Origin of the sequence: Stenotrophomonas sp. STK16_22 (genome assembly GCF_051984505.1) — a bacterium.
Taxonomy (GTDB): Bacteria; Pseudomonadota; Gammaproteobacteria; order Xanthomonadales; family Xanthomonadaceae; genus Stenotrophomonas; species Stenotrophomonas maltophilia_A.
In genome coordinates, this window is sequence record NZ_CP196972.1 from 4483218 (window position 1) to 4540631 (window position 57414).

Annotated in this window: 50 protein-coding genes and 1 tRNA gene (2 of these 51 running past the window's edge); 32 read left to right on the top strand and 19 right to left on the bottom strand. The window is 65.6% G+C overall.

The features are described 5' to 3' along the window. Both ACSYAO_RS20730 and ACSYAO_RS20735 read right to left on the bottom strand, forming a co-directional pair. Nucleotides 1-395, bottom strand: the start of a protein-coding gene (locus ACSYAO_RS20730; RefSeq protein ID WP_049461710.1) for an aminotransferase class V-fold PLP-dependent enzyme. It extends 907 nt beyond the left edge of the window; 395 of the gene's 1302 nt are visible here — the first part of the coding sequence; its start codon is at nucleotides 393-395; its stop codon lies off the left edge, out of view. Beyond that, nucleotides 395-2797 (bottom strand): TonB-dependent receptor plug domain-containing protein, encoded by a 2403-nt coding sequence (locus tag ACSYAO_RS20735; RefSeq protein ID WP_080356507.1) that lies wholly within the window; start codon nucleotides 2795-2797, stop codon nucleotides 395-397. Before ACSYAO_RS20735 ends, ACSYAO_RS20730 begins: the two co-directional genes overlap by 1 nt. Nucleotides 2798-2998: 201 nt before the next feature. Between ACSYAO_RS20735 and ACSYAO_RS20740 the strand changes: the two genes are divergently transcribed. Genes ACSYAO_RS20740 through ACSYAO_RS20750 form a run of 3 tightly spaced genes read left to right on the top strand, consistent with a single transcriptional unit; the run spans nucleotide 2999 to nucleotide 5645 of the window. Further along, on the top strand, nucleotides 2999-3826 hold the full coding sequence (locus ACSYAO_RS20740) for an AraC family transcriptional regulator (protein WP_049461709.1): 828 nt from the start codon (nucleotides 2999-3001) through the stop codon (nucleotides 3824-3826). A 13-nt stretch (nucleotides 3827-3839) separates the two neighbouring features. Further along, nucleotides 3840-4919: an alpha/beta hydrolase family protein gene (locus tag ACSYAO_RS20745; protein WP_149908932.1), complete on the top strand. Its 1080-nt coding sequence runs from the start codon at nucleotides 3840-3842 to the stop codon at nucleotides 4917-4919. A 54-nt stretch (nucleotides 4920-4973) separates the two neighbouring features. Continuing rightward, nucleotides 4974-5645 (top strand): VOC family protein, encoded by a 672-nt coding sequence (locus tag ACSYAO_RS20750; protein ID WP_049461707.1) that lies wholly within the window; start codon nucleotides 4974-4976, stop codon nucleotides 5643-5645. A 3-nt stretch (nucleotides 5646-5648) separates the two neighbouring features. On the opposite strand, the gene ACSYAO_RS20755 is transcribed toward ACSYAO_RS20750, so the two are convergent. From ACSYAO_RS20755 to ACSYAO_RS20765, 3 genes are all read right to left on the bottom strand, one after another. Continuing rightward, nucleotides 5649-6989, bottom strand: a complete 1341-nt coding sequence (locus ACSYAO_RS20755; RefSeq protein WP_223224683.1) for a TPM domain-containing protein — start codon at nucleotides 6987-6989, stop codon at nucleotides 5649-5651. Nucleotides 6990-7057: 68 nt separating this feature from the next. Next, the gene (locus ACSYAO_RS20760; RefSeq protein WP_049461706.1) at nucleotides 7058-8896 is read right to left on the bottom strand and encodes a M3 family metallopeptidase; all 1839 of its coding nucleotides are present in this window, start codon (nucleotides 8894-8896) and stop codon (nucleotides 7058-7060) included. A 73-nt stretch (nucleotides 8897-8969) separates the two neighbouring features. Next, nucleotides 8970-9482 (bottom strand): hypothetical protein, encoded by a 513-nt coding sequence (locus ACSYAO_RS20765; protein WP_049461705.1) that lies wholly within the window; start codon nucleotides 9480-9482, stop codon nucleotides 8970-8972. Between the two features lie 82 nt (nucleotides 9483-9564). Between ACSYAO_RS20765 and ACSYAO_RS20770 the strand changes: the two genes are divergently transcribed. Then, nucleotides 9565-10191 carry a YiiX/YebB-like N1pC/P60 family cysteine hydrolase gene (locus ACSYAO_RS20770; protein ID WP_049461704.1) on the top strand — a complete coding sequence of 209 codons (627 nt, stop codon included), beginning with the start codon at nucleotides 9565-9567 and terminating at the stop codon, nucleotides 10189-10191. 51 nt (nucleotides 10192-10242) lie between these two features. On the opposite strand, the gene ACSYAO_RS20775 is transcribed toward ACSYAO_RS20770, so the two are convergent. From ACSYAO_RS20775 to ubiA, 3 genes are all read right to left on the bottom strand, one after another. After that, a complete protein-coding gene (locus tag ACSYAO_RS20775; protein WP_005414774.1) occupies nucleotides 10243-10407 on the bottom strand; it encodes a hypothetical protein in 165 nt (54 codons plus the stop codon). A gap of 272 nt (nucleotides 10408-10679) precedes the next feature. Further along, entirely contained in the window at nucleotides 10680-12104 is a 1425-nt protein-coding gene (locus ACSYAO_RS20780) for a short-chain fatty acid transporter (RefSeq protein ID WP_180862767.1), read from the bottom strand. Nucleotides 12105-12373: 269 nt separating this feature from the next. After that, nucleotides 12374-13267 carry a 4-hydroxybenzoate octaprenyltransferase gene (gene ubiA / locus ACSYAO_RS20785; protein WP_049461703.1) on the bottom strand — a complete coding sequence of 298 codons (894 nt, stop codon included), beginning with the start codon at nucleotides 13265-13267 and terminating at the stop codon, nucleotides 12374-12376. Nucleotides 13268-13416: 149 nt separating this feature from the next. On the opposite strand from ubiA, the gene ACSYAO_RS20790 reads away from it, so the two are divergent. From ACSYAO_RS20790 to ACSYAO_RS20850, 13 genes are all read left to right on the top strand, one after another. Then, nucleotides 13417-13493: transfer RNA gene (locus ACSYAO_RS20790), tRNA-Arg, on the top strand. 166 nt (nucleotides 13494-13659) lie between these two features. After that, complete coding sequence (locus tag ACSYAO_RS20795) at nucleotides 13660-14850, top strand: tyrosine-type recombinase/integrase (protein ID WP_440566246.1); 1191 nt, start codon at nucleotides 13660-13662, stop codon at nucleotides 14848-14850. Nucleotides 14851-15451: 601 nt separating this feature from the next. After that, a complete protein-coding gene (locus ACSYAO_RS20800) occupies nucleotides 15452-15724 on the top strand; it encodes a helix-turn-helix transcriptional regulator (protein WP_440566248.1) in 273 nt (90 codons plus the stop codon). Next, nucleotides 15721-15924, top strand: a complete 204-nt coding sequence (locus ACSYAO_RS20805) for a hypothetical protein (protein WP_440566250.1) — start codon at nucleotides 15721-15723, stop codon at nucleotides 15922-15924. Before ACSYAO_RS20800 ends, ACSYAO_RS20805 begins: the two co-directional genes overlap by 4 nt. A gap of 9 nt (nucleotides 15925-15933) precedes the next feature. Next, a complete protein-coding gene (locus ACSYAO_RS20810) occupies nucleotides 15934-16218 on the top strand; it encodes an ogr/Delta-like zinc finger family protein (RefSeq protein ID WP_088476048.1) in 285 nt (94 codons plus the stop codon). A gap of 293 nt (nucleotides 16219-16511) precedes the next feature. Further along, on the top strand, nucleotides 16512-16721 hold the full coding sequence (locus tag ACSYAO_RS20815; protein WP_440567000.1) for a hypothetical protein: 210 nt from the start codon (nucleotides 16512-16514) through the stop codon (nucleotides 16719-16721). Further along, nucleotides 16718-16933: a hypothetical protein gene (locus ACSYAO_RS20820; protein WP_440566253.1), complete on the top strand. Its 216-nt coding sequence runs from the start codon at nucleotides 16718-16720 to the stop codon at nucleotides 16931-16933. The genes ACSYAO_RS20815 and ACSYAO_RS20820 overlap by 4 nt, the downstream gene beginning before the upstream one ends. Then, on the top strand, nucleotides 16930-17583 hold the full coding sequence (locus tag ACSYAO_RS20825) for a hypothetical protein (protein ID WP_440566255.1): 654 nt from the start codon (nucleotides 16930-16932) through the stop codon (nucleotides 17581-17583). Before ACSYAO_RS20820 ends, ACSYAO_RS20825 begins: the two co-directional genes overlap by 4 nt. 43 nt (nucleotides 17584-17626) lie before the next feature. After that, a complete protein-coding gene (locus tag ACSYAO_RS20830; protein ID WP_440566257.1) occupies nucleotides 17627-18421 on the top strand; it encodes a toprim domain-containing protein in 795 nt (264 codons plus the stop codon). A gap of 58 nt (nucleotides 18422-18479) precedes the next feature. After that, nucleotides 18480-20336 (top strand): DUF927 domain-containing protein, encoded by a 1857-nt coding sequence (locus tag ACSYAO_RS20835; protein ID WP_440566259.1) that lies wholly within the window; start codon nucleotides 18480-18482, stop codon nucleotides 20334-20336. 72 nt (nucleotides 20337-20408) lie between these two features. Further along, nucleotides 20409-21158 (top strand): hypothetical protein, encoded by a 750-nt coding sequence (locus ACSYAO_RS20840; protein ID WP_440566261.1) that lies wholly within the window; start codon nucleotides 20409-20411, stop codon nucleotides 21156-21158. 35 nt (nucleotides 21159-21193) lie between these two features. Then, entirely contained in the window at nucleotides 21194-22186 is a 993-nt protein-coding gene (locus tag ACSYAO_RS20845; RefSeq protein ID WP_440567002.1) for a phage portal protein, read from the top strand. A 226-nt stretch (nucleotides 22187-22412) separates the two neighbouring features. Continuing rightward, complete coding sequence (locus ACSYAO_RS20850) at nucleotides 22413-23180, top strand: hypothetical protein (RefSeq protein ID WP_440566263.1); 768 nt, start codon at nucleotides 22413-22415, stop codon at nucleotides 23178-23180. A gap of 1354 nt (nucleotides 23181-24534) precedes the next feature. On the opposite strand, the gene ACSYAO_RS20855 is transcribed toward ACSYAO_RS20850, so the two are convergent. Next, complete coding sequence (locus ACSYAO_RS20855) at nucleotides 24535-25176, bottom strand: hypothetical protein (protein WP_440566265.1); 642 nt, start codon at nucleotides 25174-25176, stop codon at nucleotides 24535-24537. A gap of 654 nt (nucleotides 25177-25830) precedes the next feature. Between ACSYAO_RS20855 and ACSYAO_RS20860 the strand changes: the two genes are divergently transcribed. Next, nucleotides 25831-27540, top strand: a complete 1710-nt coding sequence (locus ACSYAO_RS20860) for a DUF4434 domain-containing protein (RefSeq protein ID WP_049461702.1) — start codon at nucleotides 25831-25833, stop codon at nucleotides 27538-27540. Between the two features lie 111 nt (nucleotides 27541-27651). On the opposite strand, the gene ACSYAO_RS20865 is transcribed toward ACSYAO_RS20860, so the two are convergent. The 3 genes from ACSYAO_RS20865 to ACSYAO_RS20875 all read right to left on the bottom strand — a co-directional run bounded on the left by ACSYAO_RS20865 (nucleotide 27652) and on the right by ACSYAO_RS20875 (nucleotide 35541). Next, nucleotides 27652-29007, bottom strand: a complete 1356-nt coding sequence (locus ACSYAO_RS20865; protein WP_134951547.1) for a Gfo/Idh/MocA family protein — start codon at nucleotides 29005-29007, stop codon at nucleotides 27652-27654. 65 nt (nucleotides 29008-29072) lie between these two features. Then, nucleotides 29073-32048: a TonB-dependent receptor gene (locus ACSYAO_RS20870; protein WP_005414779.1), complete on the bottom strand. Its 2976-nt coding sequence runs from the start codon at nucleotides 32046-32048 to the stop codon at nucleotides 29073-29075. A 133-nt stretch (nucleotides 32049-32181) separates the two neighbouring features. After that, entirely contained in the window at nucleotides 32182-35541 is a 3360-nt protein-coding gene (locus tag ACSYAO_RS20875) for a TIM-barrel domain-containing protein (protein WP_049461701.1), read from the bottom strand. Between the two features lie 322 nt (nucleotides 35542-35863). Here ACSYAO_RS20875 and ACSYAO_RS20880 point away from each other — a divergent pair, with 322 nt between their 5' ends. From ACSYAO_RS20880 to ACSYAO_RS20905, 6 genes are all read left to right on the top strand, one after another. Further along, on the top strand, nucleotides 35864-37018 hold the full coding sequence (locus tag ACSYAO_RS20880; protein WP_032127084.1) for an SIS domain-containing protein: 1155 nt from the start codon (nucleotides 35864-35866) through the stop codon (nucleotides 37016-37018). Further along, nucleotides 37011-37949, top strand: a complete 939-nt coding sequence (locus ACSYAO_RS20885; RefSeq protein ID WP_440566268.1) for an ROK family protein — start codon at nucleotides 37011-37013, stop codon at nucleotides 37947-37949. The genes ACSYAO_RS20880 and ACSYAO_RS20885 overlap by 8 nt, the downstream gene beginning before the upstream one ends. A gap of 16 nt (nucleotides 37950-37965) precedes the next feature. Then, nucleotides 37966-39300 carry a D-tagatose-bisphosphate aldolase, class II, non-catalytic subunit gene (locus ACSYAO_RS20890; RefSeq protein ID WP_134951679.1) on the top strand — a complete coding sequence of 445 codons (1335 nt, stop codon included), beginning with the start codon at nucleotides 37966-37968 and terminating at the stop codon, nucleotides 39298-39300. A 33-nt stretch (nucleotides 39301-39333) separates the two neighbouring features. After that, entirely contained in the window at nucleotides 39334-40110 is a 777-nt protein-coding gene (locus tag ACSYAO_RS20895) for a DeoR family transcriptional regulator (RefSeq protein ID WP_049461721.1), read from the top strand. Next, nucleotides 40107-41234 carry an N-acetylglucosamine-6-phosphate deacetylase gene (gene nagA / locus ACSYAO_RS20900; protein ID WP_049461699.1) on the top strand — a complete coding sequence of 376 codons (1128 nt, stop codon included), beginning with the start codon at nucleotides 40107-40109 and terminating at the stop codon, nucleotides 41232-41234. Before ACSYAO_RS20895 ends, nagA begins: the two co-directional genes overlap by 4 nt. Before the next feature lie 152 nt (nucleotides 41235-41386). Beyond that, the gene (locus ACSYAO_RS20905) at nucleotides 41387-43165 is read left to right on the top strand and encodes an MFS transporter (protein ID WP_049461720.1); all 1779 of its coding nucleotides are present in this window, start codon (nucleotides 41387-41389) and stop codon (nucleotides 43163-43165) included. Nucleotides 43166-43216: 51 nt separating this feature from the next. Here ACSYAO_RS20905 and ACSYAO_RS20910 read toward each other — a convergent pair whose 3' ends face one another. From ACSYAO_RS20910 to ACSYAO_RS20930, 5 genes are all read right to left on the bottom strand, one after another. Continuing rightward, entirely contained in the window at nucleotides 43217-43687 is a 471-nt protein-coding gene (locus ACSYAO_RS20910; RefSeq protein ID WP_049461698.1) for a SecDF P1 head subdomain-containing protein, read from the bottom strand. After that, on the bottom strand, nucleotides 43684-44235 hold the full coding sequence (locus tag ACSYAO_RS20915; RefSeq protein WP_049461697.1) for an HdeD family acid-resistance protein: 552 nt from the start codon (nucleotides 44233-44235) through the stop codon (nucleotides 43684-43686). Before ACSYAO_RS20915 ends, ACSYAO_RS20910 begins: the two co-directional genes overlap by 4 nt. 58 nt (nucleotides 44236-44293) lie before the next feature. Then, complete coding sequence (locus tag ACSYAO_RS20920) at nucleotides 44294-44983, bottom strand: ComF family protein (protein ID WP_049461696.1); 690 nt, start codon at nucleotides 44981-44983, stop codon at nucleotides 44294-44296. Nucleotides 44984-45131: 148 nt separating this feature from the next. Next, nucleotides 45132-46004, bottom strand: a complete 873-nt coding sequence (locus ACSYAO_RS20925) for a hypothetical protein (RefSeq protein ID WP_049400856.1) — start codon at nucleotides 46002-46004, stop codon at nucleotides 45132-45134. 118 nt (nucleotides 46005-46122) lie between these two features. Then, nucleotides 46123-47463: a chloride channel protein gene (locus ACSYAO_RS20930; RefSeq protein WP_049461695.1), complete on the bottom strand. Its 1341-nt coding sequence runs from the start codon at nucleotides 47461-47463 to the stop codon at nucleotides 46123-46125. A 342-nt stretch (nucleotides 47464-47805) separates the two neighbouring features. Here ACSYAO_RS20930 and ACSYAO_RS20935 point away from each other — a divergent pair, with 342 nt between their 5' ends. From ACSYAO_RS20935 to bioC, 6 genes are all read left to right on the top strand, one after another. Next, nucleotides 47806-49212 (top strand): hypothetical protein, encoded by a 1407-nt coding sequence (locus ACSYAO_RS20935; protein ID WP_049461694.1) that lies wholly within the window; start codon nucleotides 47806-47808, stop codon nucleotides 49210-49212. A gap of 158 nt (nucleotides 49213-49370) precedes the next feature. Continuing rightward, a complete protein-coding gene (gene bioB / locus ACSYAO_RS20940; RefSeq protein ID WP_149908933.1) occupies nucleotides 49371-50414 on the top strand; it encodes a biotin synthase BioB in 1044 nt (347 codons plus the stop codon). Nucleotides 50415-50481: 67 nt separating this feature from the next. Continuing rightward, the gene (bioF, locus tag ACSYAO_RS20945) at nucleotides 50482-51705 is read left to right on the top strand and encodes an 8-amino-7-oxononanoate synthase (RefSeq protein WP_049461692.1); all 1224 of its coding nucleotides are present in this window, start codon (nucleotides 50482-50484) and stop codon (nucleotides 51703-51705) included. Between the two features lie 17 nt (nucleotides 51706-51722). Further along, nucleotides 51723-52502: a pimeloyl-ACP methyl ester esterase BioH gene (bioH, locus tag ACSYAO_RS20950; protein WP_149908934.1), complete on the top strand. Its 780-nt coding sequence runs from the start codon at nucleotides 51723-51725 to the stop codon at nucleotides 52500-52502. Between the two features lie 29 nt (nucleotides 52503-52531). Then, nucleotides 52532-53311, top strand: a complete 780-nt coding sequence (locus ACSYAO_RS20955) for an SDR family oxidoreductase (protein ID WP_049461690.1) — start codon at nucleotides 52532-52534, stop codon at nucleotides 53309-53311. A gap of 12 nt (nucleotides 53312-53323) precedes the next feature. After that, nucleotides 53324-54208, top strand: a complete 885-nt coding sequence (bioC, locus tag ACSYAO_RS20960) for a malonyl-ACP O-methyltransferase BioC (RefSeq protein WP_049461689.1) — start codon at nucleotides 53324-53326, stop codon at nucleotides 54206-54208. 256 nt (nucleotides 54209-54464) lie between these two features. Here the strand turns inward: bioC and ACSYAO_RS20965 are convergent, their stop codons facing one another. Beyond that, complete coding sequence (locus ACSYAO_RS20965; protein ID WP_071228615.1) at nucleotides 54465-55109, bottom strand: YdcF family protein; 645 nt, start codon at nucleotides 55107-55109, stop codon at nucleotides 54465-54467. Then, nucleotides 55094-56056 (bottom strand): pyridoxal-phosphate dependent enzyme, encoded by a 963-nt coding sequence (locus tag ACSYAO_RS20970; RefSeq protein ID WP_149908935.1) that lies wholly within the window; start codon nucleotides 56054-56056, stop codon nucleotides 55094-55096. Before ACSYAO_RS20970 ends, ACSYAO_RS20965 begins: the two co-directional genes overlap by 16 nt. A gap of 159 nt (nucleotides 56057-56215) precedes the next feature. On the opposite strand from ACSYAO_RS20970, the gene ACSYAO_RS20975 reads away from it, so the two are divergent. Both ACSYAO_RS20975 and mnmG read left to right on the top strand, forming a co-directional pair. Continuing rightward, on the top strand, nucleotides 56216-56701 hold the full coding sequence (locus ACSYAO_RS20975) for a hypothetical protein (protein ID WP_019337023.1): 486 nt from the start codon (nucleotides 56216-56218) through the stop codon (nucleotides 56699-56701). A gap of 550 nt (nucleotides 56702-57251) precedes the next feature. Next, a protein-coding gene (mnmG, locus tag ACSYAO_RS20980; RefSeq protein WP_049461687.1) for a tRNA uridine-5-carboxymethylaminomethyl(34) synthesis enzyme MnmG crosses the window boundary here: on the top strand, nucleotides 57252-57414 show its start. 1727 nt of this gene lie beyond the right edge of the window; only the first 163 of its 1890 coding nucleotides appear in the window; it begins with the start codon at nucleotides 57252-57254; its stop codon lies off the right edge, out of view.

The following is a 57414-nucleotide window of genomic DNA, read 5'->3' on the forward strand; positions in this document are numbered from 1 at the left end:
CGGGTCAGTGCGATTTCATCAACGCCCACGCCCAGCAGCTCGGCTACCTGCCGCTGCACCGCCAGGTACTGCGCCGGGAACTCACGACGGCCGTACCAGGCGTTGCCACGATTCACTTCAGCGGTGTGCCGCTGGTAGCTCGCCAGCGTCTCGCGGCCCATTGCACCCCAGTAGCCGTTCTCCAGGTGGTTCACTTCGTCGGTGATGTCGAAGTGGCTGGCCACGGAGGCCCAATAGCCTTCATCGCGGGCCAGCACGTCCGGCGCCACGGTCGTTGCGGGAATCTGCATGGGTGCAGCGTAACGCGTGGCAGCCATGGCGGGCAGTGAAGACAGTGCGGCTGCGGCCGGCAGCAGGGTGCCGGCACGCAGCAGGGAGCGGCGCGTGCGGTCCATCAGAAGCTCAACCGGTACTGCGCGTACAGGTTGGCACCATCGGTGTCGTACGGCGCGTTGCGCGAGTAGACCAGGCCGCGGCTGGCCTGGAACACCGCCTCATCCGGATAGCGGTCGAGCACGTTGTCTGCACCCACGCGCAGGCTGTGGTGCTCGTTGATGCGATACCCCACGGCGAGGTCGAGGAAGCTCATCGCGCCGAAGCGCTGGTAGATGTCGCCCACCGCATTGCCGCTGGCGTCGGTCCAGGCACCGTAGTAGCGCATGCGTGCCATCAGCGACCAGGCGCCGATGTCCCAGCTGCCGGTCAGGCTGCCCTTGTGCTCGGGCAGGCGGTCTTCGAACAGCACGCGCTGGGTTTCGTTGGTGGCCACCGAGGTGCTGCCGTTGTCCACGCGGGTGCGGTTGTAGTTGTAGGCCAGGGTCAGCGTCATGCGACCCGCGCCGAGGTCGCGCAGGTAGTTGCCGACCACGTCCACGCCGGTGGTGGTGGTATCGAAATCGTTGGTGAAGTAGTTCACCGAGGTATAGCCCAGCGGATTGGGAGTACCAGCCGGAATGGCAAAGCTGGCCGACTGGCTGAAGCGGTCGGTGAGCTTGATCTGGTAGACGTCGACCGAACCGGACAGGCCCAGGTCGGTGCGCCAGGTCAGGCCCAGCGACGCGGTACGCGATTCCTCCGGCTTCAGCGGCCTGGCACCGAGCAGCTGGGCCAGCGGATCGTTCGGCGACAAGCGGCCACTGGTGAAGATCTGCAGCGTGCGCGTATCCAGGCCCTGGGTGGTGCTGGTGGTGTTGAGCTGCGCGGGTGTCGGTGCGCGGAAGCCGGTGGACACCGTGCCGCGCAGAGCCACGTCCGGGGTGATCGCGAGGCGTGCCGACAGTTTGCCGTCCAGCGTGCTGCCGAAGCTGGAGAAGTCCTCGTAGCGGCTGGCCGCACCGATGCTCCAGCGCTCGCCCAACGGCACTTCCATATCCACGTAGGCCGCCTTGCTGCGCTGGCTCCACTGCCCGGCCTGGCTGGCCGAGAAACCCGGTGCGCCGTTGGAATTGGCTTCCAGCCCTGCCGCCGCGCCCGGGCCCACCGCGTACGAGGCCGGATCACCGGCGCGCACCTGGTAGGTCTCCTGGCGGAACTCGCCACCGAAGGCGACGTTGATCGGCTTGGACAGCGCAGCCACATCCCACTCGTAGTTGAAGTCGGCGTTGGCGTTCTTCTCGGTCTGGGTCAGGCGGCCGAGATCGAATGCGGTCGGGCTGGCCGGGCCGAGCGAGGCGTTGATCGAATTCTTCAGGCTGTAGTCGATGGCGTTGCGGCCATACGAGGCGCTGACATCCCAGCGCAGCTTCGGCGTGATCTCGCCACGCAGGCCACCGACCAGCTGCAGGTCGTTCTGGACGTTGCCGTACTGCGGACTGAAGCCCACCGGATAGATCGAACGCAGGTTCCAGCCGGGGAAGATCGCAGTGGTGCGGTAAGCACCGGTGGTGGTGTCCGGGTTGCGCCAGTTGAAATCGCTGACGCCATCGCTGTGGCTGTACAGGCCAAAGGCATAGAGCTCCAGCGTGTCGCTGGCGTTGGCCTTCACGTTGAAGCCGACGCGGCGGCTTTCCAGTTCCGGTTGGCCCCAGCGCTGCACCGGGTTGGGCACGTCCAGATCCGGATGCGCGGCCTGGAAGGCGATCGCATCCGGGCGCTGGCGGGTGCGCGAGGTGGCGTCGGAGTTGGACGATTCGGCGAACAGAACCAGGCTGCCATAGTCACCCAGCGACCAGCCGGTGCGTGCGCTGAAATCGCGCGAGGCGCCATCGCCCTGCGCATACTGCGAATAACCAGCGGTGATCTCGGTACCCGGGCCATCCTCGAGAATGATGTTGATGACGCCGGCGATGGCATCCGAGCCGTACTGCGCCGACGCACCATCGCGCAGCACTTCGATGCGCTTGATCGCACTGGTCGGAATCTGTGCCAGGTCGGCCGCCTGCGCGCCACGGTTGCCGAGCAGCGCGCTGCGGTGGAAGCGACGACCGTTGACCAGTACCAGGGTCTGGTCCGGCGACAGGCCACGCAGCGTGGCCGGGCGCACGAACACCTGGCCGTCCGCCATCGGCAGGCGCTGCACCACGAACGACGGCACCAGCTGCGCCAGCACGTCCTTCAGGTCGGTGGATTCAACGGACTTGATATCTTCCTTGGTGAACACGTCCACCGGCGCCAACGTTTCGAACTGGGTGCGGTTGGAGGCGCGGGTGCCGGTGACCAGCATCGCGTCGAGCTGGGTGGGCGCCGCACGGCTGCCCGCCGGGGCATCGACCGCATCGGCCTCCGCTGCGATCGCGCCTCCTGCGCTGGCCATGGAAAGGGCGAGGAGGATGGAACGCGAAAGCTTCGAACGATGCACGGCAGGGCTCCGGGAGGACGCGACAGGGCCAGCACCTGCAGGGATATCGCAGGCCTGGACAAGGCGCGCAGTCTCGGCGCGATCTGTGAAGGAGCCATGACGTCAGTGCGACAGCTTGATGCCGCTGGAGCGCAAGAACTGCTAAACGCGCTGCCTGCCGATCCGCTACTGTGCCCGGCATCGGAATCGGGGAACGGCTGGATGAGCGCGGCAGGCAAGGCGTTGTGGTACATCGAAACCCATGCGGACCAGCCGTTGGCACTGGCCGATATTGCCGCTGCGGCGGGGCTGTCGCCGTTCCATCTGTCGCGCCTGTTCCAGGCCCGCACCGGCACCTCGGTGGTGCGTTATCTGCGGGGACGGCGCCTGACCGCTGCCGCGCAGCGGCTGGCCAACGGGGCGGGCGACATCCTGCAGGTGGCACTGGGCGCGGGCTACACCACCCATGCCGCGTTCACCCGCGCCTTCAGCGAACAGTTCGGGCAGACCCCGGAGCGGGTACGCGAACAAGGTACTGATGGACTGGCGCTGGTGCAGGCGATCCGCGTGGACGAGGCGCCGGCTGCCTGCGGTGAAGCGCCGCGCCTGCTCGACACGCCCGCTTTCCAGGTGGCGGGCATCGGCATGCGGCATACCCGCGACAGCGGCGGTGCGATTCCTGGGCAGTGGGCGCAGCTCAACCGCGAATGGCCGGCGCCGGCGCCGATCAGCTTCGGCGTGTGCTGCAACAATGATGACGATGGCGGCTTCGACTACATCGCCGCACTGCCGGCCAGCGCGGTGCCGAGCGTCCCTGCGCACTGGCAACGCGTGGACATTCCGCCGCGTCGCTACCTGGTGGCCTGGCACGGCGGGCACATCTCGACCATCCGCTCGACCTGGTTCTGGCTGCTGGATCACTACCTGCCCGGCTCCGGTCTCAGCCTGGCCGATGCCCCCGATCTGGAACGCTACGACATGCGTTTCGATGAGCACAGCGGCAACGGCGGCGTGGAGATCTGGCTGCCGGTGGACGAACGCCCACGCTGACAAGGAGTCGACGATGCGCATGACAGCCACTGTGATGGGAATGATGCTGATGGCCTCCGCGGGGGCCGCCAGCGCTGGCGAGCCTTGGAAAGCAGGCGAACGCCACGGCATCACCACAGTGGCCAGCGCCGCGGTGCGCGATGCGCAGCATCGCGACGCCCTGCGCTACACGGTCTGGTATCCCGCGCCCGCTGGCAGCACGGAAACCGCCCTGACCATCGGTCCGCCCGATGCGCCGCTGTTCGACGTCGGCCGCTCAGCCATGGATGCCCCGATCGCGGGCAAGCGCCTGCCGACCCTGCTGCTCTCCCACGGCAACGGCGGCAGCGCGCGCATGATGGGCTGGCTGGGCACGGCATTGGCGCGCGCCGGGTATCTGGTGATCGCGGTCGATCATCCCGGCAACAACGGCGTGGACGAGATGACCCTGCCCGGCAGCGTACTGAGCTGGTTGCGTGCGGATGACCTGCGCTCGGCACTCGCTGCAGTACAGGCCGATCCGCTGCTGGGTCCGCATGTCGACCCTGAGCGACTGGGTGTGGCCGGGTTCTCGGCCGGAGGCTACACCGCGCTGCTGGCCGCCGGTGCACGCCCCGACCTGCAGCGGCTGTTGGCCTTCTGCCGCGCGCACCCGGATGACGGCGTCTGCCGGCCACAACAGGAAACCGCCACGCACACGATGGACGCGCGTGTTGCCGCTGCGGGCTCACCCGCGATGTCTCCCTGGATCTCCCACGCCAACGACTCGCGCGCGATCCCCGGCGTGCGTGCGGCATTCCTGCTGGCACCCGCGATCGTGCAGGCGTTCGCGCCCGAGCAGCTGTCCTCGCTGAGGCAGCCAGTGTCGATCGTGCTGGGCGAGGCTGACACGGTTGCGCAACCGCAGAGCAATGGCGAGGCTGCACAGACACTGATTCCGGGCGCTGTGCTGCAGCGTCTGCCGGATGTCGGTCACTACGACTTCCTGGCGGCCTGTACAGCGGTTGGTGTGCAGAGGCTGCCCGAGCTCTGCAGCAGTTCGGTTCCGAAGGCGGACACCCACGCGCAGGCAGTGGATGCCGCGGTGCGATTCTTCGCCGAAGCACTGCGGTAGTGGCCGCCGGGCATGGCCCGGCGCTACAGTGGGCGCATCCACGGAGGATCGGCCATGCGCCTGCTTCACCTCACCCTGCCAGTGTCCGACGTCACCACCGTCGCCGCGTATTTCCACGATGTGCTGCAGCAGCGCGTGGTCGGCAATCATGTGCACATCGGCTGGAGCACGATCGAACTGCAGCCGGCGGCTGATCATCCGGTCGGTGGCGTGCACCTGGCCTTCAACGTACCGGACAACCGCTTCGGCGAGGCGATGACCTGGTTGCGTGAACGCACGCCACTGCAGCGCAATCCGGCGGGACTGGACTACTTCGCGCTGGAGAGCAGCTGGCAGTCGCAGTCGGTGTACTTCACTGGCCCTGACGGCCTGATCCTGGAACTGATCGGCCGCCGCCGCTTGCCGGCCAGTGCGCATCAGGGCGCCTTCCACGGCAGCGAGCTGAGCTGCCTGAGCGAAGTCGGCCTGCCCAGCCACGATGTCGACGCTGTGCGCGAACAGTCCAGCCTGCGGTTCGGCCTGCAACCGATCAGCCCGCCTTCGTCGCAGTTCGCGCCGATGGGCGACGACGAGGGCCTGCTGATCGTGGTCGCTGCGGATCGACGCTGGTTCCCCGAGCAGAAGGACCTGCCGAACGCGCGCGGCTTGCAGCTGCAGGTCGGCGACGTGGCCGGCCCGGGTATTGTGGAGGACGCCTCGCTCGGCTGGCGGGTGCAGGCGGCCTGAGAACTACCAGCTGCCGGACGCGCCGCCTCCGCCGCTGCGGCCGCCGCCTCCAGACCAGCTGCTGGAACTGCTCGACGACGAACTCGACGAGGACGACGAACGGGACGACGTGCGTTCGCGGGATGATGAAACCCGGCCACGTGCGCGCTCGCCCGGCAGCATGGTGAACAACCATACGAAGTACAGCAGCACGCCACACACACCGGACACGATCATTGCCAGCAGCCGTGGATCGTCACCTTCGGCACGATGGATCGCCAGCAACGCGCCCGCGGCATAGCCGAGGGTCAACAGCACCAGCACCGTCATGCGCACGATGAAGCTGCTGCGGTTCTTCTTCCAGCGTGTGCGGCAGGCCTGCACCAGCAGGAACACCATCAGGGTGACAACGCCCGCGGCGGCCTGCAGCAGCAGGTGCCGGGCCAGGCTCGGTGGCAGCTGGCCACGCAGCAGCGCCTGCACAAGGAAGAGCACGCTGAGCATCAGCATCCCGCACAGCACGATGCGCACACTTCGGCTGCGGCGCCAGCACCAGCCCAGCAGGGCCGCCACCGGCACACCCAGCGCCAGCACGAAGCACAGGCCCGGCAGCACATGGCGTGGCAGCAGCAGCGCCACGGAGAGCACGCCCGCACCCACAACAGCGGTCAACAGCATCGGGCGGCCCCAGGCCGGCAAGGTCGGCCAGGTTGGTTTTGGTGCCGATGCATTGGCGGCCAGTGCCTTGCGCCGCCGCTCCCGACGGCTGCCGCTGAAATCATCCTCGGCCTTCGCCGGCGGGAGCGGCGGCGGCGAGCGCCACAGCCCGGCCAGGAAGCCGGCCAGCAGGGTCAACGCCACCACCGAGTCTGCGCGTCGCCAGTCCGCAGGCAGCACGTTGCTGGCCGACGGTTCTTCCCATGCCGGCAGGTCCTCGCCATCGATCAGCGCCACCATGATCGTCGTGCCATCGAGCACGCCCTGGTCGACATCGCCCTCACGGAAACGCGGCACGATCGCGTTGTCGATGATGCGAGCGGCGTACGCGTCCGGTAGCGCTCCTTCCAGGCCATAGCCGGTCTGGATGCGTACGCGGCGGTCCTGCACCGCCACCAGCAACAGCACACCGTCGTCGACACCGGCGCGACCCAGCTGCCACTGATCGAACACCCGCTGTGCATAGGCCTCGATGCCTTCGCTGCCCACGCTGGGTACCACCAGCACCTGCAGCTGTGCACCTTTCCGTGCCTGCAGCTGCAGCGCCTGCCTGCGCAGGGTGGCGCGGGTTTCAGCGGACAGCGCGTTGGCAGTGTCCACCACGGGATCGTCCAGCGCCGGGACCGGGATTGCCGCCAGCGCTGCCATCGGCAGCAGGCACAGCAGCAACAGCAGCCACACGGTGGCGGCCGCCTGCTGCAAGGGGCGCGCCGGGTTCACGTACCCTGCCCTGCCTCGATCTGCGCATGCAGCGCCTGCAGCTGCGCCGCCGTCTGGTTGAACACCTGCAGATCGGCATCCACCAGGGCCGCCCAGTCAGGCGCGTGCCCCAGCAGTTGCGCCACCTGCTCGTTCGGCGCGCGGTCGAAGCCCTCGCCAAGCACGGCAAGATAGCGCTCACGGAACCCTTCGGGGTCGCGCTGGTCCTGCACGTACAGCTGCACGGCCAACAGCCCCGCATACAGGTAGTTCACCAGATAATTCGGGTCTTCATACATCAGACGCTTGCCGATCCAGGTGTTGCGCAGCTGCGGGTAGCGCTCCGGTTGCTGGCCGAAGCGCGCCAGCACCTGCCCGGTCAGCGCGTCCAGGTCATCGGCGGTGCCCAGCGTGCCGGCGGCCACGCCCCGATAGATCGACTGCTCCAGCTGCGCTTCCTCGGAAGAGGTGAACAGCTGCAGCACCATGTCGTCCAGCAGCGATTTCAGGTAATAGGCTTTGGCGCGCGGATCCTCTGCCTGCTGGTACAGCTGGTCGCGGAAGCGCAGCTCGTTGTAGATCGCGAACGCCTCGGTCAGCCACTGGCTGCCATTACGCTGCAGCGGCGACGCATGACCGCGCTGCATCCACTCGCCGTGCACGGCATGAGCGGCTTCATGGGCGATCTCGACGTCGCTTTCCAGATCACCACGGCGCAGGCCAACGAACAGCATTGCCGGCACACCGGGAGCGCTCACCGGGAACGCGTCCTGGCTGCGGTCACCACGTTCGGTGGCCAGATCCATGCGCTGGTTGGCCGGATCGAGCAGCGCGCGCAGTTCGGCGACGTACGCCGGTCCCAGGTGCTGCATGGCATCGGCGGCGTTGTCACGCAGCTGCGCCAACGTCAGCACTGGTGGCGTATAGCCGGCATCGGGCACGGTGGTATCCCAGATCTGCGGCGCGTCGATGCCGGATCGCGCAGCGTGGCGCAGCAGCATGTCCTGGTAGGCACGGCGGTCCCCGGCGTGCTGTTCGATCGCCACCAGCGTTGCATCCACTGCGGCAGTATCCAGGCCCATGCGCTGGTAGCCATATGCCGGCGCCGAGCCGTCACCCTGCAGGCGTGCGGCGGCGTCATTCACCTGCACCAGCCCCAGCAGCACCGAGGCCATCGGCTCACGGCGCGAGTGCAACCCCTGCCAGTAGCCCTTCCAGCCGGCCTCGCGCAGGGCGCGGTCGGGCTGCTGGGCCAGCAGCTGCTTGTCGCGTCCGGTGTCCCAGTGACGACCGCCGTGCTCGATCTGCGGATACTCGGCGCTGCGCAGGATCTGCCCGCGCAGGCGCGCGAAGCTGTCCAGCGCCGGATCGGCCAGTGCCTCCACGGCCTCATCCAGCGCGACGTTGGCCGGGGTGGCAGCCTCCTTCAGCGCCCGAGTGCGCAGGAAGCCATACGGTGCTGCCCACGCCGCATCTGCGGGCGCCTCGCGCAGAGCGGCGCGGCCGCTGCGGGCAATGCGGCTGCACAGCCCCATCACCTGGTCCAGCGCCTGGGCCGGACGCTGATCACGCGCATTGCGGGCGGCCTGCAGGTGCAGGTAGCTGTGATGGCGCAGGCACTGCGCCTCCAGTACCTCGGCCTGCCGGAAGCGTTCCGCGGGTGCAACGGTGGACGCCTGCTGCAGAGCCTCGACGCGCTTGCCCAGTGCGTCACGCGCGGTCTGTTCGGCGGTGGCATTGGCGAAGTAGGCGCGGTCATCGGCATGCACCGACTGTGCCTGGGCGCCGCTGAGGGAGGCTATCGCCAGCACAGCTGCGATGGCGGCGGTGGTGGTGCGCTTCCTGAAAGCCTGCATCGGCGTCTCCCTGCCTGGACCAGGGATCGAGCCTAGCAGCCGCTGGCCCGCCGCGCCTGTGCCGGATCAGCCATCAGATCGACTCATCCTCACGCTTGACCAGCGTCCAGCACGGCGCCTGCGCAAAGGTATAGGTCTGCTGGTCGCTGCTGTCCTGCGTACGGATCTGCACCTGCCGCTGTCCATCGGCCAGGAGGCTGACCTGCATTTCGCGGCCCTGCCCGGCCAGTGCGGCGGGATCAGGCATCACCGGCCACTCGACATCGGCCCGCGCCAGCCGGCTTTCCACCTTGCGCGGTTCCGGCTCGGCCTCGGCATCGATGTAGCTGTCCAGCAGCGGATCGGCGGTGGTCTTTTCCTGCAGCGCGATCTCGTTGCCGAAATGCTTCAGGAACGTATCGAATTCCGGGTAGGGGCACTCACTGCGTGCAGCCACAGCTGTTGGCTCGGCGACGGTGGTCGCCGGCGCCGCTGCGGCAGGTGAGGCTTCGGTCGCGGTCTGCGGTGCCTGCGGCACTGGCGCGCAGGCTGCCAGCACCGCGCCACAGGCAAGCATCAGCACTGCGGCAAAACGGTATCGACACATGGGCACATCCTGAATCCGGTCCGGTCGCTCCATGCTACCGCGCACCCTACAATTCAGGCATTCCGCTTGTCCGAGAGTCCTCATGCATCGCCTCCTGCTCCTGATCGGCCTGCTGCTGCCCGCCCTGTGGCCGGCGGTGGCGAGGGCCGTCGATGTCCACGAAGGCGACCTTCTGTTCGTCACCGCCGGCCGCAGCGGTCTCAGTGCGGCCATCGACGATGCCACCGGCAAGCAGGGCGCGCCCAGCTTCGATCACGTCGCGCTGGTCGCCTCCGCGCCGAAGGGCTGGGAGGTATTGCATGCAGACGAGAAAGGATCGCGCCGGCAATCGCTGGTCGAATTCCGCCAGGAAGCGCGCGCCAAGCAGCGGCAGATCGTGGTCTATCGCCTGCGCGCGCCGCAGCAGGCAGCGATCAGGGATGCGGTCGCCACCGCGCGCACGATGCTGGGCAAGCCGTACAACACGTCGTATGTGTTGAACGAGGACAGCTACTACTGCTCGGACTTCATCGAACGCGCCTTCCGTGCGCACCACGTGTTCGCATTGCAGCCGATGAATTTCCGTAACCCGCAGACCGGGGAGATCGCCCAGCGCTGGGTGGATCTGTACCGCGGCATGGGCATGGACGTGCCGCAGGATCAGCCCGGCACCAATCCGAACGACATGTCGGCGGCGCCGGTGTTGCAGCGCATCGGCATGCTGGAATAAGCAAAGCCCCGCACGGGGCGGGGCTTCGCATCACCGGAGCTGGTGGCGAGGTCACTCTTCCTCGTCCTGCCCACCCTGCTGCTGGTTGCGCTGGTTGCGCTGCTGCTGTTCCTGCTGCTGTTGCTGCTGCTGGTCGCGGCCACGACCCTGCTGCTGATCCTGCTGGTTCTGCTGGCCCTGCTGCTTCTGGTTCGGGTTCTGGTTCTGCTGTGCCATGTCCGATCTCCAAAGCCACTCGCGGAATGCGGTGGACGTGGCCATCGTCTGCAGCGAATGGTTAATCACGCGTGGGTGGGCGGCTACATCTGTGTGTACGCGTGTGAATGAACGCGCAGAAGCCCTTGTGGCACAAGCGGCTGAAGGATTCATGCGGGTTCGGCATGTGCTCATGCCATCGTCAGCCTGCACGCATTCATGGCGTTCGCCGCCGGAAACACGCGCTGAACAAGGTTGGCTTCCCAACGCACGCAGGGAAGCCAACCCTGCATTCAGGGCATCACGGGCGGCACATAGGCCAGGGTCATGCCCAGCAGCCACAGCAGGCCCAGCACCAGCGGAATGTGCACCAGCAGCTGGATGAAGGTGAAGCCCACGATGTCGCGTGCCTTCAGGCCCAGCACGCCCAGCAGCGGCAGCATCCAGAACGGGTTGATCAGGTTCGGCAGCGCTTCGGCCGCGTTGTAGACCTGCACCGCCCAGCCCAGGTGTGCCTTCAGTTCATTGGCGGCCTGCATCACGTACGGCGCCTCGATGATCCACTTGCCACCGCCGGAGGGCACGAAGAAGCCCAGCACCGCCGAATAGACGCCCATCACCAGCGCGAAGGTATCGGTGCTGGCCACGTGCACGAACAGGCTCGACAGGCGGTGCGCCAGTGTCTGCCCGTCGCCGCCAGCAGCATGGGTGAGGATCATCGCGATGCCACCGTACAGCGGGAACTGGATCAACACGCCGGTGGTGCTGGGCACCGCCTTGGCCACCGCGTTGAGGAAGCTGCGCGGCCGCCAGTGCAGCAGCAGGCCCAGCGAAATGAACAGGAAGTTGTAGGTGTTGAGGTTGGCGATGGCAGTGACCACCGGCTTGCTGGCGAACTCGTTGAACAGCCAGCCGAACGCCAGCAGCGAGAGCAGCACGGTCAGCAGCGGGCTGTATTCCAGCCATTCGCCCGGGCGCGTGCGTCGCTGCAGCGGTTCCGGCTCGGCCTGCGCAGCGCCTGGGAACTCCTCGGCAGTACGCGCACTGCCGGCAGCCGGTGCGGTCAGCCAGGCGATCAGCAGCGAGACCAGGATCAGCACTGCAGTCAGCGCAATCGACTGCCACAGGAAAATGGTTTCGGTGAACGGCAACACGCCGGTGATCTCCACCAGCCCCGGCGGCATGCTGGCCGGGTTGGCCTGCAGCTGTGCGGCCGAGGAACTCAACCCCATGGCCCACACCGCGCCCAGGCCAAGATATGCCGACGCACCGGCGGCGCGGTAGTCCATGCGCAGTTCGGTGCGGCGGGCCAGCGCGCGCACCAGCAGGCCGCCGAACACCAGCGAGAAGCCCCAGCTGAGCAGCGAGGCGAGCATGCTGACCAGGCCCACGTACACCACCGCACCGCGTCCGGTGCGCGGCACCCGGGCCAGGAAGTCGATGAAGCGTGCAACCACCGGTGCGGTTGCCACGGCGTAGCCACCGATGACCACGAAGGCCATCTGCATGGTGAAGGGGATCAGGCTCCAGAAGCCGTCACCGAAGGCGCTGGCAGTGGCCTGCGGAGTCGAGCCGAAGCCCATCGCGGCCACCGCGACGATGACCACGCCCAGCACCGCGAACACGTACGCATCGGGGAACCATTTTTCCGCCCAGGCGGCCGAGCGCAGCGCAGCGCGCGCCATCCAGCCGTCCTGTACTGCTGCCGTCGAGGCCATCGCCTACCCTCCCAGGTTCGATGGATCGATTCTGGGCGGTGGGGTGCAGGCTGTCTGCCACCTATTGGTCGTAGGTGGCGGAATGGTAGTGCCGGCCGCTGGCCGGCAACCTCGGGATCGCGCACGAGTGCAGCCGGCCAGCGGCCGGCTCTACCAGATCCAAGCATCATCGCAGGTGGTGGAAGGCGGTAGTGCCGGCCGCTGGCCGGCAACCTCGGGATCGCATACGGGTGCAGCCGGCCAGCGGCCGGCTCTACCTCACCTTGGGCTCAACGCAGCGCCAGATCCACGGCGATGCCGGCGAACAGCGCGGCGCCCACCCAGTTGTTGTGCAGGAACGCCTTGAAGCACGGGCCGCGCTCGCGGTTTCGGCAGATCCAGAACTCGTACACCACCAGAACGGTGGCCACCGCCACGCCGGCCAGGTAGTACCCACCCAGCCCGCCGCGTACGCCTACCAGCGCCATGGTGGCCAGGAACAGTGCGTACAACACGCCCTGGATGACCAGGTCGAGGTCGCCGAACAGGATCGCGGTGGAGTGCGAGCCCATCTTCAGGTCGTCCTCGCGGTCGACCATGGCGTACCAGGTGTCGTAGGCGGTGGACCACAGGATGTTGCCGGCGTACAGCAGCCAGCCCAGCATCGGCACCTCGCCCTGCACGGCGGCGAAGGCCATCGGGATGCCCCAGCCAAACGACATGCCCAGGTAGACCTGCGGCAGGTGGGTGTAGCGCTTCAGGTACGGGTAGCTGGCCGCCAGGAACACGCCGATGAAGCTGAGGCCGATGGTCAGCCCGTTCAGGGTCAGCACCAGGCCGAACGCCACCAGCATCAGCACCGCGAACAGGGCGAGCGCGGCGCGGCCGCTGATTGCGCCGGTGGCCAGCGGACGCGCCTTGGTGCGTTCCACGTGCGGGTCGAGCCAGCGGTCGGCGTAGTCGTTGATGACGCAACCGGCCGAGCGGGTCAGCCACACGCCTGCTGTGAACACGAACAGCGTCCACAGCGGCGGCAGGCCGCCAGCAGCCAGCCACAACGCCCACCAGGTGGGCCACAGCAGCAGCAGCGTGCCGATCGGGCGATCAGCGCGCATCAGACTCCAGTAATGCCGCCAACGCGGCGTCGCCGGCGACTGCGGCGAAGTGAGGGGGGTATCAGCCATGGCGATAGGATACTCCTGCCCCTCCGGCAGGGCTTTGCCGGTGGGGGGAGATTTGTTCGGCGAAACTGGATAGAATGCCGGTCCCGCACCGCCTCATGGCGCTGCGATGCCCGCCCCGGCACTGGCCGACGGCGCGGCAGTTCTACAACGCGCCCGTAGCTCAGCCGGATAGAGTAGTGGCTTCCGAAGCCATTGGTCGGGGGTTCGAATCCCTCCGGGCGCGCCATTTGAACGTCCTACAGCGTCCTAAGAAGGCCGAATATCTCTTTCAAATCAAGAGCTTCGGCCTTTTTTGTGTCCACTTGCGTCCTATGTGATCCACATCAATCCTAAGTCTGCAGGCGGTATCTTTGACGGTAACCCACATACCGCTTGCACCTGTTACCGCCATCATGTCGCTTACCGATACCGCAATACGCAAGACAAAGCCCACGGCAACTGTGCAGAAGCTCCGCGACGGTGGTGGCCTTTACTTGTTGCTTCGCCCTGATGGCGGCAGATGGTGGCGATGGGATTACCGTCGTCCCGTAACAGGCAAGCGCAACACACTCTCTCTGGGGACGTATCCCGACGTCAGCTTGGCCAACGCACGCGAACGTCATGCAGCAGCTCGCAGACTGCTTGCTGATGGAGTTGATCCAGGCGAGCAGCGAAAAGCACAGAAGGCAGCGACGCTTGAACGTTCTGCCAACACCTTCGAAGCTGTCGCCGCAGAGTTGATCGCGGTGAGAGCGAAGAAGATGGCGGCCACTTCACTGGAACGGCAGAACCGCATTCTCGCGAAAGATCTCGGTCCATACATCGGGCGGATACCTGTCGATGCTGTGACTGCCCGCGAGCTGCTGGATGCAATCCGGAAGATTGAAGCGCGCGGTGCAAACGAGACTGCACATCGGGCACGAATGCTGGCTAGCCAGGTCTTTCGCTACGCCATCGCTACAGGTCGTGCGGTGCGCAATCCAGCTGAAGACCTGAGGGGCGCACTCGTCCCAGTGGAGGTCGAGCACTTTGCCAGCGTCACCGATCCTGCGCATGTTGCAGGCCTGCTTCGCGCCATCCACGGGTACCAGGGGACACCCGTTGTAGCTGCTGCCTTGCGCTTGGCACCGCTCGTCTTCGTGCGACCTGGTGAACTTCGCCACGCTCGCTGGTCAGATATTGACCTTGACACCGCAGAGTGGCGCTTCACGGCGACGAAAACTGGGCAACCGCACATTGTTCCGCTCTCGTCGCAAGCCGTGGCTGTGTTCCGCGACTTGCAGCCACTGACCGGGCGACTCGCCTACGTATTCCCGAGTATGCGTGGTAAAGGGCGTCCCATGAGCGAGAACACCGTCAACGGTGCGCTACGTCGCCTCGGCTACGACTCCGACACTATGACCGGGCATGGCTTCCGCGCGATGGCACGCACTGTGCTGGATGAGGTGCTGGGCTTCCGTCCGGACTACATCGAGCACCAGCTTGCACACGCCGTGCGTGATCCCAACGGACGGGCATACAACCGTACTGCTCACCTGGTCGAGCGGGCAAAAATGATGCAGGCCTGGGCGGACTATCTGGACGGCCTGAGGGCCTCCCGCTGACCTCCCTTTCTCCCATTTTTCATTTCTGACTTACTGTTTTTGCTGGTTACATTGGTACGCTGGTTACACCCTCCGCAGTCTCGTTTTATTTCAATGGCTTGCGGATGATCGAGGTGTGTACCGGCAATGGAGTGCTACTGGTTACGGTGGTACACCAGCAAAAGATCAGACGGCATCGGGCGACTTTGGACAGAAAGCTTCAGCCGATCCGCTCCTCGTGTCGTCCCGCCCTTACCCGGCACTGACAGAGGCTAGCAGGGGCTGAGCCAAGGTCGAACATCGAGGGCGGTGGCGCATGCCTCCCGGCTCGGACTATTCCCTGGCGACCGCGAGCAATGCCCTACGAATCCACTGGAGAGTGCACGCGCGATCGCGTGCACAGACTACCCGTGCCCGTCGTTCGGCCTCGACTAGCGCTCTGCGGTGCCTGAATCGCGAAGGCCGTGGGTCCGCCTGCATCCAGCTGCGTCCAATGTGGAATTTGTAAGGCGACTTCTTACACAGCGCGCTGCGTGAGTTTGGCCACGGCGCTCGCCAGACTCTAGCCAAGCCCACAACATGAGGCGGCGATTGACTCGGTGTCATCGCCGCGACCTGCCACATGCTTGGTTCCTCTACGTCTTCGACGACCGCACCTGGTCAGCCTGCCGATCATCTCCGGCCTGAATCCGCGCGTGGTGAGCGCTTCCTGCGCAAGCCCGAGGTGCTCAGCCGCACCGGCATTTCCCGCTCGCACCTGTACTGGCTGATGAAGCGCGGCCGGTTCCCCGCATCGATCCCCCTTTCCCCGCGCGTGACCGTCTGGCTGGAGTCGGACGTGTACGCGTGGATTGCCACCCACATCCCCGACACCCACCCGCGAGTGCAGCCATGAAAGACGCCATCGTCCTGACCATCTCCAATCAGAAGTTCACCCTGAGCCAGGCAGAGGCCAAGTTCTTGGCCGAGCATCTGCGCACCGCCGTGGCGCAACCGAATCTGGCGCTGAATTTCTCCCAGAGCCGGACTGAGCAAGGCGGCCGCATCGCACTGTCGCGTGGTGTCGCGGGCAGCCGTTCCATCACTGACTGCTGAGGCGTTGCGATGACCAGTTCAAGAGCCTTCCTACGCTGCCCGCATTGCGATACGGCTGCCATCGTTCGTACCAGCGTGCTGCATTCCAAACTGCTGCGCGAGTCGCTGCTCCAGTGCCGCAACGCGCTGTGTGGTCATACGTTCTCGGCCTACACAGAGATCGTGCGTACGCACGCACAGAGTGCCTGCCCGAGCGGGGACATCTGCCTGCCCATCAGCAGCCCCGCAGAGCGTGCCGCGCTCAGTGCACAGGTCGCGCAAGAGCCCGTGACGCCTGGCAAGGCACGGCGATGACGCACCTGTTGACAGCACCCGCGAACCCGGTGCAGCATTGCCCCGTCGCCGCACAATCGGCGACCGGGTTTGACAGCCCGAACCCTGAGGCGCACCAGCGCCCATCGACCGATGCACGGCGCTTTTTTATTGCCTGCTGTGTCGTCGCGGGCGATTGCTTGCCAGTTCTATGGCGGGCGGTGCGCGGAGGCCGCAAGGCCTGCCGGTCCTCAGGCCGGTCTGTCAACCGCGCACCGTTCGCCACCTCGTTTGACAGCGCGGTGGTGGACCTCAACTTACCTGAGGACCCTGCCATGTCTCATGACACCCTGGCCGCGCCGTCGCGCTTTGCCGCCCGTATTGCTCACCACCTCGGCGAAATCGCCGACACTCTCGACTGGGATCATTCCCGATGGCTGGCGCTGACTGCGCGCCTGCAGGCCACCGGCAAAGCGCCCGAGGCGCTGGCGCTGGGCGAGGTGCAGCACGCCATTGCCGCCACCGTCCGGGAGGCCGCGCGATGAACGTCTCTGCCTTGAATGCCGCTGTGGCCAACGAAGATGCAACCACGCATGACCTGTTCAGTGCTGTGCGCCAGTTGCAGCGCATCCACACGATGCCGATGGCTGCACTGTCGCAGCTGGTAGCCGCCTTGGAATGCCGCCCTGATGCACTGGAAGCACTCTCCGTAGGCCAGCTGCTGGCGATGGTCCGCGACGCGGAGGTTGCTGCATGAACACGGAAACCGTGAGTGTGTCCGGCGTGCCGGGCGTAGCCGATGGCGTACTCAGCGCCACCATCACCGATACCTGGTTTGATGCTGAGCGTACCGCCCATATTGTCGAGGTGGCCCGTCGCGTCGAGCGTCTCCACAACAAGGCCTCGCGCCGTCTGGCCATCCTCAGTGGCGAATTGGATGAGGCGCTGGAAGGCCATCCGTTGGAAGCCCGCCTGCGCGAGCGCCTGCTGTGGCCGCTGGAGCGCGATTGTCTGGACTTGGCCACCGTTGCGGCGCGGGTGCGCGTACGCCTGTCGTTGTTTGCACCTGCGCAGTCGCAGGAACAGTTCGATCGAGGCATGGCCTTGCAGCTGGCTGACCTGCAAGCCGAGCAAGCCGCACCTGTAGCGCCGGCGCAAGCGCCTGCGCCCAGCGCTGCACCCATGCCCTTCGGCTACTGGATCAGCGAGGAAAGCTTCAATCGCGTGGAGCGCGCACGGTCGGCGGCACTGTTGCTGTCCAGCGTGGGCGAGGGCATCGGCGAATCGGTAGCGTTGTCGTTCGATGCCGTGGCGGCCAGCGCCGCCTACGTGCATGAGGACCTAGCTGCCGTGGTGGCCTGCGCCCGGCACAGCAGCCAGCTGGAGGCCGACGATGACGCGGCCTGAGGGATTCATTGCGGCACTGCGTGCGGCAGGTCTATGCGTGGGAATGGGCGATGCTGTCCTGGCCAATGGCCGTCTGTGCCGCGTACGCGCCGAGGGCGATGGCAGCGGCCAGCGCAGTGGTTGGTATGTGCTGCACGCAGGCCCGCCGCAGGCCGGTGCCTACGGAAACTGGAAGACCGGGCTCAATGAGTCCTGGTGCGAGGGTGGAAGCGAGGCGCTGAGTGAGGCCGACCGCGTGATGCTGCGCGAGGCCGTGGTGCGCGCACAGCGCCAGCAGCAGGCCGAACGCGCACAGCGCCAGGCCGTGGCCCGGCAGCAGGCGCGTGAGCGCTGGCAGCGTGCCAGCGCCGCTACACCCGATCATCCCTACCTGGTGACCAAGGGCGTGGGCGTGCACGGCCTGCGACAGCTGGACGGCTTGCTGCTGGTGCCCTTGCGCGATGCGCAGGGACGGCTGTGGAGCCTGCAAACCATCGCCGCCGATGGCAGCAAGCGCTTCCTGGCCGGAGGCCGCAAACGCGGGCTGTACTACGCCGTGGGCCGTACGGTCAGCGATGTGGTGTGCATCGCCGAAGGCTATGCCACTGCCGCCAGTATCCATGAGGCCACGGGCCACCCCACCGCCGTGGCCTTCGATGCCGGGAACCTGGAGCCGGTGGCCTGTGCCCTGCGCGCCAAGTTCCCCTCTGCGGTGATCGTGGTGTGCGCCGATGACGATGCGGCCACCGCCGCGCGGCTGGGCATCAACCCGGGCGTGGCCAACGCCCAGCGCGCCGCCGATGCCGTGGGCGGGGTGGTGGCCATGCCGCCGCGGCCACGCCATGAGGCAACTTCCTGATGATCTCTCTCTTTATTCCGAAGGCGCAGCGCGCCGACGCGGCACCGGAGCCCCGTGCATGAACAACGTCACCTCTGTCGATTTCAATGATGCCGCCAAGGACGCCGGTACCGGCGCTGTGCGCGGCTCGATTCAGCGCGCCGTGCGCAAGGGCACCAAGGGCAAAACCCACGGCGACAAGCGCGCCACCGACAGCGCCAGTAGCGGTGCTGCGCGGGCCCACTATCAGCTCAACGAGACCGGCGTGTACTACGTCGGTGTCACCGAGGATGGCGACCTGGCCGAACCGGTGTTCGTCTGCTCGCCGTTGAAGGTCGAGGCCAAGACCCGTAACAGCCAGAGCGAGGAATGGGGGCGGCTGCTGACCTGGACCGATGCCGATGGCCATCCCCACCAGTGGGCGGCGCCTGCGGAAATGCTGGTGGGCGATCCGCGCGAGTTCGTGCGCCAGCTGGCCGCAGGTGGTGTGGAAATGTCGGCCCACCGCAACACGATGCAGCGTCTGCTGGCCTACATCATCCAGGAGCGCATCGACACCCGGGCCCGCAACGTCGCCGTGCCAGGCTGGCATGACGGCCGCTATGTCCTGCCCAATGGCGAAAGCTACGGCAATGGCGCTGAGCGGCTGGTCTACCAACACAGTGGCGGATTGCAGCATCACTACGCGGCCGTTGGCTCGCTGGAGGACTGGCGACGCGACGTGGCCCGGCGCTGCCAGGACAATTCGCGCCTGGTGCTGGCGGTTTCGGCAATGTTTGCCGGTCCGCTGCTGCACTTCACCGGTGCTACCGGTGGTGGCTTCCACCTGGTCGGTGGCAGCAGCAGCGGCAAGAGCACCGCGCTGCGCGTGGCGGCCAGCGTGGTCGGTCCCCCGGAATATGCCCGCGAGTGGCGCAGCACGGCCAACGGTCTGGAAGGCGTAGCGGTGTTGCACAACGATGCCACGCTGATTCTGGATGAGCTGGCGCAGATCGATCCCAAGCAGGCTGGTGATGCCGCCTACCTGTTGGCCAACGGCAACGGCAAGAGCCGCGCCAACCGGGCCGGTGAGGCCCGTGCGGCGGCACGTTGGCGGGTGCTGATCCTGTCGGCCGGCGAGGTCGGGCTGGCCCAGCACATGGCCGAGGTGGGCAAGCAGGCGCGGGCTGGTCAGTCCGTGCGCCTTGCCGACGTACCAGCCGAGGCTGAGGGCGGACACGGCGTGTTTGAGCGCCTGCACGATGCCAGCGACGGCGCGGGGCTGTCGGCTCTGCTCAAGGACGCTGCCGCACGCAGCTACGGCGCACCTTGGCCGCTCTGGATGGACTACCTAACCCAGCAGGATAGCCCGACGCTAACCGCCCAGCTGCGCGAATCCACCGACCGATTCCTGGCCACTTACGTACCCGAAAATGCCTCCGGGGAGGTGCGCCGGGTGGCCGAGCGCTTTGCTGTTGTTGCCTTCGCCGGGGAGTTGGCCAGCAACTGTCGCCACCGCATTACCGGCTGGCCCAAGGGTGAAGCTACCCAAGGCGTTGCGACGTGCTTTAAGGCTTGGCTGCAACGTCGAGGTGGCTCCGGCAGCGCCGACACCGACGAACTGCTCTCGCGCGTGCGTGCGTTCTTTGAGGCCCATGGCGAGAGTCGTTTGGAACCGCTACGCGGCCATGAGGGCACAGTGCCGGTGCGCGACCGCGTAGGTTTCCGACGCTTCGATGAAGTCGGAGTGACGGAATACCTGGTGCTGCAGGAGGCATTCCGGCGGGAGCTATGTGCAGGCTTCGATGTGCGCTTGGCCGCACGTACGCTGGCTGAGGCCGGATGGCTCAAGCGCAGTGCAGACGGTAGGCCCTCCCAAGCCGTACGTGTCCCAGGCTTGGGCGCCATCCGCGTCTTCATCTTCGACCCTCGCAAGGTTCACGACAGCGGCCTGTAAACGGCGCCGTCTTTCCCACGGCTCGCCGACACAGTGTCGGCGAGGCCCCAATCGTTTCAACGGAGATTCAACATGAGCGACACCCAGAGCATTAGCACCACCACCGCCGAACTGGCCATTCAACCCGGCGAACGGGTCGAAGCAGCGCTGGAATCGGAGAGCAGGCGACGGCTGAACGAGCTGGCTCAGCATTTGGCCAGCGCAGTGCAGCGCAAGCGCGCCCTGGTGGGCAAGGTCGATCAGATGCAGCGCGCCAAACTGGCAGCACAGAGCGATGCCGCCGCTGCTCGCCAGCAATGGAGTGCAAAGCTGCGTGATGCCGATGGCAACCTCACTCGCGATATTCAGAAGCTGCGCGCCAACGAGCGTTCGGCGCTCTCGCTCGCTGAGGAATATGCGGCGATGGAGGGCGAAATCGCGGACGAACTGCGGCGCCTGGAGCTGGAGTTGGCTGAGGTGGCAGACCGTTGCCTCAGCACGGCGAATGGTGTCATGAGTGAGGCTGCCAGTCAGGCCTATGAGCAGTTGCTGACAAACGTTGGCGACAGCCTGGCGGTGGCCTTCGAGCTGTTCTCGAAGGCGGAGAACGGGGGCGTGAACCATGGGCAGGCAGCCGATGCCGACGAACTGGCCAGCAAATTCTTCGTTCGCCTTGGCAACGCAGTGCGCCATCGTTTGGACGATGCCACAGTGACCGAGCAGGTCGCGGAGCGCGTGGCATTGCCGCCGATGGATCTGAGTGAGGTGAACATGCAGCTGGTGAAGAGTGTTTCCGCGCGCGCAAAGCTGCGGGCGCAGCTCAATGCAGAGGGCGTGGCGTGACTGATTCCCGCGCCGATGCTGGTCCTGGTGAAGTAGTGCTCGCGCCCAGCGCGGGCAGTTCCGGGGCAGTTACGGCCTTTTCCTTTGGTGAACCAACGCCCGTGCTGGACTCGCGCGGGTTGTTCGACTACCTGGAATGCTGGCGTAACGGGCGCTACTACGAACCGCCGATCACCCTCAGTGGCCTGTCGCGCACCACGCGCTCCAACCCGTTCCTGCACAGTGGCCTGATCTTCAAGCGCAACATGCTGGTGCGCACCTTTGTGCCGCATCGATTGCTGGACCACACCGCATTTTCGCAGCTGGCCTTGGATTACCTGGTCTTCGGCATGGCCTACCTGGGGCGGCAACTCTCGCACTCCGGGCGGCTGTTGCAGCTGGAGACTTTGATGGCGCAGTACCTGCGCCGCGGCGTGCAGCCGGGTGAGTTCTTCCAGGTGCGCGCCGGGCGAGTCGAGCACGAATTTCCACTTGGCTCGGTGTACCAGCTGCGCGAGGCCGATACCGATCAGGAAATCTACGGGATGCCGGAGTGGCTCGCCGTGGTGCAGTCGGCGCTGCTCAACGAATCGGCAACGTTGTTCCGTCGCCGGTATTACACCAACGGCTCGCACGCCGGGTTCATCCTTTACATGACCGACCCGCAGCCGGAGGGTATGGACGTGGACGCCTTGCGGCAGGCGCTGCGAGACTCGCGCGGGCCGGGTAATTTCCGCAACTTGTTCGTGCATTCGCCCAACGGCAAGAAGGACGGGTTGCAGCTGATCCCGATCAGCGAAGTAGCGGCCAAGGATGAGTTCACTGGCATCAAGCGCGTGACCCGAGATGACATTCTGGCTGCGCTGCGCATCCCCCCGCAACTGCTGGGCATTGTGCCTCAGAATGCGGGTGGATTCGGCTCGATTCGGGATGCGGCCACGGTGTGGGCGTCTATGGAACTGGCACCCCTGCAATCGCGCATGGCCATGGTGAACGAGTGGATCGGCGAGGAGGTCATTGCCTTCACCTCGTTTGACCTGAACCCCTGAGCGGCCTGATGCTCACTCTCTCGTGGTGATGCCGGCCTTAGCAGCTATGGGAATTCAGTCCAGATAGGCGCAATGAACGAGGCACGTTCAGAAGGTCTAGGCAGCCGACCTGTACTGCCGGGGGTCTACAATGGCGCGAAGCACCGAGGGTCTTTAGCTCTCTATTGTGAAGACTGATGGTTGATCGCAATTACGTATCAGAAGCGGGCAAGACAGGGGTCGAAGCATGAGCGGGCAGGCGAGCATGGAATTCAAATTTCTCGGTCGTTTCCAAGACGCATATTCAAAGTACACCCATGCTCAGACACACCTAGCAACGCTCGTCGGACTTTTCAATGAATTGCACCAGGAGAGCTGGTGGCGGCCAGTGAAAGTGGATGAGGAGCCCCGTGGCAAAGTTCGCATCGAGCTCTTGCGCGAGCCGACTATCGACTGGAGCCTCGTCGTCGGCGACCTGGTCCACAACCTTCGTGGCTGCTTGGACTACGCGACGTGCGGAATGATTGAAGTCGCTGATCCCAGGGCTGAACTTAAAGATATCCAGTTTCCGTTCGGTCGTTCTGGGCAATCCCTCAACTCGAAGGAACGCAGGAGAATCGGTGGGCTAGGAGGGCAAGCCATTGCTCGAATAGAAGAGATCCGAGCTGCGTATGGTACTGACCTTCATCTGCTCATGCGCATGAGCAATCAGGACAAGCACCGGCTTCTGCTACCAGTAGCCGTTAGACAGATGCCCATGAAGATTGCGATCGATGAGGCCACCAATACAGGCGCCATTGTCGAGGACATAGACGGCGCACCGGGTGTGTGGGCAACGGAAATCAAGAACGGTGACGAGATATCTATGCCGTCCGTGCTGAAACTCGACATCGGTCTGATTCTAGAAGATGGGCCCGAAGCTTTCTCGCTCCGCGACATCGTACGTGTCAATAGATCAGTAGGAGATGCCTTCATGCTGATGTGTACGACTGAGCGAGTGCTGCTGACAGGCTGAATTTGGGACTCTCATCCAGCCTGCAACAAGCTGACGCTCTGTCTGTTGCACTGATGCCGGCTGCAAAGAGCGGGAGCACAGGACTCAGGCGCGATTGCCGCGACCACCATGTGCTGTACAGCGGGATAACCCCACAGCGGCCACAGCGGGCCGCTGACGCGACCCCATCATCGACGGGATGCCCCCGCCCCCCCACATTGCTGCTAGCGCTCTACGAAGTTCCCGCTTTTGTCCGGTGCAGCCGTGTTTGGAAGCGGCTTCCTGAATCCGTAAAGCGCACACACCCCTGCAATTACCGTCTCATTGCCTTGGCCGTGCGCTTCCCAAGCTGCCTTTGCGGAGCTAGGGGCCTCAGACCATAGGACAAAGTAGCCATTCCGGTCGATCGTGTAGAACGGAACCTGAGTCCACTGCTGGCAATCGATGAGGTTCTTCACGTAAGCCCAGTTGCCGTATGTATTCCCTATGGCAATTCGTTCCCACACGTCGATGTGGGGAGGCTTTCCTTGCACAGATGGCTGATGAACTTGGACACGATCAGACACGCCATGCCAGGCCAAATCGTTCATGAGTTGGATCCCAACGGGATTCTGCGCGCTAAGGGGCACAGCCACAGTGGCGCTGAAGAACGGGACTGCCCATATGGCCAGTCTCGTCAGAATCGGAGCTCTAGTGATCATCGTGTCTTCCTTGCGGCATTGGCTGTAACCAGTGTAACCAGTCGTGTCCACGGGCTGGTACGAGTCGGTGGTAATCGCAAGTCGTTGATATCCAAGGTGTGCACGGATGGTGTAACCAGCGTACCAATGTAACCAGCAAATACTGTTGGTCAGGAATATTACATGGAGGAAGGCGGGCGGCAAGACAACAGCTAGACCGGCGAAAACCTTGGGAGACAAGGAGGGGCATAGGGGAAGTGAGACAGCAGTGCCTGCACGAGACCTGCAACCAAAAAAGTGTGCCACAACCCCTTTTCATGGCCTTCCTGAAACACTGTAAGTAGTGGATTTTTCTTCTTGGACGCTATTGGATGCCTACTTTTTCTCTCCTACCTGGCTGCCTAAGTCTGGCTTCCCTCTCGCCGCTCAACGCTCCGCTAGGCGACCCTTCTGCGCAGGGATTCGCAGGTAGTGGCATTGCCTCTCGATGCCCCTGACAGCCTTACTGGGCCTGTCATGGGCCCGTGTGCAGGTAGTGCAGAAAAACCACCCTATGAAGTGTGCAGGCGTGGCGGGGAGACAAGTGCGCTCACGCCCCCCCCCGCTCAGGCCGGCAATGGATGCTCGCTGGGATATGTGCCACCAAGATCCGAACCGCGTCGGCTGCTCCAATGCGAGGAACCAGGCACGACGAATTACTTTTTGTTGGGAGGCAGCGGCGGCAGCGGCGGTGGGACACTGTTGACCGGTCGCGCAGTTGCAGCGGGTGGCACGACGGCTTGCACAGCTGGCTTTAGAGCACCCAGCCGATTGATGCTTTCCAGTGAGGGCCTCAAAGCTGCCAGGTTGTTGATACTGTCGTTGGCGAAAACGACATGGGCCACGCCCTTTTCCTTCTTTGTCATATCTTTGTCCGTAGCAAGGTAAGAAGAGACGCCCGCTGCGATGCCTGCCCCAGCGAGTGTTAAGACAGCTGCAGCAAATGAAATCGCAGCCGATCTATCTAGAACTTTAAGTCCGGGATCACTTTCATTGCAGCCCTCGACAAGGATTGACTCAATGTGCTTTTTACTTCTCAGAAAACCGACGAGAACAAGCCCAATCGTGATCGCAAAATAAACTATGCTCAGAGCGTAAAACGCGAGGCTCGTTAGGCTGATGTTCTCAACGGTCGTGAGCAACGTCACGGCCAACCCAATGCCTGCAGTGGACAGGGTTATCAAGCCCTTGTCGTACTCAAACGACAAATTTAGCCACGCGTTGACCGCCTGGCCGTAGAACTGAATGTCCTTTTGTGCCTGAACTTCACTAGATTCCATTGTGCGCAATTCATCCATAGGCCGACCACTGCACCTTCACCTACCTCAAAGGACCGGCTAGGCCCCCAAGCTAGAGCAATCTTGTCGTGAAGATCTCCAATCACGCAACCACAAAGAATCCGACCGGCGGTAACTTTGGCGGTATCTTAGACCCTTGCAATCGCAATATTTCAATAATATCAATGCCTTGAATTGCACCTTCGAATCCCTCCGGGCGCGCCATTTTTCCTGTCTGGATCAACGCCACTCACCGTGCCCAGGTGCAACGATGCCCCATCCTGCAGGCAGGCAACCAGATCTTCGACGGCGGCGGCCGGCCCCATAAGCGGATACGCGAGTCATGCCGGATATGACATCAATCCATGCTCATGCGCTTGCCAGCCAGATCCGGATTGACCACGGGAACATGGTCTCGGATTGGTCCATGCTCTTCTCGATTTAGACAGGACGGCACACGCGGGTCCGATCAGCCTGTGTGGATGCTCATCATCCGAGCGCAGACCAGGCGCTGAAGCCAGAGTACCCGTCGAGCAACCAGGCACGTCGTTGCTGGTCTCCAACCAGGCCCACCGCGCCATTGACACCTGAGTGCCTGAAACGCACTCTCCGTGACACCCAAGCCTCCAGCGCGTGGGTGAGGCTAATCATGGACCGAACGCCAAGGAGAAATTCGTGGAACCGCGATTCTGGCTGATCCTGCTGTTGGCACCCGCAGCCGCTCTGTTTTCGACCCCGTCTCTGGCGTCTGAGGCCGTCGGCTACTGCGGAACTCCGTATGACAAGGCTGTCACCACAGAGTACCCAATACGCGGAACATGGATGTACGCCCGGTCGGCCTGTGGGTGGCAGACCTCGCTGCAGGACTTTCATGGGATGGGCGGCACGACCGTACTCAATTTCGGGCCGCATCTTAAGCGCCACACCGACCCTAGTACCGTCGCGATCGGTTGCACGACCGCCGAAGGCACCTCCTGCGTGCAGCAGGCCAGGCAGGAAATTGGGACTGAGCGCATCCGCAACTGGCTGAGCTACGAGTTCAACGAACACTACGGCTCTACGATCGCGTGCCCCGGAGGATTTGATCGGAAGATCGAAACTGTCGTTGACGGCGTACCCAGAGTGTTCTGGCGCATTGTTCTGCCCCATGACGGGCAGGCAGCCTGTGATTACTCGAGTGGTTCATTCGACGTACTTTTCGTCCAGTACGACGCGAACGCAATCGAGAGCACCACCGCAATGCTCACTGTCGCCGATCACCTCGGTATGGAAGTCTACCTGGGAGCTCCCGCATTTCCCGTTGTTACCGGTCAAGAGTGGATGATCGATGCAGCCATGCTCTCGTCACACCGCGACTGGGCGCGGCGCGTCTATGCCGACTGGGCAGCAAGACATGCTGGACACAGTAGTTTTCGCGGCGCATATCAATCCTATGAGGTGCTGCTGGGAAGCACCTACACTGCGTCCGACACGGAGTATGGCCAGGATGCCGGCCTGTTCCGAAACCTCAACCCAGGCAGAAAATATGCCATCTCACCCTACCTTTTTCTTCTGAAGGACGGTCGCGGCAATACCCAGACTGTCGAGCAGACCGTCAGCGGTTTCAGGCGCCTGGCCACGGCCGGAGTGGACATCATCGCGCCTCAGGATGGGCGCGGTACCGGAAACGCGGCCTACTACTGGCCGGGCCAGGCAACGCAGCTGGTGGGCGCCGTCGACCCCAGGCTTGGTCACTACCCGCGCGTTGACGCTTCCAGTAGTTTCTCCAGTCAATACGGCGGATCGATACGGGATGTATTCAATGCCCTGGGAGAGGCCAGGAGTGAATTCAACCGGGGGAATCGAAGGGTCGACTTGTGGGTCAATATAGAGGCGTTCGAGGAAGACACCGAAAGTCCAGACTACGCAGGTTGCAGCTACATCTCGCTATCGCGAACAACGAAGGAACGGATGGATCGAGCCCTGACATTCGTAGCAGGTCGCGTCGACAAGGTTATTTCCTTCATGTACGACCCGTTGTTCACCTGTACAGAACGCTTCGGTCTTCCGCTCCATCAAAGTATCGCGGGCGATCATGATCGCCCTGTCATAACCGACGCATTTTTCTGGGATGCACCGTCAACCGGCATGGTTGTGAACGGCCACGGCATCGGTGCGGGCACCGAACTTCAGATCACCTGGTACGACTCCAACTGGCAATTGCAGACCCAGCGTCTTGCGCCAGGCTGGATCTATCCAGGTGGTGCCGGCGCAGGGCTTGACTCCATATGGATTCCATTCCAGCGCTCAGATCTTGCTCCTGGCTTCTTCATTTACATCGGCGCGGTTAAAAGTACCCAGTCAGGAACAAAATCCACTATCGAGAACTTCAGCCTAGGATATTGACTGGTTTCGTCGCAGCCGAGCGTGGGCTTGGCTCCACAAGGCGAATGCAGCCAGAAACAGAAACGCCGGGCATCGCCCGGCGTTTCCGTCACCGCATGGAAGGGGTAAATCTCAGTACTTCCCATCAAACGCAAAGATCGGCTTGCGCTGCTTCCACGCACCGGCGGTGAAGTCCGGGAACTCCAGCGTCTGGAAGCCGTTGGCGATCGACTGCTCGCTCAACGGCGTGATCGCACTCCAGGTCACCGCGTCATAGATATCGATCGGCATCGGTGCCTTGGCCTTCAGCGCCTCGACAAACGCGTGGATGACGAACCAGTCCATGCCACCATGCCCTGCACTCGCGGCGGTGTCGGCGTTCTGCTTCCACAGCGGGTGCTCGTACTCGTCCTGGTACTTCTTGAACTCTTCCCACTGGTGCGGCGGGCTGCGGCCTTCGATGTGGATCGAATGGTTCACGTCCATCCATAGGCCCTTGGTGCCCTGCACGCGGAAGCCCATCGAGTACGGGCGCGGCAGCGAAGTGTCGTGCTGAAGCAGGATGGTCTCACCGTTCTCGCAGGCCAGCGTGGTGGTGACGATGTCGCCCAGCTTGAACTTCACCTTGGTGCTGGGATGGGTGGTACCGCCACTCTTGGCCACGGTGTATTCGTGCAGGCCGCGCGCCTTGGTCGCGAAGGCGTTGATGTGGGTGAAGCGGTTGCCACGGTTGATGCCGGTGTACATCGCGCACGGGCCAATACCGTGGCTGGGATACAGCTCGCCGTTGCGTTCCACCGAATGCTCGGTGCGCCAGCGTGCTTCGCTCCAGCCCTTGGGGCCGAATTCCACGCCGCTGTCGTAGGGCTGCTTCGGGTCGCCGGAATTGAACTTCACCCCGCGCAGGTCATGCTGGTAGCCGGCCTGCAGGTGCACCAGCTCGCCGAACAGGCCCTGGCGCACCATCTGCAGCGCGGCCATCACGTCGCGGCGGTAACAGACGTTCTCCAGCAGCATGTACGGGGTACCGGTGCTCAGCTGGGTCTTCAGCACGTCCCAGTGGTCCTGCAGGGTGATGCCGGCCACCACTTCGCAGCCCACGGCCACGCCGGCCTGCATGGCGGCGATCGCCATCGGTGCGTGGTACTCCCATGGCGTGGCGATGATCACGCCATCGATGCCCTTCTGTTCCAGCAGGCGCTTCCAGGCGTTGGTATCGCGGTCCTGGCCGTAGGTCTTCGGTGCCGGCTTGCCGGCCTTGGTCACCATCTCCACGGCGCGGCCGAGCATGATCGGCTCGATATCGCAGACGGCAACCACCTCGACATCGTCGCGACGCACCAGCTCCTTCAGCAGCACAAGGCCACGCATGCCGGTACCGATCATGGCCAGGCGCACTTTGCGCCCGCGTGCCCACGCCGGGGTCTGCGGCAGCAGGCTGCTGGCGGCGACAGCGGCACTGGCCGCGATGAATTCCCTACGCTTCATGGCAAACATCTCTCCTCTTGGCAGCGAGCCGGCCGTAGCCGGCCCGCCGGGTCACGCAAACGGAATTACTTGAAACGGTAGCCGATGGTCACACTGTAACCACGACCGAAGATGGTTGCGTAGTCACTGGAGTCACCCAGGAAGCTGTTCGGATCGTAGAACGGCAGGCGGTTGAACAGGTTCTTGACGGTGAAGCTCAGGTTCCACGCGTCATCCGGGCGCCAGGTGACACTCATGTTGGCAGTCCACCACGACGGCGCACCATCGCACTTGCTCTTCTGCAGGGCCAGGTAGCCGCCGGTGCAGGTTTCCTTGTTGTTGCTCACCTCATCAACCTGGTCGGTGGCCCACTTGGTGCCGCCCACGTAGTTGACGAACATGCTGGTGGTCACCTGCTTGTAGGTCCAGTCGGCATTGAGCGTGGCACGCAGGCGCGGGTTGTTGTAGTAGCCGACCACGTCGCCGTAGTACCAGCCGTTCTCCGCATCCATGTAGAAGCGGTTGCGGTTGGCGATGGTGGCGGCCAGGCCGATGTTCAGGTTGCCCCAGTCGCCCAGCGAGAAACGGCTGCGCGCATCGATGTCGAAGCCGTCGATCAGGGTCTTGCCTCGGTTCTTGTACTGGCCCACCACGCTGGCCACGTTGCCGGCCGAATAGCCCGGCAGCACCGACGGGCAGCTCACGCCACTGGCCGGGTCGGCACACATGGCCGCCAGCTGCGCCAGGTTGGCGCGGTCGCTGTCGGTGATCGGCGAGCGCGACATCGAGATGATGTCTTCCATGCGGCGATAGTCCGGCGCGACGATTTCGTTGTTGCGGTAGATGAACCAGTAGTCGGCCGACACCGACAGCCAGCTCGCCGGCTCGTAGACGAAGCCGAGGGTGGCGATCTTCGCCTTCTCCGGCTTCAGGTCCTTGTTCGGCTGGGTCATGCGGGCCACGGTGCGGCTGCAGTCGACGTTCAGCATGTTCTTGCCCAGGTCGACATCACCCGGCCGCTGCGACTTCAGCAACAGGTTGGCGATGGCGTTGGTCTCGTTGCAGCGCAGCTCGTCGCGGAAGCCGCCCAGCTGGGCGAACACGCCGCCATTGCCGGACTCGGCCAGGCTCGGTGCACGGAAGCCGGTGGAGTAGGTACCGCGCAGCATCAGCTGGTCGAACGCCTGGTACTTGAAGCCGATCTTCGGTGCCACGTTGGCACTGAAGTTCGGGTACTTGTCCACGCGCACCGCCGCATCCAGTTCCAGCTTGTCGGTGATCGGCGCCACGGTTTCGGCAAACAGCGCGTAGGTGTTGCGCTTGCCGTCGAACCAGGAACCGCCCTGCTGGGTGATCAGACCGTTGGCGGCGTCGGCGTTGCCCGGAGTGTAGAAGGTTTCGCGGCTGGCGTTGAAGCCGAATGCCGCACGCATCTCGCCGGCCGGCAGCTGGAACAGCGGGCCTTCGATCTTGCCGTCGAGGGTGTGCAGGCGGGTCCACGACTGGATGTCGAAGGTCGGGAACGCTTCACGGATCAGCGCGGCGTTGGCTTCGCTGATCTCGCCGAACTTGTACGCCGGATGGTCGGAAATGATCACGCGGCCGGTGCCCGGATCGATCGTGTACGGGCCGAAGGCCTTCTCGAAGCCCTTGGTGTTGACGTTGATCGTCTGGTAGGTGGTGGAGTGGGTGCCGGCGCTGGCGAACGCGGTTTCCCAGTTCCAGTCGCCCCGGTTGCCACGCGCACCGGCCAGCACGCGGTAGCTCTTGTCGGTATTGCGCTGGCCGAAATAGTTCGGGCCGGCATCCTGCAGCAGGTAGTTCAGGCCGACCACACCGCCCATCATCGCCTTCATCTGCGGGCTGGCGTGGTTGTATTCGTTGTTCGGGCCCAGGAACGGGTACAGGAACTGGTTGACGGTGTTGCCGGTATTGCGCGAGAACCAGCTGGTCGGGTTGCCGGTGGTGGTGCCGTAGGTGCGCGGCGTGCCGCCGTTGGCACGCAGGTCGATGTCGGTGTAGGTCGCCTCGGCGAAGATCTCGGTGCTGTCACCGACCAGGAAGGTGCCGTTGAGGTAGGCGGTGTTGCGCTCGGACTTGGCACCGGCGTCGATCTCGTTGTTCATCCAGGTTTCCCAGACGCAACGCGGACCGGCCGCTTCACTGGTCAGCACGTTCCTGCAACCCGGCGCAGCTTCCTGCACACGGCGGCCGGTGACTGGATCGAAGGCGAAGTAAGTGCCCGGATTGAATTCACCCGGCTTGCTGCCCACGCCCAGGCGCAGGTTGTTGAGGTAGTTCGGATTGTTGACGTAGTACTGGTCGGGCCGCTTGTCGTAGAAATCGCTCAGCGGGATCGCGTCGCGGCGGTACATGTTCACCGCGCCGTAGATGTTGAAGCGGTTCTCGGCCAGGTCACCGAAGCCGGCGGTGATGCTGGCCTGGCGTTCGCCGTAGGAGTCGATGCGCGAAGAGGTGTCGTTGGTGAAGCTGACCTCGGCCCCCTGGAAGTTGCGCTTGGTGATCACGTTGATCACGCCGGCCACCGCGTCGGTGCCGTACACCGCCGAGGCGCCGTCGGTCAGCACTTCCATGCGCTCGATGGCCGCGGCCGGAATCGCATCGATGTTGACGAACTGGGTCTGGAAGCCGGCCGGTGCACCGTAGTACGACAGGCGGCGACCGTTCAGCAGCACCAGCGTGCCCTGGGCACCGAGGCCACGCAGATTGGCCTGCGAGGCACCATCGGAACCGGTGAACAGCGAACGCGCGTCCTGCTGCGCCGGGCGGGCGGCCGGCAGGTTGTCGAGCACCTGCAGCAGCGTGCGCGCACCCATGTTCTGGATGTCCTGCTTGCTGATCACCTGCACCGGCGAGGCGGTTTCAACGTCGGTGCGGCGGATGTTGGAGCCGGTGACCTCGATGCGGGCCAGGTCGGTGGCCTTGTCCTTGCTCTCCTGGGCGAAGGCAGGAACGGCGACCGACAGCAGCACGCCGGCGATGGCAAGCGACAGCGGGGCGATGGAACGACAGGGGGGGCGGTGGTGGCGTGCGGGCAACATCGGGGTTCTCTCCTGGCAGGGGTGCGGCGCAAAAAGTGAGCGCGTGGGCGTTCGGCGGGCAAAACGCTCCCGGGCCACGGCCATGAGGGCCGTAGTCGGAATGGGCGGGGGGAGGAGCGGTGTTACGAGGGAGTCATGGGGCGACGATGCTGGCGGAGTCGCCCTCCTGGCCGATCAGCACGGCGTTGGCCCAGTTGGCACAGACCTGGGCGGGTTGGCTGCCCTGTGCACCCAGCGTGCGCAGGCTCAGGGTGGAAAGGCCTCGGATGTCCAGCTCCGGCTTGACCACGCCGGGCGCCTTGACCAGGCCGCTGTCGTACAGCAGGCGGTTGTCACCCCAGACCTGGAACTGCAGGCCACCGGCAGTGCGGCAGGCGTCGTCGATGCCGAGGTCGGCGCGCAGCAGGTGCCAGCCTCCCTGCAGGCGCAGGTCGATGCGGCTGTTGGCGCCGACGCCCAGGCCACGACGGAACTGCAGGCCGTTCATGCGCATGCCGGCGTCGCCACGGAACGACTGGTCGGTGCGCACCTGGCTGGCCAGCGCGGCCGGCACCGGCAGCTCGGAGAGATAGCGCTGCCGGGCCGGTCGCTCCGGTTCCTGGTGTTCAAGAATGTGGAAGGTGGACAAGGCGATCGGGCCGACATCGCGCGGCTGCAATGCATCGAAGGCGCGGGCGGTGCCCTGTGCGGCGGTCACCATCGGGTCGGTGCTGCTGGCGCCGTCGCCTTCGGGGTTCTGCACGCTCAGCACGCGGAAACGCAGCAGGCGACCCGCGTGGGCCGGGAAGTCGATGCGCTGCACGCCTTCCTTCAGCTGCAGGCGGCCGCGGGCGATCGGCTCGCCCCACTCGCCATTGCTGTCGCCCAGGTACACCTCGTAGTCGCGTACCTGGCCGTGCTTCCAGTTCTTATCGTTGCGCGGCGCGATGTCGATGCCGTCGATCATCCTGCGCTCGCCGAAGCCGATCACCCACTCGTGCGCACCGGTGCGCACGGCCTGGTTGCGCACGCTGCGGAACCAGGTGCCCGGATCATCATCGAAGGCATTCTCCAGCGCATGACCGGGTTCTTCGGCCGGGCGATTCACCACCAGCAGGCTGTCGGCCGGCAGTTCGCGGCCCAGCACCGGCGCCGCCGGATAGGCATCGTCGGCGGCCGCGGCGGCCACCGCGAAGTCCAGCTGCAGCTGCAGTGGCTGGCGGATGTCCTGTGTAGCCGTGCGCACATGCAGCGTGCCGCGGCGCTCCTGCGCGTCGAAGTACCAGCCTTCGTTGGCGCTGTTGAAGGCGGTGGCATCGGCCAGCGCCGGCAGCGCGCGACCACCGGCCTGCACCGCGCGCGGCGCCTGGCGGCTGAGCACGCGCAGGCCATAGCGACGCTGCGCCAGCTGGCCGTTGTACTTGCCCTGCACCGCATCGATCTGCACCTGCACCGGGCCACTGCCCTGCGCCGGCGCCTGCACGCGGATCTGCTGCGTGCTCGATTCGCCCTGCTGGTAGCGGCGCGTATTGCCATCGTCTTCGTACAGCGTGTACTGCGACTCGCCCTGCGGGTACAGGTCGAACGTCACTTCATCGAGAGGCTTCTCGCCGTCGAACAGCATCGACGGGTACATCGGCAGGATCGCACCGGCGCGCACGAACACCGGCAGCGTGGCCAGGTCAACCTGGCGGTCGAGCTGGCGGCCATCGGCGGCGGCCTGCACGCGGCGGCCATCCCAGTAGTCGATCCAGCCGCCGGCCGGCAGGTGGATGTCGCGGCGCCAGCCACGGCTTGCCGCCTGGCTGCGGTACACCGGCGCCACCAGCAGGTCGCGGCCGAGCAGGAACTGGTACTTGTAGGTTTCATCCTGCGCATGCGGATCGCGCGGGTTGTCCCACATCAGGCCACGCACCGGCGGTGCGCCGGTCTGCGCAGCCTCGTGCACCAGCCCGTACATGTACGGGGTCAGGCGCATCTTCAACTTCAGGTAATCGCGGTTGATGCTGCGATAGGGCTCGTCGTACCACCACGGGTGCTTGCGCGCGTTCGACGACCAGCCGCTCATGCCCATCAGCACCGGGGTGAACACCTTCCACTGCAGGTCGCGGGTGAAGGTCTCGGCGCTGCCGCCGAAGATCGCATCGACGTCGCCGCTGGCGTAGGCCATGCCGGACAGGCCCGAACCGACCAGGGTCGGTACGTGCCAGCGGATGTAATCCCAGCTGCTGCTCTGGTCGCCGGTCCATGCCACCGCATAGCGCTGGATGCCGGCCCAGCCCATCACCGTCCACAGGAACGGGCGCGAATCGGAATTGTCCAGGATGCCGTTGAAGGCCTGGCGGTTGGCGTCCATCGCGAACTGGTAGCCCTTGCCGGTCCAGGCCACGTCCAGCTTCTGCACGCGGCTGCCGGCCTTGCCCACTTCCCAGGCGATCTTGTCGACGCCGTTCTCCGTCCACAGACCGGTGCGGAAACCGTACTTGGCCAAGCCCTTCACCGTTTCCGGCAACTGCTTGTAACCGCAGCCGTAACCATCATTGGGCAGGATCCAGCCACCGGGCATGTCGTGGGCGCGGTACTGCTTGGCCACGCTGTCGATCACATCCGGGGTGGTGCCGGTCGGGCCGTCGCTCCAGCCTTCGGGCACGGTGCCGGGCTTCTTGCTGTTGTCGCCGTCGTTGTAGCAATCGGCATCGCCGTAGGACAGCGCCCAGCGCGCGACCATGTTGGGGCGGCCGGTCAGCTGGGTGTAGCGCTCGATCAGTTTCGGCAGGTCGGCACCGACGAAGTAGTACGCATCGAAGCGGTCTTCGCGGTGCAGCAGCGTGGCCTGGTCGGCCTCGCGCAGATCGTAGCTGCCATCACTCCAGGTATTGCGCAGCATGCCCCAGCCACGGCTGCTCAGCAGCATCGGCGCCGGGCTGGGGCGGTCGCCCTCTTCCCAGCCGCCGGAGTAGGACACTTCCAGCTCGCGGCCCTTGAACTGGTAACGGCCGTTCTGCTGGCCGCCACCGTAATAGCCTTCACCGGCCTGCGAGGACAGCACCTGCACGCTCTGCGTGGCATCCAGGTCCAGCGGCTGCAGCTCCTGCCAAAGGGCGGTGGGTTGGCCGTTGTCCAAGCGCTCCAGACGCAGGCGCAGCGGCTGCCGTTGTACATGCAGCACCAGTGCATCGGTGCGCACGCGGATTTCCTGCACGTCCTCTTCCAGCTGCGCCCGCACGTTCGCGTTGGGCTGCGGCAGTACGATCGGTGCGGCCTTGTCACCTGCACCGGTGAGCTTGCCGTTGCGGCCGGCCTGCACGCGGATGATGTCGGTGGCCGGCAGTTCGATGCGGATGCGCGCGCCCTTGTCGGTCTGCAGATCCCAGCCCTGCACGCCGTCGCGGCTGGCGCTGGCGCTGACCGAACGCAGGTTGCCGACGGGCTCGGCCCGGGCCGGCATGGACGCCAGCATCAATGCCGGCAACAGGGCCAGCATCAGCGGCGAGCGACGAACGCAGATTTCCACGCGGACTCCCAACCCGTTCACCGGGCGTTTCGAAAGCGATTGGGCCGACTCTAGGGCAGCGATTCGAAAGATGTCAACAAATTGAAAGGAAAAAGGAAGATATATTCCATTGAAACGAAAGTTGTTGCGCCGCAATACTTTGTGTAAACGCTTGCAGGATCCTGTTAAGCATTGTGCGATACGGAATTCGGCTCGTTCTTTCGTTTTTCGGAGCACTCCACGGCGGGAAAAGTCATCACCCCATTTTCTTTCTTTTTACTTTCGATGTTTGACATTTCGAAAGAAAACGCAGATGGTGCGCTGGCCCAACTGGAACCTCCGAATGGACGTCACCCTGCTTTCCGATGTGTCCGCCTGGCAGCGCCTTGGCGGAGCCGATACCGCTACCGAAATCGCCCAGCAGCCCGCGCTGTGGGACGCCCTCGCACAGGACCTGTCGCGTGCCCGCGACCGCCTGCAGGCCTTCCTTGGCGACAGCCTCAACGATCCCAACCAGCGCGTGCTGTTCACCGGCGCCGGCAGCTCCGGCTTCATTGCCGAGATGGTGGCCGATGCGATCAACGCGCAGTGGCCAGCCGATGTGCGCGTGGTGCACACCACCAGCCTGCTGACCCACCCGGCGCTGTACCTGCAGCGCGACCGCCCGACCCTGCTGGTCTCATTCGGCCGCAGCGGTTCCAGCCCGGAAAGCGTGGCGGCAGTCGACCGCGTGCGCAGCGACGTGGATGACGCGCGCTTCCTCGACATCACCTGCAATGCCGATGGCGAACTGGCCCGACGTGGCGCCGGCCGTGCCGATACCTGCACCCTGCTGATGCCGTCGGCCAGCTGCGACCGCGCCTTCGCCATGACCAGCAGCCTGACCTGCATGCTGTTGGCCGCGCTGACCGTGTTCGATCGTTCGCCGTGGGATGCGCGCGTGGCGCGCCTGAAGCAGATCGCCGCGCTGGCCCGCGAAGGCCAGGCGCAGTGGGACGCACCGGTGGCGGCGCTGGCGCAGCGCCCGTTCAACCGCATCATCTACCTCGGCAGCGGCCCACTGGAAGCGCTGGCACGCGAGTGCGCGCTGAAGGTGCTGGAACTGACCGCTGGCCGCGTGCTGGCGCTGGCCAACACCCCGCTGGGCTTCCGTCATGGGCCGAAGTCGACGCTGGATGGCAACACCCTGGTGGTGGTGCTGCGCAGCGTGCAGCCGCTGGCGCGCCGCTACGAACAGGACCTGCTGGAAGAACTGCGCCGCGACGGCGTGGCCGGCCAGGTGCTGGCGATCGGCCCGCATTCGGACATCGGCGCCGATGACGAATACACCCTCACCGTGCCGGCACTGGACGACCCGTGGCTGGCGCCGGTGTGGCTGGGCTTCGCGCAGCTGTTCGCGCTGCAGCGCTCGGCCGCGCTTGGCCTGACCCCGGACAACCCGTTCCCGGATGGCACCGTCAACCGCGTCGTCAAGGGCGTCACCATCCACCATGGCTGAGCTGATCGCCCACGCCTGCTACGGCATCGACATCGGCGGCACCAAGATCGAGCTGGTGGCGTGCGATGCGGCGATGCAGGTCACCTGGCGCCGCCGCGTGGCCACCCCACAGGGTGACTACGACGGCTTCCTGCAGGCGGTGGTGGCGCTGGTGGCCGAGGCGGACGCCGCCCTCGGCCGCAGCGATGCGGCCATCGGCATCGCCCTGCCCGGCGTGCGTGACCGCCGCAGCGGCCGCCAGCTCAGCGCGAACGTGCCTGCACTGACCGGCCAATGCGTGGCGCAGGATCTGCAGGCGCGCCTGCAGCGCCCGCTCCACTTCGGCAACGATCTGCAGTGCTTTGCCCTGTCTGAAGCGCACGGCGGCGCGGCTGACGGCTACCCCAGCATGTTCGGCGCCATCCTCGGCACTGGTGCCGGCGGCGGCTTCTGCCTGCACGGCCGGCTGCTGTCCGGCTTCAACGGCCTGGCCGGCGAATGCGGCCACTGGAGCGTGCCCGGCCACCTGCTGCAGCGCCACGGCCTGCCGCTGCTGGACTGCGGCTGCGGCCTGCAGGGCTGCGTGGAGCGCTATGTGTCCGGCAGCGGTGTGGCGATGATCGAGCGCCACCTCGGTGGCAGCGCCGCCGACGCCAGCGCCGTGATCGCCCTGGCCGAAGCCGGCGATGCACGTGCGCGCAAGGCGTTGGACATCCACCGCGATCTGCTTGGCCACAGCCTGGCCGCGCTGGTGCTGGCGCTGGACCCGCACGTGATCGTGCTCGGCGGTGGCCTCTCGCAGTACGCGCCGCTGTACCAGCAGCTGCCGTCGGCCATCGCTGCCCATCTGTTCAACGGCGTGCAGGTACCGCCGATCGTGCCGCCGCGCTTCGGCGATGCCGGTGGCGCACGTGGTGCCGCCCTGCTCGCCTGCCAACCCTCGTTTTCCTGATGTCCGGAGCCTGACCATGTCCCCGTTGCAGACCCTGCTTGCCTCCCACCGCGCCGGTGCCAACGTCGGCCTGTACAGCGTCTGCTGCAGCAACGAGCAGGTGCTGCGCGCGGCCATGCACGTGGCGCTGGCACACGGCACCGTGCTGCTGGTCGAGGCCACCTCCAACCAGGTCGATCAGTTCGGCGGCTATACCGGCATGACCCCGCCGCAGTACCGCGACTACGTCGGTACCCTGGCCGATGAGGAAGGCTTCCCGCGCGAGCGGCTGATCCTCGGCGGTGACCACCTTGGCCCGAATGCCTGGCAGAAGCGCCCGGCTGCCGAAGCGATGACCCACGCGCGCGTGCTGATCGAAGCCTACGTCGCCGCCGGTTTCCACAAGATCCATCTCGACTGCAGCATGTCCTGCGCCGATGACCCGGTGCCGCTGCCCGATGCCATCGTTGCCGCACGCTCGGCCGAGCTGGCCGAGATCGCCGAACGCACCGCCGCCGAACACGGCCTGCCGCCGCCGGTCTACGTGATCGGTACCGAGGTGCCGATTCCCGGTGGAGAAGCCTCGCTTGCCGAGGGACTGCAGGTGACCACGCCGGCCGCCGCCGCGCAGACCCTGGCCATCCACCAGCAGGCGTTCGACACGCCGCAGCTGCGTGATGCGTGGCAGCGCGTGATCGCGATGGTGGTGCAGCCGGGCGTCGACTTCGACCACAGCAGCGTGCACGAATACGACCCGGCCGCCGCCAGCACGCTGGCCGACTTCCTGGAACAGCAGCCACGCATCGTGTTCGAGGCGCACTCCACCGACTACCAGCGCGAAAGCGGCCTGCACGCGCTGGTGCGCGACCACTTCGCCATCCTCAAGGTCGGCCCGGCGGCGACCTTCGCCTACCGCGAAGCGCTGTTCGCGCTGGCCGCGATCGAGGCAGAACTGCTGCCGGCCGCACAACGCTCGCGCCTGCCGCAGATGCTGGACGAGGTGATGGTGGCGCAGCCGAAGTACTGGCAGTCCTACTACCAGGGCGATGGGGCAGCGCTGCGCCTGCTGCGCAGTTACTCCTTCAGCGACCGCTGCCGCTACTACTGGGGCGAGCCGGCGCTGGTACAGGCGGTGCAGACCCTGTTCGCCAACCTAGAACAGCACGCGCCGCCGCTGGTGCTGCTCAGCCAGTACCTGCCGGAACAGTACCGCGCCGTGCGCGAAGGCACCCTGGCCAACACCCCCACCGCACTGGTGCAGCACCGTATCGGCCTGTGCCTGGGTGAGTACGCCCGTGCCTGCAGCGCCAACCAGGCCGGAACCCGCTCGCACCACGCAGGTTCGGCTGCCGCCGTTGCTGCGAACGGCTAATCTCTACCTTTCCCCGCGACACCGAGAATGGCCATGCGCAACACCCGCTCCCGCCGGCAACAGATCCTGCAGCTGCTGATCGAGCACGGCTCGGTGCAGGTGGCCGATCTGGTCGAGCGCTTCGGCGTGTCGGCGGTGACCATCCGTGCCGACCTGACCCATTTCGAATCGCAGGGCCTGGCCAACCGTACCCACGGTGGCGCCACGCTGGTGCGCACGCCGCCGCAGGAACAGGACATCCACGAAAAGGACGCACTGAACCTGCCGCTGAAGGAATCGATCGGCGCGTGTGCCGCGCGCCTGGTACGGCCTGGTGACAACATCATCATCGACTCCGGCTCGACCACGATGACCCTGGCCCGCCACCTGCGCACGCAGCGCGACGTGACGGTGATGACCAACGGGCTGAACATCGCCTGGGAACTGGCCAACGCGGCCGGCATCAACGTGCTGCTGACCGGCGGCCTGTTGCGCCAGCAGTCGCTGTCGCTGCAGGGCAGCCAGGCCGAAGCCAGCCTCAATTCGTACAGCTTCGACACCCTGTTCCTGGGTGTGGACGGCCTGGACCTGCAGTTCGGCCTGACTACCCACGATGAAGCCGAAGCCCGCCTCAACCATCGCATGGTCGAGCGTGCGCGCCGTATCGTGGTGCTGACCGACGCCTCCAAATTCGGCCGCGTCAGCCTGCACCGCATCGCCCTGCTGGATCAGATCCACGCCATCATCACCGACGCCGGCATTGACGACGCAACCCGTGAGGGGCTGCAGCGGCTGGGCATCGAAGTGATCATCGCCGAGCCCACCGCATGACCGACACCCGCACCCTGCATGGCCGCATCCTCACCCCCCTGGGTTGGCGGCGTGGCCACGTCCACTTCGATTCGCACGTGCGCCAGTTGCAGGTGGATGACCACAGCGGCGCTGACGACCTGCAGCTGCCGGTGATCCTGCCCGGCTTCATCGACCTGCATGTGCATGGCGCGGCCGGCGTGGACCTGATGCAGGGCGGCGACGTAGCACGCACCATCGCCCGCACCCATCTGCGCTTCGGTACCACCACGCTGCTGGCGACCACCATGACCGCCGGGCTCAACGAGATCGAGCACGCGCTGCAGGGCGTGGCCGCCACCATGGCGGCACCCGATGCCGACGCCGCCAGCATCGTCGGTGTGCATCTGGAAGGACCGTTCATCAGCCCGCAGCGTCTGGGTGCGCAGCCCAACCGCACGATCGAGGCGACGCTGGCACTGGTGCAGCAGCTGCATGCGCTGGCACCGATCCGGGTGATGACGCTGGCACCGGAAATCGGTGAGCACACCGCGCTGATTCCCGCGCTCTCGGCGATGGGCATCCGCGTACAGCTCGGCCACAGCGCCGGTACCTATGAGGAAGGCGTGGCGGCACTGCAGGCCGGCGCCTCCGGCTTCACCCACCTGTTCAATGGCATGACCGGCGTCGATCACTATCGCCCGGGCATTGCGGCGGCGGCGCTGGCACATGCGCAGTACGCCGAGATCATTCCCGACCTGCAGCACATCCACCCCGGCGTGATCCGGTTGGCCGCGCGCGCGATCCCGCGCCTGTACGCAGTGACCGACGCCACTGCCGCCACCGGCATGCCCGACGGCGAGTACGCGCTGGGCGAGCAGCGCGTGCACAAGTGCGGCGGCTGCGTGCGCCTCGCTACCGGTTCGCTGGCGGGCAGCGCACTGACCATGGACCAGGCGCTGCGCAATCTGGTGCGCGTCGGCCTGGAGCTGGCCGATGCCTCGCAACGTGTTTCCACCTTCCCGGCGGACTACCTGGGCCTGGACGATCGCGGCCGCATCGCGCCCGACGCCCGCGCCGACCTGGTGGTGCTGGACGCCGAGCTGCGCCTGCAGCAGGTGGTGGTGGGCGGGCGCGTAGTTGATTTGAACGCCGCAAACGCCTGACGTGCCGCCGCTCCTTAACGCCGGAAATGCCTGACGCACCGCCTTTGTAGAGTCGAGCTTGCTCGACTGCTCTGCCGCGCCCCGCGCGGTCAGTCGAGCAAGCTCGACTCTACGAAGGCAATCCGCACCGAAACGCCTCCTGGGATATGCCGATGACTGCAAGCACCGCTCCGCGCTGGCCCGTACGCTACCTGCTCTTCATCGGCGGCCTCGGTGGCCTGCTGTACGGCATCGACATCGGCATCATCGCCGGCGCCCTGCCCTATCTTGAAGCGACTGCCAGCCACGCCTGGCAGCTCAGCAGCCAGCAGCTCGGCTTCGTCGTCGCGGCAGTGCTGCTCGGCAGCGTGCTGTCCTCGCTGTTCGCCGGCATGGTCGCCGACCTGATCGGCCGCCGCGGTGCGATGCTGCTGGCCGGCCTGCTGTTCACTGCCTCAATCCCGATCATGGCACTGGCATCCGGCTACACGCCCCTGCTGCTCGGCCGGCTGCTGCAGGGCATCAGTGGCGGCCTGATCGGCGTGGTGATTCCGCTGTACCTGGCCGAAGTGCTCAGCCCCGAGCGACGCGGGCGCGGCGCGGCCATGTTCCAGCTGCTGCTGACCGTTGGCCTGGTGCTGGCTGCCCTGATCGGCCTCTACCACGCCCACGCCGTGGATGCCGCCGCCGAAGCCGTGCGCTCACTGCCGGTCGCGCAGCAGGCGCAGGAACTGTTCACGGTGAAGGACCACGCCTGGCGCACCATCTTCTGGACCTGCCTGGCACCGGGCCTGCTGTTCTGCGCTGGCATCTTCTGGCTGTCCGAATCGCCGCGCTGGCTGGTGCGTCGCGGCCGCATCGATGATGCGCGCCGCAGCCTGCAGCGCGTGCTGCCCGCTTCGGAGGTGGAGCCGACGCTTGCACAGATCCAGGCACCGGAATCGAGCAGCGGCAGCGGCAAGCGCGACCCGCTGCTCAGCCGCCGCTACGTGGTGCCGTTCCTGCTCGCCTGCGTAGTGCTGGCCTGCACCCAGGCCACCGGCATCAACTCGGTGCTGGCCTACGCGGTGAACATCCTCAACCAGGCCGGCCTGTCCGGCTCGGTGGCCAACGGTGCCGACGTGGCGATCAAGCTGCTCAATGCGGTGATGACCGTGGTCGCGCTGCTGCTGGTCGACCGCAAGGGCCGCAAGTTCCTGCTGATGCTCGGCAGTGGCGGCATCTGCGTGGCCCTGCTGGCCGCCGCCACGCTGTTCTTCCAGGCCGAACGCGGCCGCACCGACGTGCAGCCGCAGCTGCAGGCGGCGGTCAGCGGCGATGGGCTGCAACTGGTACTGGATGATGCGCAGTGGCAGCGCCTTGGCGCTGGCATCGACAGCGAAGGCCGGCCATTGCAGCTGACCGTGTCGTATGCCTATGGCGACTTCACCAATGTGCGCGCCCTGCGCAGCGACAACCTGACCGACCGCGAGCTGCGCATCGAGCGTGCCGGCGCCGTGCAGCCGGACAGCGTGATCGGCGCGTTCTTCCGCAAACTGCATCTGAACCCGTTCGCCGATCCGGCCGCTGCAGCGCAGGCACCGCTGCGTATCGAGCAGGCCCGCATCGGCCCGGTGCCGCCACCGGCACACGGCTGGGCAGTGGCCGCCTGCATCCTGGTGTTCGTCGCATTCTTCGCGGTCGGCCCCGGCGTCTGCGTATGGCTGGCACTGTCGGAGCTGATGCCGAACCGCATCCGCTCCAACGGCATGAGCATCGCGCTGCTGATCAACCAGTTCGTGTCGACCACTATCGCCGCGATCTTCCTGCCCACGGTGGGCCACTATGGCTACGCCAGCATGTTCGTGTTCTGGGCGGCGTGCACCTTCGTGTTCTTCCTGGTGGCCGCGTTCTGGCTGCCGGAGACCAAGGGCAAGTCGCTGGAAGAAATCGAAGCACGGTTCGCCCGGTAGCGGTCGACCTGGGTCGACCTCCGCGCGCAGCGCGGGTTCATGGCGCGCCCGTCATTCGCCAGTGATGTGCTTGGCCAGCTCCCGCGCCTCGGCAACGCTGGACAAGCCGCTCAGCATCATCGATTCGCCGAACGGTCCCTGCACCGTCGCCACCATCAGCACGCGGCCATCCACGCTGAGCGCCGCACGCTGGCCCACCAAGGCAGCGGTGCCATCGTGGATGCGCTGATGTGCCTCCGGCCGATAGCGGATCTGCAGGCCCGGCTGCTTGCCTTCATCCAGCACATAGCGCACATCGGCAATATCCGCGCTGCCGGCAATCGGGGGCTCGCGCAGGGCGAGGGTCTCGCCCTGCCACTGCACCGATGTGCCCTTGCCGGCTGCATCGACCGCACTCAGGCGCACATCCACGCCGGGGCGTGGTGCATGATCCTTGCCTGCCAAGACACCGGGTGTGGCGCCCGGCATACATCCGGTCAGGATCAACGCCATGCCCAGCAACAGGGGAAGCGCAGCCCTCACTTCAACTTCCGCAACTTGAATGCCACCAGCACCTGCAGCAGCCCATACAGCAGGCTGCCAATGCCAATCCACAGCGTGGTCACTGCCACACCCGCATACGGGTTGGCCGCGAACAGCACGCCCAGCACCACCGCCAGCACGCCACTGAGGATCAGCAGCCACTCGCCCTGGATCTGCTTGCGCACGCGGATCGCGAACACGATGCGATAGATGCCGGCCACCAGCAGCCACGCTGCCAGGAACAGCACCAGCACGCTGGCGGTGGCCAGCGGATTGATCACCGCCAGGATGCCGAAACCCAGCGAGGCGATGGCATACAGCGCCAGCCAGCCGCGCGAGGCACCGCTGCCGCCGCTGACCAGTGCGAACAGGCTGATGACACCTTCAACGATGGCCATCACACCCAGCGTCCATGCCAATGCCATGGCTGCAGACAGCGGCCAGCCGATGGCAACGATGCCGAAACCCAGTGCGACGAGCCCGTACAGCAGCAGGATCCACCAGCTGCGCCCAACCGCCGACAACAGGGGAGACAAGGGGGAATTCATGGCCACTCCTTCGATCCGGAACCGGGCTCATCCTAGCCCCTGGTGATGAAGAGGGCGATCACGGCGCCCGCGCGCAGACCCATACCCGCACCTCGTCCGCTCCCACCCACCGCAGCGTCTCCGCAACCTCCATCACCGTGCTGCCGGTGGTCATCACATCGTCCACCACGGTCAGTCGCGGCGGCACCGGACCACGTACATCGAACGCATCGAACAGGTTTTCCCTGCGCTGTTCGGCCGTACGCTCAGACTGCGGCGCGGTATGCCGCCGCCGGTACAGCCCCTGCCAGACCGGCATCGGCAGCAGGCGGCACAGTTCTGCCGCCTGGTTGTAGCCGCGCTGGCGCAGGCGGCGCCGGTGCAGCGGTACCGGCACCAGTGGCGGACACCACCAGGGCGGCGGCGCGCGCTGCATCAGTTGCGCGAGCAGGCGTCCGGCTGCGAGATCCTGATGAAATTTGTAGCGCACCAGCAGCTGATCCACAGGCGGCAGGTACAGCAGGCTGGCATGCGTGGCGGCCTGTGGCGGCACCTCCTCGCGGCAGGTTCCGCAGACGATCAACGCGTTGTCGGGCAGCGGCAATGCGCAGCGCAGGCAGGCGCGACCGGACCACGGAAGTTCCGCATAGCACGCGGCGCACAGGTCCAGACCATCGTGGCCAGCATAGTTGCAGACCAGACAGCGCAGTGGCAGCAGAACGCGAAGAGAGCCAGAAAACCAGGTGCCGACCTTGCAGAAAGTGCGCATCACTTAGACTCGTCCAGTCCACCTAGATCTGTCTATCAGCAAAGGTGAATTCAACCTTTCAGTGAACGGCCATAGAAACCATAGTCAATGACTGACCTCAGAGGGTGGGTGGGCCTGTTGGATGGTCCAGGCATTTCCAGTAGTTCCGTCACGATACCTCCGCCAAATCACATGACGTGTACTGACGATTCCTCAAGAATTTCCCGTCCACATCCGTCAGCCATGCCTGGCCGCCCGAAAAATACTTACGCGAAACATACTCAGTGACAGCCACATAAACATCAACAACTTCAATGTATGTATTTGACATCTCAAGAGCCGCCTCAAAATCTCGAAAGCGAACTGCCGCGTACTCCCCAGAAAAATCGATGTACTCTCTCTGCAACCGAGGCTGGATATGAGTGTAGTCACTCAAATGAGAATACAGTCGTCCAACACGCGACTCGACATTCTTCAATTTCGATATAGATCTCGTTGGGTTCTTATCAAATATTGTTCGATCATCAATCTCATGAATATCGTAAGCCCAAGCAACCTGCTCCAGGCATAAACGAAGAATCGCAGCGGATTCGTACGTGGCACCCTGCATTAGAAGAAACGAAGCATACTCAAAACTTGGCTTCAACCTCATGAGCGCAGATTCCGCAGCAAAAAGGCCCAAATGCGCCTCCCTCTCAACACCATTCGCGAGCTGAGCTGCCACTCTATCCACTTCGATCCGGCATTTCTGAAAAACGGTAGACAACCTAACCCTTGAGGGATCGGGCTGAGGAAAAACAGCTAAGTGCCCATAACGCTTGAAGTAGTAATCCATTGAGCGATTCCCATCGACATAGCTCAACGCGGCCGACCAAACTCGCCTCTTGAACTCATCGGGGGCGTCAAATGGGACGCCGAGCACGAGAATCGTGTTTCCAATAAATTCCGTATCCTCGAATCGCCCTGAGAGCCGAAAATACTCACCGCCATCTGAACTCATGATTTCGTCCGGAAAGAATATTTTATTTTGGAGTTCGGCCATATAGAACTAAAGGAGCGCCTAGCCATCAGGACTACCAATTACGCCCCTCGCGGGCTGGCCAATCATTCGGCAGGGAAGCTGCACGGGATGATGTTGCGGCAGCATACTGTACTGCGAACTAGGGACCAGCTTTGCAGACCTCAATCTCAGGCGGCGCCGCAGCCGGCTTCATCAACAACTCCGCCAACCCACGATAGATCGGCACGCGGCACACCAACCCGGACACGCCGCGCGCGATCAGCACCGTGGCCAGGATCGGCAGCAGCAGATCACCACTGTCGGTCAGCTCCAGCGAGATCACCGCCGAGGTCAGTGGCGCCTGGGTGACGCCGGTCAGATAGGCGCACATGCCCAACAGCACGAACGCACGCGGATCCACACCCGGCATCAGCACCGCGAGGTTGTGCCCAAGGCCGGCACCGACCGCCAGCGCCGGCGAGAACAGGCCACCGGGGATGCCCGCCACGTAGGACGCCAGATTCGCCAGCAGCTTCATCAACCCGAACTCGTGGCCGACCATCGCCTGCCCCTGCACCAGGCTTCGCGCCTGCTCGTAGCCGGTGCCGAACGCGCCTTCGCCGAACGTCAACGCCAGCGCCACCACCACCAGGCCGCAGCCTGCAGCCAGCAGCACGGGATGCCGCTGCCGCAGCTGGCCCAGCCAACGCGGGCGGCCCGCCGCACTGGCCAGCACCGCGCGCGCGAACAGGCCTCCCAGCAACCCGGCCACTACGCCGCACAGCAGGATCGCCAGCCAGCCCTGGCCCAGTGGCAGGCGCGCGCTGACATGACCGAAGTAGGTGTAGTTGCCCAGCAGGCCCAGCGACACCACGCCACCGACGATCACCGCGGTCAGCAGGGTGCCGGAAAAGCGATGCTCGAAGCGGCCACTGAGCTCTTCGATGGCAAAGACGATGCCGGCCAGCGGCGTGTTGAACGCCGCCGCGATACCCGCCGCACCACCGGCCAGCAGGAAGTGCGAGAGCTCGCGGGGATCCTTGAAACCGAACCAGCGGCCGAACAGGTACATCAGGCTGGCGCCCACATGCACCGTGGGACCCTCGCGCCCCACCGATGCGCCACCGAGCAGCGACAACGAGGTCAGCAGGAGCTTGCCGGCCGAGACCGCAGGTGAAAGATTAGTCTTCCGGAACGGCTCATCGGCCTTGTCCAACGCGGCGATGACCTGCGGAATACCGCTGCCCCGCGTGGGTTTCAGCACACCGGAAGTGAGCCAGGCCAGCAGCGCGAAGATGCCCGGCGTGAGCAGCAGGGCCCACCACGGCGAGTGCGAGGTAATGCGCTGGAAGAGATGGAAGGCCGCGTCGCTGGCCTTGGCGAACAGGATGGCCACCAGCGCCACGGCCACAGCGCCGCCCCAGAGCGCGGCACGGCGACGCCAGGCCTCACTGAGAACCAGCGCGGTGATGCGGCCGCGGAGGCGGTCGAGATCGGTCATGCGGGGCAGTCTGGACGCTGCGGAGGAAGGCGGACAGCGGGTACTGTGGCTGAAGGCCTTGCAGGATGTGGTGAATACGCTCACGCGCCGGGAACCGCATGCTTTGGCAGCAATGGCACGCCGTCCCACATGCGTGAAGGCCGGCCGATTCCTGCCGGGTTCGTCCAACGCGCCTCGTGGAGGTAGCATTGCAGCCGCTGCCCTCTGGGGAGAGGGTGCAGCTCCGCCGGCAACGAAAGGCCGCCACCGCTCGTCATCGCGGTAGCGCTTGCCAGCACCTGCGTGCCGACATCTGCGTGAATTGCTTCGTTCTCGACATCCTCAATGACAATGGAGTGTGAGATGAATGCCTACGACCCGCTGGATCACATCATCCATCTTCGTGATGGCACGCTGCAGGAATCAGACCTTCGCCGGATTGTCGGTCGCGCGCTGCAGGCCAGGTCACCTTCCGGAATCGTTATCCATGTACATGGCGGCCGCGTTTCGCAGAAGCGTGGACGGCGCATCGCAGAAGCCTTGCATGACCCCTATGTGCGGGCACAGGCCTACCCCTTGTTCTTCGTCTGGGAAACGGGTGACATCGAAGCTCCGTTGAACAACCTGGGCGAGATCCTGGGTGCAGTACTCGCCAAACTTCTCTTCAGGAAAGTCCACGACAAGATCCTGGAAAAGCTAGGCGGCGGGCAGGTTCTCACGCCCGGCATGAAGATCCTCAACGCCGCGCCACCCGACGAGGAGAGCCTTTCGTCAGATCTCGCGCAGGAATTCGCTGATGATCCCGAGGTGAACCAAGCCATTGCCGAGGCCCGTGACGATTACAGGGAGGCGACGCTGGCGCCCGCCAACAAGATGCTGGCACACGAACCGCCAGCCGAACGCGCGGCCATCGTCAACGAGCGCACGGCCAGGGAACTGTTTGGCACTCCGTCACCCAACAAGGCCATGGCATTGAATTGGATCGCGCTGGCCATCAAGGTGGCCAGACTGGTGATACGCGTATGGCAGCGCCAGCAGAGTGGTCGAGGGCGCCCAGGCGCCGTCTCTGCCGTGATCGTGGAAGAAGTGCTGCGTGAGTTCTATCTCGATGACGTGGGGCGCATCGGCTGGTGGAATCCCATGAAGAAGGACGCACAGGATTCATTCGACGGCCCCGCATCGGGTGGCGTCAGATTCCTGCGCGAGCTGCACAGTCAGTTGCAGTCCGAAGCCTCTATTCCCCGCATCACGCTCGTCGGCCACAGCGCCGGCAGCATCTTCCTGTGCGAGCTGTTGGACCAGGCGGCGCAGATCCTTCCGGATCTGAAGTTCGACCTTATTCTCGAAGCGCCTGCGGTGACGTGTCGTCGGTTCGCGCGCGCCATCTCGAAGCACGAGGACCGAATCGGGAGGTTCCGGCAATTGGCGATGAGGGATGCCGACGAAGCCAACGAGCGCTCACTGTTCTTTCCCGGTTCGCTGCTCTACATCGTGTCCAACATCTTCGAAGATGCTGCCGATGAGCCTCTGCTCGGCATGGAACGCTTCTTCACCCGGGAGAACGTCTATCGCAACTCTGCGGCGTGGGCAGACATCTCGGCCTGCCAGGCGTTCTTCGCCCGGAAGGGAGAAAGCGCGGTGAGCTGGTGGACCCTTGATGACCTCAATGCCGACCAGCGCGAAGGTTGGGGCCACGGCTACTTCGATGACGGTCCCTTCATCCTCGGCAAGGTGACCGCGCTGATCAGCGAAACACCGCACACGCCTTGATGCCGATCGCTTTTCGCGCTCGACGACAGAAGCAACGCTCCGGGCGGGATCGCCCGGAGCGCAAACACTGTAAACCATGCAAACATGAATATTGTTGACAGCCTGCGCGCGCCCACCCACACTGCCGCCCTCGCTCCACTCGTACCCAAGGTCCCGCCATGGCTGCTGCCATCCGCCACGACTGGCAACACGACGAACTGCAGGCGCTGTTCGATCTGCCGTTCCCCGAGCTGCTGTTCCGCGCCGCAGCGGTCCATCGCGAGCATTTCGACCCCTCGCAGGTGCAGGTCTCCACGTTGCTGTCGGTGAAGACCGGCGGCTGCCCGGAAGACTGCGCGTACTGCCCGCAGGCGCAGCGCTACGACACCGGGGTGAACGCGCAGAAGCTAATGGAAACCGATGCGGTGCTGGCCAAGGCACGCCAGGCCAAGGCCGCTGGTGCGTCGCGCTTCTGCATGGGTGCCGCGTGGCGATCGCCGAAGGACCGCGACATTCCGAAGGTGGCGGCAATGATCGCCGGGGTGAAGGCACTGGGCCTGGAGACCTGCGCCACGCTGGGCATGCTCAGTGGCGAACAGGCACGTGCGCTGAAGGACGCCGGCCTGGACTACTACAACCACAACCTCGACACCGCGCCGGACTACTACGATTCGATCATCCACACGCGCCAGTACCAGGACCGCCTGGACACGCTGGAGCACGTGCGTGATGCCGGCCTGAAGACCTGCTGCGGCGGCATCGTCGGCATGGGCGAGACGCGCGCGCAGCGCGTCGGCCTGCTGCTGGCGCTGGCCACGCTGCCGGCACATCCCGATTCGGTGCCGATCAACAAGCTGGTGCAGGTGGCGGGCACGCCGCTGCATGGCAGTGCCGAGCTGGACCCGTTCGAGTTCGTGCGCATGATCGCGGTGGCGCGCATCGCCATGCCGCGCTCGATGGTGCGGTTGTCCGCCGGGCGCGAGGCGATGAGCGACGAACTGCAGGCTCTGTGCTTCCTGGCCGGTGCCAATTCGATCTTCTATGGCGACAAGCTGCTGACCACGGGCAACCCGGAAAGCGAACGCGACCTGGCCTTGTTCGCACGCCTGGGCCTGCAACCGATGTCGGTGCAGGTGGACGCCGAGGGCCACGACCACGGCGGCACCGTGCACGCCGATATCAGCGCCGATGCACCCGGCTGTGGCTGCGCTCACGCGGCCTGAGACGGGCCGCAAGCAGGCGTCGCGGCAACGCGCTACCCTAGCCGCCCCGTCGTCGCATTCAGCCACCATGGCCCGCCCCGACCTGACCGCCCGCCTCCACGCCCAACGCGCCCTGCGCGATGCCCAAGGCCGTCGCCGCACGCGGCGCACGGTCACCCGTCGTGATGGCGTACGCCTGGAAGTGGACGGCCAGTGGCTGACCGGCTTCTGCAGCAACGACTACCTGGGCCTGGCCCAGCAGTTCAGCGTGGTCAACGCGTTGCAGGACGCCGCCGCACGCGAAGGCGCTGGCGCCGGTGCCTCGCACCTGGTCTGCGGCCACCACGCCCTGCACGAGGCACTTGAACGCGAAGTGGCCGAGTGGCTGGGCTATCCGCGTGCGCTGCTGTTCGGCAGTGGCTTCGCCGCCAACCTGGCGGTGCAGCAGGCATTGCTGAGCGAAGAGAACGATGTCTGCGTACAGGACAAGCTCAACCACGCCAGCCTGCTCGATGCGACGCGGTTGGCCGGTGCACGCCTGCGCCGCTATCCACATCTGGATGCGGAAGGCGCGATGCGTCAGCTCAAGCACGCGCCCGATGGCGCGGCGATGCTGGCCACCGATGGTGTCTTCAGCATGGATGGCGACATCGCACCGCTGCGTGCATTGTCGCTTGTGGCACGCCTGCAGCAGGCGCTGTTCTACGTCGATGACGCGCACGGCGTGGGCGTGGTCGGTGATGGCCGTGGTGCCGTGGCCGCCGCCGGGCTGGGCGTGGACGACGTACCGCTGCAACTGGTCACGCTGGGCAAGGCACTGGGCGGTTCCGGTGCACTGGTGCTGGGCCGCGACGACCTGATCGAGCACCTGGCCGAGACCGCACGCCCGTACATCTACACCACTGCGGTGCCGCCAGCGATGGCCGCTGCTGCACTGGAAGCAGTGCGCCTGGCGCGTCGCGACCACTGGCGCCGCACCAAGCTGACCGACCTGATCGCGCTGTTCCGCAGCGAAGCCCGTCGCCATGGGCTGGACCTGATGGCTTCGGAAACGCCGATCCAGCCGCTGCTGTGCGGCGATGACCATACCGCCGTTGCGATGTCCACGACGCTGGAACAGGCCGGCTGGCTGGTCGGCGCAATCCGCCCACCGACGGTGCCGGAAGGCAAGGCACGCTTGCGCGTCACCCTGTCCGCACTGCATACGCCGGAACAGGTGCGCGGCCTGGTCGAGGCCATCGCCAGCGCGCGCGACCGCGTGACCCTGGCCGTGCGTGAAGCCGCGCCACCGCCGCTGCCCGCTTTTGCCTGAGTTCCGTGTAGTTCCCCATGCATATTGAAGTCACCGGCCGCGGGCCGGACCTGGTTCTGATCCACGGCTGGGCCCTGCAGGGCGGCGTGTTCGCACCGCTGGTGCAGCGCTTGGCAGACCAGTTCACCCTGCACCTGGTCGACCTTCCCGGGCATGGCCACAGCCGCGACGACACCACGCCGCTGCGCCTGCCGTTCGTGGTCAATGCCATTGCTGCGGCCACGCCGCCGGCGGTGTGGTGCGGCTGGTCGCTGGGCGGCCTGTTCGCGCTGCACGCGGCAGCGACGCTGCCGAAGGTGCGTGGGCTGGCGATGATCGCCGCCACACCGCGCTTCGTACGTGGCGAAGATTGGCCGCACGCGGTGGAACCGGCCGTGTTCGAGCAGTTCGGGCGTGAGCTGGCCACCGATTTCGCCGGCACCCTGGAACGCTTCCTCGCCCTGGACGTGATGGGCTCGGCGCACGCCCGCGAAGAGCTGCGCACCCTGCGCCAGCGCCTGGTCGAGCGCGGTGCGCCCACCGAACGCGCGCTGCTGGAAGGCCTGCGGCTGCTGGAAAGCACCGACCTGCGTGGCGCGCTGCCGACGCTGGGTAAGCCCAGCCTGTGGATCGCCGGCCAACGCGACCGGCTGGTTTCGCCAGCAGCGATGCAGGCCGCTGCAGCGCTGGCCCCGGGCGGACAGGTGCTGACCATCGCCCATGGCGGCCACGCGCCCTTCCTCGGCCATGCCGACGAGGTCGCCGTCGCCCTGCAACACTTCGTTGCCGGCCTGTCACCGGCCGATGGCGGACAATGAGCGCCTTCCGAATTCCGCGGGATTGACGCATGGATCTGGGTATCAATGGCCGCTGGGCACTGGTCTGCGGCGCAAGCAAGGGGCTGGGCCTGGGCTGCGCGCGTGCGCTGGTGCGTGAAGGCGTCAACGTGGTGATCGTGGCCCGCGGTGAAGCCGCCCTGCAGGCCGCCGCTGAAGAGCTGCGCGCGCTGGCCGGTGCCGCCGAGGTGCGCGCGATCGCCGCCGACGTCACCACCGAAGCCGGCCGCGTCGCGGCGCTGGCCGCATGCCCGCAGGTGGACATCCTGGTCAACAACGCCGGTGGCCCGCCGCCCGGTGATTTCCGCAATTTCGAGCGTGACGACTGGATTGCCGCGCTGGACGCCAACATGCTGGCGCCGATCGCGCTGATCCGCGCCACCGTCGACGCGATGATCGAGCGCGGCTTCGGCCGTATCGTCAACATCACCTCGTCGGCGGTGAAAGCCCCGATCGATATCCTGGCGCTGTCCAACGGCGCGCGCAGTGGCCTGACCGGTTTCGTCGCCGGCCTGTCGCGCCGCACCGTGGCCCACAACGTCACCATCAACAACCTGCTGCCCGGCCAGTTCGACACCGACCGCCTGCGCGCCAACTTCGCCCACAGTGCGGGCAAGGACGGCGACGCCGACGAAGTGGCCGAACGCCGCCGCCAGCAGATCCCCGCCGGCCGCTTCGGCACACCCGACGAATTCGGCGCCGCCTGCGCCTTCCTGTGCAGTGCACAGGCCGGTTACCTCACCGGGCAGAACCTGCTGATCGATGGCGGCGCCTACCCTGGTACGTTCTAAGAGACTTTCGCAATGCCGTCCCACTTCGATGCCCGCCACGTCCGCCGCGCGTTCGCCCGTGCCGCCAACAGCTACGACGCCGCCGCCGCCCTGCAGCGCGAAGTGCAGTCGCGGCTGATCGAATCGCTGGACTACCTGGAGGCACGCAAGCCCGAGGTGGTGCTGGACATTGGTGCCGGCACCGGCCATGCCAGCGCGTTGATGAAGAAGCGCTGGCCGAAGGCGCAGGTGATCGCGCTGGACGTGGCGCTGCCGATGCTGGACCAGGCCAAGCGCCAGGCCGGCTGGTGGAAGCCGTTCCAGCGCCTGTGCGGTGATGCCGCCGCGCTGCCGCTGGCCGACAACAGCGTGGACGTGATCTTCAGCAACCTGTGCCTGCAGTGGGTGGACGACCTGCCGGCGGTGTTTGCCGGGTTCCGTCGCGTGCTCAAGCCGGGGGGCCTGCTGGTGTGCTCGACCTTCGGCCCGGAAACGCTGGTTGAACTCAATGAAGCGTTCGCGGCCGCCGATGACCGCCCGCACGTGAGCCGCTTCGCGCAGATCGCCCAGTTCGGCGATGCGCTGATGATGGCCGGCTTCCGCGACCCGGTGCTGGACCGCGATCTGTTCACCCTGACCTACGACGACCTGCCCTCGCTGATGCGCGAGCTGCGCGCGATGGGCGCGACCAATGCCCGCGTCGACCGTCGCCACACGCTGACCGGGCGTGGCCGTTTCGCCGCTGCGGCAGCGGCGTATGAACCGATGCGTCGTGCCGACGGCAAGCTGCCCAGCAGCTGGGAAGTGATCTATGCGCACGCCTGGGCACCGGACCCGGGCGCACCGATCCGCGAAGGCGGGCATGACGTGGCCTCGGTGCCGGTGTCGGCAATTCCGATCCGGCGCAAGCAGAGCTGATCGTCCGGTAGTGCCGGCCGCTGGCGGGCAACTTCACGATTCCATGCTGGGCATCTGCCGGCCAGCGGCCGGCACTACCGCATGCCACGCCGTACGCGAATCGCTCTGGTAGGTGCCAACCTTGGTTGGCACACCCCATCAGATCGCGGTGCCGCCAGCAGTGTGCCGACCAAGGTCGGCACCTACCAAAGGCGGGTATGGGCCGGCACGTGAACCGGGTAGCGCCGGGCCATGCCCGGCGAGCGCAGCGGCACCCTCAGGTATTGGCCGGCGAACTCAGCGGCGGGCGCACCAGGTCACGGTGGAAGAAATAGATTTCCTGCACCAGGAAGCGCCAGCTGGTGTGGAAGCTGCGGAAGCGCGTGCTGGGCGTGGACGAGGCCAGCGCATCGATGCCCAGCGCCTTGCTCAGGCGCAGCGCGCGCGCCATGTGCAGCGGATCGCTGACGATGATCACCCGGTGCAGGTCGCGCTGGTCCATCAGCCGCTTGGCTTCAACCAGGTTCTGCACGGTATTGCGCGAGGCGGTTTCGATCAGGATCGCATCGTCCGGCACGCCATGTTTCAGCGCATAACGCCGCGCCACCTGCGATTCGGAAAAACGCGCACCGGTGCCACCGTAGCCGCCGGTGAAGATCAGCAGCGGCGCGTACTGGGCCTCGTACAGGTCCAGCCCATGCCGGATACGCTCTTCGAACACCGGTGACGGTTTGGCGTCATAGGCGGCCGCACCCAGCACGATGATGGCGTCGGCCTTGGCGGCCTGGTCACGCTCGCCGACCCAGACGATCCAGGCAGTCACGCCCAGCAGCCAGATCACCAGCAGGACAAACAGCCGCCACAGCCAGCCCAGCAGGCCGGTGCGAGGCCGCTGCCGGTCGCGGCTCACGGCGCCCCCCAGCGCAGCGCTGGCAGGTCGACGTTGCCGCCGGACAGCACCAGGCCCACGCGCAGTCCGGCGAAACGTTGCGGCTGCGCCAGCACCGCAGCCAGCACGGTGGCCGAGGACGGCTCGACCACCTGCTTGAGCACCTCCCACAGCAGGCGCATCGCGGCCATCGTCGCCGCGTCATCGACCACGATCACCTCGGCACCGGCCGCGCGCAGCAATTCGAAATTGGGCGCGCCGATCAGGGTACGCAGGCCATCGCAGATCGTGTCCGGGGTGAACGCGTCCTGGCGCTCGCCAGCGGCCAGCGAGCGCGCGGTATCGTCGGCACCGGCCGGCTCGGCCAGCACCAGACGGGTCTGCGGGCTGGCGTGCTGCAGGGCCAGCGCAGTGCCGCTGGCGAGGCCGCCGCCGCCCACCGGCACCACCAGCACGTCGAACGGGCCGTCGCTGTGCAGCAGTTCCAGGGCGGCGGTGCCCTGCCCGGCCATCACCGCCGGATTCGTATAGGGATGCACCAGGGTCGCGCCGGTGTCGGCCTGCACCTTGGCGCAGGTGGCCTCACGGTCGGCAATGGTCGGCGGGCAGTGCCAGAGCGTGGCGCCATGGCGCGCAATATTGGCCAGCTTGGCCGCCACCGCACCTTCCGGCACCACCACGTGACAGGGAATGCCCCGGGTACGTGCGGCCAGCGCCAGGGCGGCGCCGTGATTGCCGGAGGAGTGGGTGACCACGCCGGCACTGGCGGAATCAGACTCCAGCGACCACACCGCGTTGCAGGCACCGCGGAACTTGAACGCACCACCACGCTGCAGGTGCTCGGCCTTGAACGCCAGCTGTGCCCCGGCGAGCGCATCGAGCGTGTGCGAGCGCAGCACCGGGGTCACGCTGGCATGCGGGGCGATCCTCGCGGCAGCAAGCAGGACGTCGTCGGCGCGGGGCAACAGTGAATCGCTCATGACGCAAGATTAACGTATGCCCCCGCGCTGGCGACCGGGACACAGGTCATGCCAGCATGCAGCCCTACGCCTCCATTCATCCTGGCCGGCGGAATTAAGGGCCGATTCAACGCTGGCGCCCGAAGCTGACTGCACACCCGTCCTCTGGGGGGACCCACCATGAAAATGCGCCTGATGCTTGCCGGTGGCCTGTTGCTGGCCCTGACCGGCTGCACCACCTACGACTATGTCGGCGGCGGCCGCAGCGGCAGCTACTACCACGGTGCGCCGTCGGTGGAATACCGCTACCCGGCCGGCTATCCCTACAACTACGGCCCCTACTACGGTGGCTATGGCGGCTACTACGGCGGCTACGGCAACCCGTATTACTCGCGCCCGATCTACCGTCCGCCGCACAACCACCGCCCGCCGCCGCGTCCGGGCAATGGCGGCGAGCACCGTCCGCCGCCGCCGTCGCGTCCGTCGTACAACGGGGGTTCGCCGTGGCGGAACATGGACTCCATGCGCCGCCCGCCGCAATCGAACGCCCAGCCGTCGGCGCCCCCGCCGCAGGCCCGTCCGGCACCGGCACCGAGTGCGCCGAGGATGAACGGTTCCCCCTGGCGCAACATGGATCGTGCGACGCAGCGCACAGTTGAGCGCTGAACCGTCTTGCATTTCACACGGTCCAAGCCGCAATCTACGCGGACAGTGACGGCCCGCGTCACAAAGTGACAAAAACGACACGGGCCGCCGCAAAAAGCTCTACGTCGATATCCGACAGGAACATCTGGATCCCCCCTGTTCCGGCCCTGTCGGATGTCGGCACCTCTGAAAACAGACGGCCCCGCAATGCGGGGCCGTTTGTTTTGTTGGGTCGCCAACCGGCGAGGGCCCCAGCGTCAGTAGCTCCACGCCATGCGTGGATGGCGCCTTCCCGACAACCGCAAAAAAACAGGGCCGGACAGTCCCCCGACTGCCGGCCCTCTGCTCCCCCACCGTGCGCCTGTACCGGCCCCTGTTCCAATTCCGGTCACGGGCGCCTACGGCGCCAGCCACGATGGGTGCTATTGGGTTATCTGCAAAAATCCTGCCAACTTTAGGGCTGATTTCGACGCCGGCCGGCCGGCACCGACGTCCCGGCCCCGAATGGCGCTAAAATCGCCACCCCGGCGCCGCCCCCGGTCCGCGCCCGCCCCCAACTGAACAGCCCCCCATGAACCCGTCCTTCCATCGTTACGACGTCATCGTCATCGGCGGTGGCCACGCCGGCACCGAAGCCGCGCTGGCCGCGGCCCGCACCGGCGTGCGCACCCTGCTGCTGACCCACAACATCGAAACGGTGGGTGCGATGAGCTGCAACCCGGCCATCGGCGGCA

Bases quoted from the DNA above. Each gene is read 5' to 3' on its own strand.
- ACSYAO_RS20915 (WP_049461697.1), bottom strand. From the start codon at position 44,235: ATGAATTCCCCCTTGTCTCCCCTGTTGTCGGCGGTTGGGCGCAGCTGG.
- ACSYAO_RS20865 (WP_134951547.1), bottom strand. From the start codon at position 29,007: ATGAAGCGTAGGGAATTCATCGCGGCCAGTGCCGCTGTCGCCGCCAGC.
- ACSYAO_RS20770 (WP_049461704.1), top strand. From the start codon at position 9,565: ATGCATCGCCTCCTGCTCCTGATCGGCCTGCTGCTGCCCGCCCTGTGG.
- bioH (WP_149908934.1), top strand. From the start codon at position 51,723: ATGCATATTGAAGTCACCGGCCGCGGGCCGGACCTGGTTCTGATCCAC.
- ACSYAO_RS20920 (WP_049461696.1), bottom strand. From the start codon at position 44,983: ATGCGCACTTTCTGCAAGGTCGGCACCTGGTTTTCTGGCTCTCTTCGC.
- ACSYAO_RS20975 (WP_019337023.1), top strand. From the start codon at position 56,216: ATGAAAATGCGCCTGATGCTTGCCGGTGGCCTGTTGCTGGCCCTGACC.
- ACSYAO_RS20840 (WP_440566261.1), top strand. From the start codon at position 20,409: ATGAGCGACACCCAGAGCATTAGCACCACCACCGCCGAACTGGCCATT.
- ACSYAO_RS20755 (WP_223224683.1), bottom strand. From the start codon at position 6,989: ATGGCAGCGCTGGCGGCAATCCCGGTCCCGGCGCTGGACGATCCCGTG.
- ACSYAO_RS20925 (WP_049400856.1), bottom strand. From the start codon at position 46,004: ATGGCCGAACTCCAAAATAAAATATTCTTTCCGGACGAAATCATGAGT.
- ACSYAO_RS20760 (WP_049461706.1), bottom strand. From the start codon at position 8,896: ATGCAGGCTTTCAGGAAGCGCACCACCACCGCCGCCATCGCAGCTGTG.
- ACSYAO_RS20750 (WP_049461707.1), top strand. From the start codon at position 4,974: ATGCGCCTGCTTCACCTCACCCTGCCAGTGTCCGACGTCACCACCGTC.
- ACSYAO_RS20850 (WP_440566263.1), top strand. From the start codon at position 22,413: ATGAGCGGGCAGGCGAGCATGGAATTCAAATTTCTCGGTCGTTTCCAA.
- ACSYAO_RS20765 (WP_049461705.1), bottom strand. From the start codon at position 9,482: ATGTGTCGATACCGTTTTGCCGCAGTGCTGATGCTTGCCTGTGGCGCG.
- ACSYAO_RS20835 (WP_440566259.1), top strand. From the start codon at position 18,480: ATGAACAACGTCACCTCTGTCGATTTCAATGATGCCGCCAAGGACGCC.
- ACSYAO_RS20885 (WP_440566268.1), top strand. From the start codon at position 37,011: ATGGCTGAGCTGATCGCCCACGCCTGCTACGGCATCGACATCGGCGGC.
- ACSYAO_RS20870 (WP_005414779.1), bottom strand. From the start codon at position 32,048: ATGTTGCCCGCACGCCACCACCGCCCCCCCTGTCGTTCCATCGCCCCG.
- ACSYAO_RS20880 (WP_032127084.1), top strand. From the start codon at position 35,864: ATGGACGTCACCCTGCTTTCCGATGTGTCCGCCTGGCAGCGCCTTGGC.
- bioB (WP_149908933.1), top strand. From the start codon at position 49,371: ATGGCTGCTGCCATCCGCCACGACTGGCAACACGACGAACTGCAGGCG.
- ACSYAO_RS20740 (WP_049461709.1), top strand. From the start codon at position 2,999: ATGAGCGCGGCAGGCAAGGCGTTGTGGTACATCGAAACCCATGCGGAC.
- bioF (WP_049461692.1), top strand. From the start codon at position 50,482: ATGGCCCGCCCCGACCTGACCGCCCGCCTCCACGCCCAACGCGCCCTG.
- ACSYAO_RS20935 (WP_049461694.1), top strand. From the start codon at position 47,806: ATGAATGCCTACGACCCGCTGGATCACATCATCCATCTTCGTGATGGC.
- ACSYAO_RS20795 (WP_440566246.1), top strand. From the start codon at position 13,660: ATGTCGCTTACCGATACCGCAATACGCAAGACAAAGCCCACGGCAACT.
- ACSYAO_RS20800 (WP_440566248.1), top strand. From the start codon at position 15,452: ATGCTTGGTTCCTCTACGTCTTCGACGACCGCACCTGGTCAGCCTGCC.
- ACSYAO_RS20805 (WP_440566250.1), top strand. From the start codon at position 15,721: ATGAAAGACGCCATCGTCCTGACCATCTCCAATCAGAAGTTCACCCTG.
- ACSYAO_RS20780 (WP_180862767.1), bottom strand. From the start codon at position 12,104: ATGGCCTCGACGGCAGCAGTACAGGACGGCTGGATGGCGCGCGCTGCG.
- ACSYAO_RS20820 (WP_440566253.1), top strand. From the start codon at position 16,718: ATGAACGTCTCTGCCTTGAATGCCGCTGTGGCCAACGAAGATGCAACC.
- ACSYAO_RS20930 (WP_049461695.1), bottom strand. From the start codon at position 47,463: ATGACCGATCTCGACCGCCTCCGCGGCCGCATCACCGCGCTGGTTCTC.
- ACSYAO_RS20775 (WP_005414774.1), bottom strand. From the start codon at position 10,407: ATGGCACAGCAGAACCAGAACCCGAACCAGAAGCAGCAGGGCCAGCAG.
- ACSYAO_RS20855 (WP_440566265.1), bottom strand. From the start codon at position 25,176: ATGGATGAATTGCGCACAATGGAATCTAGTGAAGTTCAGGCACAAAAG.
- bioC (WP_049461689.1), top strand. From the start codon at position 53,324: ATGCCGTCCCACTTCGATGCCCGCCACGTCCGCCGCGCGTTCGCCCGT.
- ubiA (WP_049461703.1), bottom strand. From the start codon at position 13,267: ATGGCTGATACCCCCCTCACTTCGCCGCAGTCGCCGGCGACGCCGCGT.
- ACSYAO_RS20815 (WP_440567000.1), top strand. From the start codon at position 16,512: ATGTCTCATGACACCCTGGCCGCGCCGTCGCGCTTTGCCGCCCGTATT.
- ACSYAO_RS20970 (WP_149908935.1), bottom strand. From the start codon at position 56,056: ATGAGCGATTCACTGTTGCCCCGCGCCGACGACGTCCTGCTTGCTGCC.
- ACSYAO_RS20890 (WP_134951679.1), top strand. From the start codon at position 37,966: ATGTCCCCGTTGCAGACCCTGCTTGCCTCCCACCGCGCCGGTGCCAAC.
- ACSYAO_RS20745 (WP_149908932.1), top strand. From the start codon at position 3,840: ATGCGCATGACAGCCACTGTGATGGGAATGATGCTGATGGCCTCCGCG.
- ACSYAO_RS20830 (WP_440566257.1), top strand. From the start codon at position 17,627: ATGGGCGATGCTGTCCTGGCCAATGGCCGTCTGTGCCGCGTACGCGCC.
- ACSYAO_RS20955 (WP_049461690.1), top strand. From the start codon at position 52,532: ATGGATCTGGGTATCAATGGCCGCTGGGCACTGGTCTGCGGCGCAAGC.
- ACSYAO_RS20905 (WP_049461720.1), top strand. From the start codon at position 41,387: ATGACTGCAAGCACCGCTCCGCGCTGGCCCGTACGCTACCTGCTCTTC.
- nagA (WP_049461699.1), top strand. From the start codon at position 40,107: ATGACCGACACCCGCACCCTGCATGGCCGCATCCTCACCCCCCTGGGT.
- ACSYAO_RS20810 (WP_088476048.1), top strand. From the start codon at position 15,934: ATGACCAGTTCAAGAGCCTTCCTACGCTGCCCGCATTGCGATACGGCT.
- ACSYAO_RS20825 (WP_440566255.1), top strand. From the start codon at position 16,930: ATGAACACGGAAACCGTGAGTGTGTCCGGCGTGCCGGGCGTAGCCGAT.
- ACSYAO_RS20895 (WP_049461721.1), top strand. From the start codon at position 39,334: ATGCGCAACACCCGCTCCCGCCGGCAACAGATCCTGCAGCTGCTGATC.